This is a genomic window from Methanocorpusculum petauri (assembly GCF_026891975.1).
Classification (GTDB): domain Archaea; phylum Halobacteriota; class Methanomicrobia; order Methanomicrobiales; family Methanocorpusculaceae; genus Methanocorpusculum; species Methanocorpusculum petauri.
In genome coordinates this window covers 1-57671 of record NZ_JAPTGB010000015.1, presented here as the reverse complement: position 1 = coordinate 57671, position 57671 = coordinate 1, and the positions used below count along the sequence as shown (strand labels likewise).

Here is a 57671-nt window from a genome sequence, read left to right as displayed (position 1 = left end):
ATCTCTCCCGGATTGATAACGAAAAGAATGCGGTCGAATTTATCATCAACCACACAATCGCGTGCACCTGCACCGGTCAGGTTCTCAAACTGCGCGATCATGCGCATTGCATCTTCGGAAATTGTTATTTCACTCATATTATGCTCTCTTCAGGCTCAGAATATCAGACTCGCCTGCATCAACGATAGCAAGGACACTGATCATGTGATCGCGACCGCACTCTTTGCCGAGCTGACGGGAACTGCCGTTAAATTCATAAAGCGGAAGATTCTCCGCTGCAGCAATCATTTCCCGGACTTTCATCGGTGCATTATCTGCAACGATAACGAGTTCCGCTTTGCTCTCCGCAATAACTTTCTCAACACTATTCTGTCCTAAAACGACCTTACCGGTCTTAATTGCCCTTCTCAGGGATAAATTGAAATCCATCGTAGATTCACCAGTTTTTTGTGGTAGTTCTGCACTCCGATCCGGCACCAGGGGAGGTGGCCCCCATAAAATCCGAATCTTCCCGCAGGAGCCGCACCCTGGCTACGGGTTGCGGCAGTCTCCGATCAGCCCCGCAGAGCCTCCCGAAGAAACTCTCTATATCTTGTACTCCGCAGATAATGAATATATCCTGTCACCCAGGACCGCACCGGCATCCCGCCACTTCACTGATACCGCAACACCGCAATCAGATCGCCCTTCTTAGCTCCCACATGCCGGGCAACCGGCTCGCACTTCACCGTCATCAGATACGCAACCGGCGGCAGCCCCTCATACTCCGTCAGACTCTCATAATTTGCAAGACCCTTCGCAATGATCAGCGTCGCATCCTGCATCGCAGAAACAACCTCCGGTGGATACAACTCCGGATGCAGACCAAGCTGCGCCCCTCCCCCCGCATGATACACCGCATCCGCAGCCTCCTCCAGCCCCAGACTCCTTGCCTCCACAATCGTCACATCATTAAGCATCGGCTGATCCTTCACCACAATCGTCACATGACTACCGCGCCTGCGCAGCTCCCCGCACAACATCTTATCAAACACAACCTCGCCGCAGTTATCAGTACAGTACACAACCCGCCTCGCGAGCGCAAGAATTCTCTCCGTATCATCCAGTGCCAGACCGCGGGCAAACATCTCACGAAAATACCCGGTAAAATCCTTCGCAATCTCGTGACCCGCCACCCCGTAATCCATCGCATTCCCGATAACCGCCGCAACAACATAATCGTGCACCGTCGAAAGCATCGGCCGCACCGCATCTGCAACCCTTTCCGCAACCGCATTATCCTGCACCTTCAGACCCGCATAAGGATCCGCCGATCCGATCATTGCATAACAGCACCGGTGCACCGCTCCGGCAATCACCGACGCACCGATCGGCTCGCTCGCCCGGCAGTCGTACAAATCCGTACAACATCTGAGTGTAGCAGCAACCGTCTCCGCATCCGCTCCGGCATATTCCGCCTCTGCAACAACCCTTGAGAGCAGACACGCTCTGCATTCCGGTGCAAGTCTCATAACATCATCTCCAAAATCGAAAAAATCGGATGGGGCCGCCGCGATTTGAACGCGAGTCAGAAGACCCCCAGTCTCCTAGGATTCCAGGCTACCCTACGGCCCCTCATACTCCCCTCCCTTCGGGATGAAGCATCATACATATAGGACGCACGTCCCTTATTAGTTTTTACTTTAACACCGGCACACAGAATCACTGATCCTCCGACCGCCTCATATCCTTCAGATGCTCCACCATCTCCAGCTCATCACGACCCACATACACCATCGCAACCGTTAACCCGAGAATCACGATTGTCGTCCCGATAATATCAATAAACGTCAGATCGCTCACCAGCAGACGCCGGACCATCGTCGTAATCCCGGCAATCAGAATCGGCCTGACCAGAACCCGTCCCGCACGGACATAAGACGCAACCATATCCACCAGGGTTGCAATCACAATAATCAAAAGAATCGCCTGCAAAACATTCGACAAAGCATGCTGTGTCGGATCCTGCAGCGCCGTCATCACCAGCGTTACCGTCTCAGCAACGCCCATCAGCGCCGCCACTACCAGAAGAATTGCAATCAGCACATAAATCGCAATCGTAACCGCACCACAGCCCTGGGCAAGAGCAGAACGGGTACGGGCAAACGGTTCGGGATCATCAATCATATCAATTGTCCGTCACGAGGGAACACCCGCATCGTGTACTCTAACTATGGCAGTCTTACCAATATAACTCTTAGGAGTTCACCCTGACCTCGGGGACCTCCGCCCCCTCGCAACAAACCCGACACTTTATTATTTGCGAACTGACAACCTACTTAACGCGAAGGCATAATTGGGGTCTGTGCGGGAAACAAACATCTCCTACAGAAACATGCGGAGTCTGCACCTTGCGGAACCAACCGGCATGTATATATATTTTTCAATCCCAATAATGATGCTACCTTCCAGAGGACAACAAGGGCCAGTAGATCAGTCAGGCAGATCGTCGGACTTTTAATCCGCAGGTCGGGGGTTCAACTCCCTCCTGGCCCGCTTGCACGTCGCCATGGGTTTTTAGGATATCATTGGAAACAACTGATCAGTCCTATTTACTTTTCGGCAGCGTGTATTGGCGCGTCCGTTGGACATCAAAACTAAGCGTCAACAAAAAACTCTGAGACTTTTATGTGGTGAGAACTCTGAACACAAGCACAGACATCCGTATCTATCAAGATCTTAAATTAGGAGCTCTATGACACGACTAAACGTATTACTCCATGAGATGGTTCCCGATCACCAGATCATGACCCCGGAAGAAGTTGCAAAACTCCTTGCCGACTATGACATTACCGAAGAGCACCTTCCCAAAATGTATCATGACGATCCTGCCGTCAAAACCTGCGGAGCAAAACCGGGAATGGTCATCCGCATCACGCGCAAAAGCCAGACAGCAGGTGAAGCTACCTCCTACCGCCTTGTGGTCAGACGGCCGAAAAAATAACCAGAGTGGATATACTTGATTGATAGAAGTGTACTTTCCGGAGCGTACTTTTCCCAGGAACACGTCGCCCGTCACCAGCTTGACTCGTTCAACAACTTTGTGGAATACAACCTCCAGAAAGTCGTCAACGAGCAGCGTATCGTTGAGACAGAGATCGTAAACCGGGGAAAGAACCAGGAACCCGTATGGGTTGAACTCGGAGAACTCCGAGTAGAAAAACCGATCGTCCGTGAAGCGGACGGATCACAGAGCAAATTATACCCGACCGAAGCACGTCTGCGTAACCTTACCTATGCAGCCCCGATGATTCTTACCATGACGCTCCATCAGGGCGACAAGAAATTCGAGCCGCAGGAAACAACAATTGGCCAGCTTCCGGTCATGATCGGATCCAAGGTCTGTAACCTCTGCGGACTCAGCGAAGCGGAGAGAACCGAACAGGGTGAAGACCCGAGCGATCCCGGAGGATATTTCATCGTAAACGGAACCGAACGGGTATTAATGACCCTTGAGGATCTTGCCTCCAACAAAATTATGACCGAGTACACCGAGCGGTACAATGAACAGATTCATGTATCCAAAGTATTCTCGCAGTTCCGCGGATACCGCGCCCTTGTTGTTGTCGAGAAAAACAAAAAGAATCTCCTTGACGTCAGCTTCCCGTCCGTTGCCGGTCACCTCCGCTTTGCGGACCTGATGCGTGCCTTAGGTCTTGAGACCGACGAAGAAATTGTCTCCGCCGTCTCCCTCTCCGAAGACGTCTTAACCTACATGATGCAGAACCTCGAAGAATCCGAGTGTGCAACCTCCGAAGAAGGTATCATGTATGTCGGTAAGAAACTCGCACCGAACCAGACCAAGGACTATCAGAGAAAACGCGCCGAGTTCGTCCTCGACAGCTACCTCCTGCCGCACTTAAATTACCTCATCCCGTCCCACTTAAAACCCGGAGATGAGAACTATGAACTGTATGCAAAAGATGTCCGCGTCGCAAAAGCCGAATTCCTCGGAAGAATGGCCGAAGCCTGTTTCGACCTCGCCTTAAACAAAAGGAGAATCGACGACAAGGATCACTACTCCAACAAACGCCTGAAACTTGCCGGCGACTTAATGGAAGATCTCTTCCGTATCTCCTTAAACAGACTCACCCGCGACGTCAAATACCAGCTGGAACGCGCAAGCATGCGCCACCGTGAACTTGCCATTGGAACCGTCGTCCGTGCAGATGTATTGACCGAACGGTTAATCCACCCGCTTGCAACCGGAAACTGGGTCGGCGGCAGAACCGGTGTATCCCAGCTGATGGACCGTGTGGACCACATGTCCGTTATCTCCCACCTGCGCCGTGTAATCTCACCACTGTCACGATCCCAGCCTCACTTCGAGGCCCGTGATCTGCACCCGACCCAGTGGGGCCGAATCTGTCCGTCCGAAACACCGGAAGGACCAAACTGCGGTCTGGTGAAAAATTTCGCCCAGCTCGTTGAGATCAGCAAAGGAATCGAAGACGAAGAAGCGATGCTGCACATTATCCGCAGCATGGACATTGAACCAATCCGGAGTGAATAAATGGAAAAGAAAATGGCAAGAGTGTTCGTTGACGGTGCACTATTCGGCAAAGTTGACGATGCAGACGGATTTACCAAAAACTTCCGCCAGATGCGCCGGAACGGTCAGATTCCAACCGAGGTCAACATCTCCTACAAAGACTACAGTAATGAGATCGTTATCAATACCGATCGCGGACGCGCCCGCCGCCCGTTAATCGTGGTGGAAAACGGTATTCCCGCTGTCACCCCTGAAGACATTGAAAAAGTCAGATCCGGTGAATATGAGTTCTTCTCGCTCGTTCATCAGGGCAAGATCGAGTTCATTGATGCAGAAGAAGAGGATGATCTCTACATCGCTGTCTATGAAGACGACTTAACCCCCGAACACACACATCTTGAAATCGACCCGTCGCTGATCCTTGGTATCGGAGCAGCACACGTTCCGTTCCCGGAACACAACGCATCCCCTCGTGTTACCATGGGTGCCGGTATGATTAAACAGGCACTCGGATTTGCCCAGGCCAACATGAAACTGCGGCCCGACACCCGCGGCCACATGCTGCACTATGCCCAGGTCCCGATGGTACACACCCAGGCAGCTGAGCTGATAGGTTCCGACAACCGTCCGCAGGGACAAAACTTCTGCGTCGCAATCATCTCCTACGAAGGATACAACATTGAAGATGCACTCATCTTCAACAAGGCCTCGGTCGAACGCGGTCTTGGACGATCCCACTTCTTCAGAACCTATGAAGGAGAAGAGCGCCGCTATCCGGGAGGACAGGTTGACAGAATCGAAGTTCCGGACGACGAAGTTCAGGGCTCCCACGGCTCCGGCTCCTACGCAAACCTCGACACCGATGGTATCATCAACCCCGAAACCACTGTGCTTGAAAAAGATGTTCTGATCGGCAAAACATCTCCGCCCAGATTCCTTGAAGAACCTACCGGAGAACTGATTGCTGTTGAAAAGCGTCGTGACACCTCAATTACCATGCGCAGCAACGAGACCGGTATCGTGGACACCGTGATTGTAACCGAATCCGAGAACTCCTCACGCCTTGTCAAGGTCCGCACCCGTGACCTCAGAGTACCGGAGATCGGCGACAAATTCGCATCCCGTCACGGTCAGAAAGGTGTCTGCGGTCTGATTACTCCGCAGGAAAACATGCCCTTTACCGAAGCCGGCATTGCCCCTGATCTCGTCATCAACCCGCACGCAGTCCCGTCCCGTATGACCATCGGACATATGCTGGAAATGATCGGCGGAAAAGCCGGTTCCCTGATGGGAACCCGTGTCAATGCGACCTCATTCCGCAAAAAACCGGTTCAGCAGATCTTTGACAGCCCGTTTGCACAGCAGCGGCTGCTTGATGACAAAGAAATCGGTAAAGACATTGAAAACAGTACGCTTACCCGTGAACAGGTGCTCCGCCACGAACTGGCCGAAGCAGGATTTGCCCACACCGGTCGTGAAGTCATGTATGACGGTATCACCGGTCGCAGATTCCAGGCTGACATTTACATCGGTGTCATCTACTACCAGAAACTGTACCACATGGTATCCACCAAAATGCACGCACGGTCCCGCGGACCGGTGCAGGTCCTGACCCGTCAGCCGACCGAAGGACGTGCCCGTGAAGGAGGTCTTCGTTTCGGAGAAATGGAACGTGATGTCATGATCGGACACGGTGCGGCAATGGCCTTAAAAGAACGTCTGCTCGACGAATCCGACGCAGTCAAGCAGTATGTCTGCGCCCGCTGCGGTATGGTTGCGATGTATGACGCAAAGCAGAAGACCACCCGCTGTCTTGCCTGCGGTGCCGAGACCGACATCTACGAAGTAGAGATGAGTTATGCGTTCAAGCTGCTGCTTGACGAAATGAAGAGTATGGGAATTGCACCCAGACTGAAACTGGAGGATATGGTGTAACATGACCAGCCCAAAGAGAATCGGAAAAATTGAGTTCGGTCTGCTCTCCCCAAAAGCGATCCGCGATATGAGTGTCTGCAAGGTCATCTGGCCGGACACCTACGATGATGACGGTTTCCCGTACCCGAAAGGTCTGATGGACCCGAGTCTTGGTGTTATCGACCCGGGTCTCCGCTGCAAAACCTGCGGTCAGAAACAGGGTGACTGTCCCGGTCACTTCGGCCACATCGATCTCGCAAAACCGGTGATTCACGTAGGATATACGAGACTCATCAGAAAACTTCTGCGTGTAACCTGCCGCGAATGCGGCAGACTCCTGCTCGACAAAGAAGAGATCGAACGGTTCAGCGCACTCGAAGATGATCCCTACTCGGCCGAAACCATCGGTGAAAAAGACATCAAAAAGGAACGCATCTGCCCCTACTGCGGCGATCAGCAGTTCAAGATCAACTTCGAAAAGCCGACAAGCTTCGTTGAAGTTGTCACCGAAACCGGCGAGGACGGCAAGGTACACAAGACCGAACACAAACTCACCTCCGCAGACATCCGCGAACGGCTGGAAAAGATCACTGACGACGACCTCCGTCTGCTCGGCATCGACCCGACCGTTGCACGGCCCGAATGGACGATTCTTACCGTCCTTCCGGTGCCGCCGGTAACCGTCCGCCCGTCGATTATTCTGGAGAATGGTCAGAGATCCGAGGATGATCTGACCCACAAGCTGGTGGATATCATCCGTATCAACCAGCGGTTCAAGGAAAATCAGGACGCAGGCGCACCGCAGCTCATTATTGAGGATCTGTGGGAACTCCTGCAGTACCATGTGACTACATATCTGGACAACGAAGTTGCCGGATGTCCGCCTGCCCGTCACCGGTCCGGACGTCCCTTAAAGACGCTGTCCCAGCGGCTGAAAGGCAAGGACGGCCGGTTCCGTGGTTCCCTTTCCGGAAAACGTGTGAACTTCTCGTCGCGTACGGTCATCTCACCGGACCCGAACCTCTCCATCGGTGAAGTCGGTGTCCCGCTCGCCATCGCAAACGAAATGTCGGTTCCGGTTCGCGTAACCAAACAGAACATCGAAGATATCCGTTCCATGATCCGGATCGGCCCGAACCGTCCCACACTCCGCGACCCGTGCGGTGCAAATTACGTCAACCGCCCGGACGGCCGCCGTATCCGCCTGATTGCAGGTCCCGAGGGCAACTGTGACACCGTCGCCGAAATGATTGAGCCGGGATGGAAGATCGACCGCCAGCTTCGCGACGGCGATATTGTACTGTTCAACCGTCAGCCGTCTCTGCACCGTATGTCCATCATGTCCCACCACATCAAAGTGATGAACGGCAGAACATTCCGCTTAAACCCGGCTGTCTGTCCTCCGTACAACGCAGACTTTGATGGGGATGAAATGAACCTGCACGTCCCGCAGACCGAAGAAGCGCGGGCCGAAGCAGAACTTCTCGTGGCTGTTCAGGAAAACATTCTCTCGCCGCGTTTCGGCGGCCCGATTATCGGCGGTCTGCACGACCACATCTCCGGTATCTTCCTCCTGACCAACCAGATCAAATGGTACACCAAATCCCAGTTCCTCTATCTGCTGAAGTACACAGATATGGAGCATCTGCCCGAACCCGGCAAAATCGAGGACGGCATTCCCTACTGGAGCAACAAACAGGCATTCTCGATGATTCTGCCAAACGACGTCAACATGTTCTACAAGGCAACCTGCTGCAGAAACTGCGATCCCTGTACAAAAGATACTCTCTGTCCGCATGACGCATACGTGAGAATTGTTGACGGCCAGCTTCTTTCCGGCACAATTGACAAAAAGTCTGTCGGAGCAATGGACGGTGCGATTCTGAACCGTATCATTCGTCTGCACGGCATGAAACGCGCCCGCGAGTACATCGATGATTTAACCAAGCTGTCGATTCGTGCAATCATGATCAACGGATTCTCCTACGGTATCAACGACACCGATCTCGGAAAAGAGGAGTACAAGCAGATCCGTGATGTTCTTGACAAAGCAGAAGCTGATGTGGCCCAGCGTATCAACATCTACGAACAGGGACACCTTGAACCCATGCCGGGAAGAACCCAGGAAGAGACACTTGAAATGCAGGTGATGAAAGAACTCGGTAAAGCTCGTGACCGTACCGGAGAAATTGCATCCCGTCACCTGGGATTCGAAAACTCCGCAGTGGTAATGGCTGTGTCCGGTGCCCGTGGTTCCATGCTGAACATGGCACAGATGGCCGGTTGTATCGGTCAGCAGGCAGTGCGTGGTGAGCGTATCGTTCGTGGATACGAGGACCGCACGCTGCCGCACTTCAAGCGTGGTGACAAGGGTTCGGATGCACACGGTTTCGTGCGCAACTCCTACAAATCCGGTTTAACCCCGACCGAGTTCTTCTTCCATGCTATCGGTGGTCGTGAAGGTCTTGTGGATACTGCAGTCCGTACGTCCCAGTCCGGTTACCTGCAGCGGCGTATGATCAACGCTCTGCAGGATCTGAAAGTCGCATATGACGGTACCGTCCGCAGTACCGGAGGCAAGATCATTCAGTTCAAGTATGGTGAGGATGGAACCGATCCGGCAAAATCCGCATCCGGTCTGCCGGTTGATGTGAAGGGTATTGCTGAGTCCGTATTAAAGGAGGCCGTGTAAGTATGGCGCCAAGAAAGAAAAAAGCTGAAGAGGAACCTGCACCGTTTGCAGAACCTTCCTTTATCGAAGAGGACATTCCCCTGGAACCGGTTGAGGAAGAAGACCGCTTCGGCGACTCTCTGGAAGATGCCGTGGTCGGCGAGTACGAGGCAGGTATCCCCGAATCAGTGGAAGAGATTGAGGAAGTCGAAGAAGTTATCGAGGAGATCACAGAATCGGATGACGATTCTGAGGTTGAGGAGATACCCAAATCCCGCAAAGGAAAAAAGGGTGCAAACGCTGATGAGGCAGAGCCGGAAAGCGAGATCGCAAAGCTGCTGCATACATGGGATCTTCCGAAAACACTGTTTGATCAGATTCGTATCTGGCTTGAGGCAAAGACTCCCGAGGAGATGGAAGCTGTTGATCTTGACCGGTTAAAGACCCGTATCCGCCGTCTGGTGGATGAGGATATGCCGGTCTCAACAACAACTGAACTGACGAAGATTCTCACTTCCAAGTATGACGAAGGGCATGATGTACCGGATGAACTGTTCGAGGAGATTGTGACCCGTATTAATGCGGAGTATGATCGCACGCGTGTTCAGCCCTGTGAAGCAGTGGGCATTAATGCCGCACACTCAATTGGTGAACCGGGTACACAGATGACGATGCGTACGTTCCACTACGCGGGTGTGGCCGAAATTAACGTTACCCTTGGTCTGCCGCGTCTCATTGAGATTATGGACGCCAGGAAAGAACCGTCCACACCGACGATGACGATCTTCCTGGAGAAGGGATACCGCGAGGACCGTGATAAGGCCCGTGAAGTTTCCTGGAAGATTGAGGCTGCCCCGCTGCACGAGTTCGGCGATATTGAGACGGATATTGCGGATATGTGCGTGATTGTGCAGATCAACCGCGAGGTGTGCAAGAAGAGAAAGATTGCAGTCTCCGAGATTCTGGAGCGTGCCCCGCAGAAGATTAAGGACAAGCGCCACTACCGTGATTTCGAGGTGGAAGTTGACGAGAAGGATGGTATCCTCCGTTTCCTCCCGAAGAATGAGGAGTCGTATCAGAACCTGTTCCAGCTGGCAGAACATGTCCGTCAGGTGATTGTGCAGGGTATTGATGATATCCGCCGTGTGGTGGTTCGTAAGGAGAATGATGAGTACATTCTCCATACAGAAGGTTCCAACCTGAAGGATGTCTTTGAGATTGAGGGTGTGGACTGTACGAGAACGCGGACGAATAATATTGCAGAGATTGCAAATACGCTCGGTATTGAAGCTGCACGTTCCGCAATTATCTATGAAGCATTCTCAACGCTGAAAGAGCAGGGTATTTCAGTGGATCTCCGCCACATTATGCTCGTTGCAGATATTATGTGCATGGACGGAGAGGTCAAACAGATCGGTCGTCACGGTATTGCAGGCGAAAAGGAATCGGTTCTCTCCCGTGCATCCTTCGAGGTTACGGTTAACCACCTGCTGGATGCAGCAGTTGCCCATGAGTTTGATGAACTGTCCGGTGTGACGGAGAACGTTATTGTCGGTCAGCCGATTCTGCTTGGCACGGGCGATGTGAAACTGATGGTTCGCCGGGTTAATCCGACGAAATCCGCATAATTTTTTTCTTTTTTTTGTTCTCTGTACTTGCGGTATTTCTTTTCACGAACCAATGCACTGTACCGCAGTGGTAATGGCATCCTCGAGACTTTGTTTCAGTATAATTCGGTTTGGACTTTTCGAGTAAAACCCGGTCTTTTCCGAAATTACTTAACTTCGCACGACCCACATGAGCGGTATGTCTGTTACAAACGGCAATACCATACGTGTTCACTATACCGGAACACTTACCGACGGCACCCAGTTCGACTCATCCGAAGGCCGCGACCCCCTTGAGTTCGTTGTCGGCAGCGGCATGGTGATCCCCGGGTTTGACAACGGTGTTATCGGCATGGAGATCGGCGAGACCCGCACCATTGAAATTCCGGCAAAGGATGCCTACGGCGAAAAGTCCGACGAGATGATCGTCGTCATTCCTCGCGGCGAGTTCGGCGAGGGCTTCACCGCAGAAATCGGCGAACAGCTGTTAATCCAGCTCGGCGACGGCAACCAGATTCCGGTGACCATCACGCAGATAGATGAGGAAACGGTTACCCTTGATGCAAACCACAAACTCGCCGGAAAAGATCTGATCTTCACCGTCACGCTTGTGGAGATAGCCGCTGAATAAATCCAGAAATATTTCTTTTTTTGGAGGGTGTCGTGTGATGCAGATATTTCATCGCATCACCGTCAGATTATCTCTTTTCTTTCACCCATCCGTGATTATCCAAACAAAACCAACACACGTCTCCCACCTCTGATACAAGACCCCCTGCAATGAGAAACTTATTGGTATGACACTCAAAACCTGATCCTCTGGAATTATGATGGACAATCCGTTTGCAAAAAAACTCGGCTTCGGCTTAATGCGCCTGCCGCTGAATAACCCCGATGATATGACTGACATTGACCTCAAAACCCTGCAGAACATGGTTGATGTCTTCATGGAACGCGGCTTCTCCTACTTTGACACCGCATATGTCTATGAAGGAAGTGAAGAAGCAATCCGCGAAACCCTCGTCAGACGCTACCCCCGCGACAGCTTCACACTCACGAGCAAACTCCCGATCTTTGCGATCTCCACTGAAGAAGAACAGGAAAAAATTTTCCGGGAACAGCTTGAACGTGCCGGTGTTGACTACTTCGACATCTACCTTCTGCACAACGTCAATGTGGAAAACTACCGGACCGCACAGAAGTTTCACACCTTCGATTTTCTGAAACAGCTGAAAACCGAAGGAAAAATCAAAACACTCGGTATCTCCTACCACGACAACGCAGAACTGCTGGAGGAAGTACTCAGTGCCCACCCGGAGATTGAGATCATTCTTCTCCAGATAAACTACCTGGACTGGGACAATCCCGATATTCAGTCCGGAAAATGCTATGAAGTTGCCCGGAACCACCAGATTCCGGTCATTGTCATGGAACCGCTGAAAGGCGGAACCCTTGCAGACGTCCCCAACGAAGCCGGAAAACTGTTCCGGCAGTACAACCCGGACGCATCTCCCGCATCCTGGGCGATCCGTTATGCAGCAGGACTTGACGGCGTCGTAATGGTTCTCTCCGGCATGTCCACGATTGCGCAGATGCTGGACAACACCGCATACATGAAAGACTTCGTTCCCCTGAATGAAGAGGAACACCGGATTGTCAAAGAGGCCGCCGCGATCATCACCGCAAACATCGCCGTCCCCTGTACCACCTGCGGATACTGCCTGGACACCTGCCCGGAAAATATTCCGATCCCGAAGTACTTCTCGCTCTACAACAACAAAATGCAGACCATCGATCTCTTCTACTATCCGCAGCAGCAGTACTACGAAAACTACACCAAAACCTCCGGCAAAGCATCCGACTGCATCGAATGCGGTGCGTGCGAGGAGCACTGCCCCCAGCACCTGAAAATTACCGACCTTCTCAAAGATGTGGCAAAGGCATTTGAGGTTGCCCCGCCGCACGAACGGACGGAATAATCCGTTACCCGCCTACTCTTTTTTCAGCTTTTTTCCCGCAGAAAATGCCTTTCCCAGAACCTGCCCCTGTCCCAGATACAGATACTTCGCATGATCATAGGAGAGCGGCCGCATCGCGGTCACATCGATCGTTCCTTTCTCATCAAGAATCTGTTCATCCGCATGTACCGCAACAATCTCCGCGATAAACACCGAATGCGACCCGATCTCCTGCCGCGACACAACCCGGCACTCAAGAGACAGCGGAAACTCTGCTATCATCGGTGCATGCACATGCTCTGCGGGTACGGGAGTGAGACCGAGATCTCTGAACTTGTCCGTTCTGCGGCCGCTCGTGATCCCGAAATAATCGGCCTCCTGCATCTGATCCTCAGACGGGATATTCATCGTAAACTCTCCCCGTCCGCACAGTGCCGCATGACTGTAGCGGCCGGGACGAACTGCAATCATCACATGCGGCGGCTCGGAAACCGCAATTCCCGTCCATGACACGGCAAGACCATTCGGCTTTTCATCGGCATCATACGTACAGACAACCGTCACCGGGCAGGGCGGCAGAACCGCATAGGCAGGCATCTCACGCTTCATACAACTATATTTTTGCCGCGGGACAATATGTTAGTATGGAAAAACCTCTCTACCGTTCTGCAAACAACCGCTGGGTTGCAGGAGTCTGCGGAGGCATTGCCGAATACACAAAAATTCCGTCAATACTTATCAGACTGCTCTTCATCGCCCTGTGCCTTATTGGGCTCCCCTTCTGGACTATCATCCTCGTCCTGCTCTACCTCGCTGCATCCTTCTACCTCCCCGCAGCTCCGGGACGAAAACCCATCAAAGACCCGGGTGTCATCGACGCCGAATTCGAAGTAAAGGAGTAACACCGGATGCAGGACCATGCACACGATCTCACCGAACCGCCTTTCTACCTCCCGCAGTTTGAACAGGCATACCGCTACATCATCGACGAATATCCGGTAGCACCCCGCAAGACAGCAATTTTTATTCCCTGTGCCGTCCGCAAACCCTACAGCCAGAGCCCGAGTCACAAACTGTTTCACAAAATGTTCGGCGAAGTTTTCCCGGACCCCGGTCAGTACCATGTTGTCATCTTCGGCACCTGCGGCACCGTTCCCGCAGAACTCGAACTGATGTATCCCTATGCCCACTACCACTACATGCTCGGCAACGTCAAAGACCAGCGCATCAAAGATGACTTTCTCCGCATCGAGACCCGGAGAATCATCGGCTACCTCGAAAAAACGAAGTTCACCTACGAACAACGCATCGCCTACTGCATCGGTATTTTCCGCGCTGCAATGGAAGCAGCGGTTGCGGAAACACAGATTCCGGTTGAAATTTATCCGACCCGTCCGGTGATCGACAAACTCTACGATGCCGACTGCCCGTTCCCGGAAGGAAGCCTTTCCATGCAGGAGTATCTTGACGAATTCCGCGCAGCACTCATCCGCGTGAGGGATATCTGAATGACTGCCCGCGAGGTCTCCGTTGTCCGGCTGGACGAAAAAAAATCCAAGTTCTACGCACATCTCTATGAGATCGACACCGTCGACGATGTTTTAGAGGTGCGTGCCATCCACGATAAACTCTACAAAAAAGCCGCCCATCACTGTTACGCGATGGTCTGCGGAAACGTCACCGACAGCCGTGCCGACGGCGAAGTTGGCTCGCCCGGTCGTGCGCTTGCCGAGGTGATGGAGAGAAACAATCTCGGCTCGCATGTTCTCATGGTTTCCCGCATCTTCGGCGGTATCAAGCTCGGGCCTGCCGGCGTTGCCCGTGCGTTCCGCGAGGCGGGTGCAGGCGCGGTGGCGGAGTACCAGAAGACGCGGAAGAAGTTATAGCTCCAGAAAGGAAACAATAGTAACATGGATAAACTACGCGGATGCCCGATGAGAAACGGCAGTACCTGTACTGCGGAGAACTGCCAGTGGTGGAACGATGAGTGGAAGGACTGCGCGGTGAACGTGATGGTCCGCTACCTGCGGGCACAGGATGTTCGTGCGACTTTTGACCACGCAGTTCCCGCCGAGTTCCTCGAAGGCAGCCGGAAATAAATGCGGCCGAACATTCTTCTCACCAATGACGATGGTGTGAACTCCGGCGGGTTGTGGGCAGCCTACGAAGCGATGTCTGCGTTTGCGGATGTGACGGTGGTAGCGCCGGCTGTCCAGCAGAGCGCGGTCGGCAGATCGATCTCAATCTTTGAACCGCTCCGGATGAATGAAGTGCGGATCGGCGATCGGACTGCTTACAGTGTGGAAGGACGGCCAACGGACGCGCTGCTGCTCGGCCTGTACGGTCTGAACCTCAAACCCGATCTGGTGGTGAGCGGGATCAATCTTGGCGAGAACATTTCGTATGAATCGATCACCACATCCGGTACGGTCGGTGCTGCGATGGAAGCTGCAAACCAGGGAGTTCCGGCACTTGCCTACTCGCTGCAGATGAGTGATCAGGGCAACAAATTCACTGATCCGCGATGCCACACTCAGGACTTTTCCCAGGCAAAAGAGGTAGTGGAGAACCTGACACGGATGTTTCTTGCGTCCGGCCTGCCGGAAAACTGTCATCTGGTAAATATCAATATTCCTGCCTGCCGCATGGAGGGTTACGAGGTAACAACACTTGGAACGCGGCTGTTTGATACATATGTGGAAAAACGGATTGACCCCCGCGGAAAGCCGTACTACTGGATCAATGGAGATGTGATCTATACGCCCGAGCCGCACTCGGATGTGACAGCTCTCCGGAATAACCGTGTGTCCGTAACGCCGCTGACGCTGGACAATACGGCCTTTGCCGCGTGCGGGGATCTCAAAAAACTGCTTGCGGATCAGGGATTCTGATCCTCAAACATCTCACCGCAGCAGGAACAGAACCGTGCATCGCCGGGATTTTCCGCGCTGCATCCCGGACAGGTTTTTGTTTTCTTTGTTTCGGCTGCATCGGCGGGAAGTTTTTCCTCTTCGGTTCTGATCTCTGCTAAAATAATCTGTAGTTTGTCACCAAGCTCACCGTATTTCTCCGGCCCGCTTTCCTCAACTGCCCGTTTGCCAATCTCGGCATAGACTGCATCGGCGTCTTTTTTGAGACTGCTGATCTTTGACTGAATCTCCAGTGTTTTTACGGATTTATTGAGGTCTTCAACGGATTTGTTGAGGCCTTTCTTTAAATCACCTAAAAAATCGCCCATGATTATTCTCTCTCAACATGGGAAATATGCGGATATATACTTTTATCTCTGCATGACACCGGCATTTTTACTCGGTGCTCTCCCTGCGAAAGACGCGCAACACGGAGAATACCCATTGCACTTTGTGATGTTTCCGGCATTCTCGTTGTTTCCCGCAAAATCATTAAAAATATCCTATTTTTTTGTAAATGCTCTGTGTTACAATTTGTAATGGGGACGATGTTTCCTCAATTCCCTGGAAAATACACTCAATTAGTTTATGTAGTATGTTAATCACATAATCTGTTGTATGAAGAAGCTGCTGCTCTTTGGCATCCTGCTGATACTGGCCGTATCAGCAGCTGCGGGTATCATATTCGTTGCCACCGATACTCCTGATGCGTCCGGCAAACCCGGGATGCCGGACCCGGTGGCGACAGCTGTTCCCTCCCCCGGAGAATGGAATCCCCCGGATGTCCCCCTGTATGACCCCGCTGACTTTACTATTGCCGCAAGCGGCCCTGATCTTTCACCCGACGATCTGTTCGCCGCAGCAATTACTCTGCTGAACAACTACACTGCACTCTTTGGAAATACGGTGGCGCCCGTTTCTCTCTCCGACTCCTGTCTTTCGGAAGAGTCCCGGAACCTGCGAGGTACTCTGTCGGACAGTGCATTATTTGCATCTTTGGTATCGGAAGGGAGTACTGGTATCTCGTCGTCTGTCCTTACGGAGAATGAAATACTCGCAGCTTACGGTTTCCGGGTCCTGCCCACCGGGCAGACCGTGACGTATGCCTACACGGTTACCGCGGGCGCAGGTGATGCAGCCTATGCAGCAGCCGGACAAAGTCTGCAAGAATGGCTGCACGCCGTGGATGAACTGACGAAGAATGCGGCTGACTCCATTGTATCCCGCGCAGCAGAGACAGAACCGGTTGCAGACTCCGGTTGGATCTCTTCCCGGGGAGATATCCGGGACTATGGGGAGTTTGGGAGAGTCGGACTCCACTCCGCGTGGTATTGGGATTCCGGAGAACAGGATCATGATTGGTTCTACACCACGTCTGAAATAACAATGACACCCGGGACAGTAACCCGGAACAATTTTTACAAAAATCACCGGTTTACCCTTACGATAGATCCGGGGTACTCCAATCCCGGCGGGAATGCACCGCATCTTCCCGGCGTATCGATATCCGGGTCTGCCCCAACCGGTGGCAGGGACAGACAACCGGCGGTCTGCGTACTACGTTCTCTCTCATGGATAACCGATATTCCTGACGCGTCATTTGCGTTTGACTGTCCCGCTGGTGGAATCTGCAAATGGGAGGGAACTATTCATCCTTTTGGAAACCAGGCAAAACAAACGTTTATCTTTAAAGCTGGTGTGCAAATCACGGGTTCGCAGTCGGAATCGCGCAATGGAAGTACCTATACCCTCTCCAAAAACACTGTTGACGTGTATCATGGATTTTCCGATGGTTTGTTCTCTTCCGGACCGGACACAAACTGTACCATCTCGCAGGAACTGCACATCCGGTGGCACGGTGGAAAATACTCTTCCGTGTAAACCGAAAACTTCGTGCCCCCGGCACAACATCTCCCCTATTTTTCCCTGCTGACGTCTCCGGGACAGGAGGGATCATTCGATGAGAGCGCCCGCAGTTCTGCAAAAATTAAAAATAAAAAAATTTAGTTCTGCGGACGGCAGTCGTCGCAGAAATATTCAACGGACGGTTCCGGCTCAAAGAGATCGCCCGATACGATCTTTCTGCCGCCTGCGGTAAATGTTTTGCCGCAGACTCTGCACCGTTTCTCCGCAGTTTTTTCCTCGGGGGTCATCCGTGCGGTAAAGGAGAATGCCGTTGTTTTACCGCTTTTTGCCGGAATATTTTCCTGATCGCAGATTCTTGACGCAATCCGGTACGCCGCAAGGGGGGCAGCACCCAGATCCATCAGCCAGGTGAGGAGCGTTCGCTGCAGATTCTGCGTGAGCATCCAGACGAGTTCTTCGTCACCGGTTTCGAGGATCTCCTCATCCATGTCCTCAGGTGCGAGACGATAACCGCAGAGAGGACATTTGTTTCCGATAAGCTCCTCTTTTGCCATCTCTTCGAAGCAGCCGGGACAGATGATCTGTTTGATTCTGCTGCTGGTTTCGGACGGAGATACTGTACTCCCCTCTTTTCCATTCGGGGAGTCCCCGCTACTGTCAAGCGTCATGTATATTGGACCTCCATTATTTTGTCCACGTACTCCGCACGTGGAATATTTCGCGAGATTTTCAACCCCGCGGACTTTTCGGTACCGTTTGATTTGGTACTGTTAGATTAGTAGTGTGGCATTTGACATAATACGTCTTCTCATTGAGGTTCTGTTTTTCGTCCGGTCTGCCTTCTTGGAAATGCCGGAGGATATGCTCTGCATATATCGTTATACAGTTTATGCTCCTGATGTTTTTTCAGGCAGGGTATTTCGAATGGAAGATTTTTTTCGGATTTTCTTTCTCACCCCTCCTTCCGTCACCAACAGATTAACTCCCTATCAGCGCCAAAACATTCTCATAATATCATGTCGCAACTCCGTTGTCCGAAGTGCGGTGCTCCGGCCATTGCTGAACACGGAAAGCAGTACACAACCTGTGAAAACTGCGGGACCGTTATCTACATTGATCGAAGCAGCGTCATCTTCAACTACATTATGCCTTTCATCCTCGATGAAGACAAGGCCCGTGCCGTCTTCCGCCGGTGGTGTGCAGGTCCGTCCCTTGCAAAAGATCTTGAACGGGAAGCACAGATAACCTCCGTTGAAAAAATTTATTTCCCTGTCTTCCTCTTCCGTCGTGTTGTCGGCGGTCAGGAAAAATCCATCATCAAACCTGCCAAAGGGACCACCCTGCCCGGCCTGCAAAGTCAGGTGATCCCGCCCGGGGATATTACGGTCTTTGACTCCACCGTTTCCACCCGGGGGGCTGAGGTTATTCAGCCGGAGATCAGTGTTGAAACCTACCTTGCAGACCTTCCCGGCACCGCGAAGGAGCAGGCGCTTCTTTACCTGCCCTTTTTCGTTTTCCGGTACCGGTATCAGGGGACTGACTACATCTCCGTTATGGGGGGAACATCGGGGCGTGTTCACACCTCCGGATTTCCCGGACGCTCCGCAGCCCCGTACGCACTTGTCGTCGGCGGAGGATTCCTCCTGGCATTCATCGGCGGCATTCTCGGATTCATCACGACCCCGATCTTCTATGTTCTTGTCTTTGCAGGCGCAGCCCTTGCCATGCTGACAGGACGTGCCGTCGTCCGCACCCCTGAAGGAGGTGACAACAAATGAGCAGCGTTCCCGATCTCCTTATTGGTCTCTCCTGTCCCGGTTGCGGCGGTACAATTGAGGTAACCGAGGGAAGCAGACTCGCATTCTGTCCCTACTGCGGCTCGGCTCTTGCCATCACTGCCGATGATGCAGGCGTTACCCGCCTCATGTACAAAATGGAGGTCACCGAAACCGGGGCGGAAAGTGCTGCCCGCAAATGGTTCGGGGCATTCCCTAAAGCCCGCGATCTCGCCGCAACTGCCGTGATCACCGAGATCTTTCCCATGTATCTCCCCTTCTGGCGCATGGTCGGTACCGGCAAAGGAGTCGCCTGCGGCTACTCCACCCACACCGACAAAGACGGACACACCCAGACAACCTATCACGAGGACAGCTCTGATGCAGAATATCTCTGGAGCGTCATCGCCTGCCAGACCGGTGATCTTGGTATCGTCACTCCGCCAAAACTGCAAGGCAGACTCCTGCCCTACACCGACGGCGATATCCCCGTCTTTGAAACTACCTCCTCGCGGGACGAAGCATACGATCAGGCCGATACTGACATCAGAATGGAAGCCCACCGTCGTGCTGCATCAGGCATTGAGACACTCACGTTCTCCAAAACATTCTGCATCCCCCGCGAGTTCTCGCTCCTCTATTACCCCTACTGGATTATCCGCTACCAGTACCGCGAACGTGACTACTTCGTCGTCTTAGACGGCGTCTCCGGCAGTCCCGTCTCAGGGAGAGCGCCGGGCGACCAGACCTATCAGGCGCTTGCCGCAGGTCTTGGTGCAGGGTTTGGCGGTCTTTTTGCCGGTCTCGGCATTGCGTATACGATGTTTTCCAACTCCGAGTACGCGCTTGCCGGCCTCTCCGGTCTTGTCATAGGTCTCATCCTCGTCCTTGCCGGATACTGGATGTTCCGGTTCGGATCCGAAGTCACCGAAGGAAAACTCACCGGCGGCATCTCATTTTCGATGAAAGGATTTGGACAGAAAACTGTCCGGGAGATCGAACGATAACATGGCAATGATGGTTAAAAGTCTGAAATGCAGCAGTTGCGGAGCACCGCTGAAAGCAAAGGAGGCAGACCTCGTACTCTTCTGTACTTCCTGCGGAAAAACAATGGAGTTTCTGGACAGCGATGTTGGTGAGGTATCCCCCCATATTCTTGCACCGAATCGCGAGGACAAAGACCTCATCTATCTTCCTTTCTGGGGAATCGATGCGGACGTTGATGTCACGCATGAAGATACCGTCGGCGGATTCCTGCGCATCACCAAAAAACCGATGCGGGGAACCTGCCGCTTCTATGTCTGTGCCGCAGACCTGCTCCCGAGAAAAACCGCCGGATGGAATCTTGAGTTTACCCGCAGCTTTCCGAAAGCTGCGGAAGTTCCAGACTTCCGCAGAATCCCTCACATGCCTGCGCTGAAAAGCTCCCGGACCGCGGAGAAGGATGCCGAGTTCCTGTTCCTCAAACACGAAATCGATCTCTCCGGCACCCTGCAGGAACTGGAGTACACCTTCTCCGTTCTCGGTCATGAACTGTATTATATTCCGTTCCTGCGCCGCGGCGATGATCTCAGCCCTGCGGTCTGAGACATCTCCCTTTTTTACATCATGTAGCCAAATAATAGTTTCAAGATGAGCCTTTCGCCCTACGTTACGATCATTCGTCCGGCAAACGCGGTTGTTTCCGGCATCACCGCAGTTATTGCCTATCTGATCGCATCGGGAACGAACCCGCTGTCCGCGTTTCTGCTGTTCTTCATCGTAACCGTGATCTGCGGCGCGGGAAATGTGCTCAACGACTACTTTGACCGGGAGATTGACAAAATCAACCGCCCGGGCCGGCCGATTCCGTCCGGTGCCGTCACCCCCGGGAGTGCCGCGGTGTGGGCAGGCATTCTGTTCATTCTCGGTATTCTTGCAAGCCTTGCCACCAACCTCTGGTGTCTTGCAATTGCCGTGTTCAACTCACTCCTGCTGATTGCCTATGCTGCAAAACTGAAGAAAATGCCGCTGTTCGGCAACCTTTCGGTTGCCTATCTCTCCGGCAGTGTATTCCTCTTCGGCGGTGTCCTTGTCGGTCCGGAGTCGTTTACGGTAACCCTTCCGCTGTTTGCCATCACATTCTTTGGAACACTCGCCCGCGAAATTCTCAAGGCCGCAGAGGACATCGAAGGTGATGCGGCAGGCGGGGCAACGACACTTCCGATGATTCTTGGCGTACAGAAAAGCGGATACCTTGCGGTCATCCTCATCCTCTGTGCGGTTGCGGCAAGCGTTTTACCGTACTCCCGCTGGGGTGCGGTGTATCTTGTCCTGATTGCGGTAATTGATCTTTTCATTTTGTATGCAGCAGCAAAATCTGTCCGCTGCAAAACACCGGCGGAACTGATCGCAGCAAGGTCCACGAGCCTGATTAAGTACGGCATGTTTGCGGCACTCTTCCTGTTCCTTGCAATGGAACTGTGGCACGGCATCATTGCGGCGTTCTTGTGAGAAAACGTGATGGACAACATATTAATACCGTGAGAAAGAAGGTTATTATACGTAACAGGGGTAATCAATGAAAGTTTTCGTAAAGGACACGACCTATTTGGCAGAAACGGGATCCTACTTCAAGGAATCGGTTAAAATTGACGGAGATTTCATTGTACCCCCAAAAACCCAGTTCTGGAAAGATCTTGTCGTGACCGGTCATCTTTCCCTGGGTGTCGGTTCAAGAGTCGGTGGCAATATCACCTGCAACGGTGCGGTGATCTCCCGCGGGTGTCTGGTGGAAGGGGAGCTGCATGCCGGAACTGATCAACTGACCGTGTGCGACGGGGCACGGGTCCGGGTTATCCGATCGGAAGGCAACGTCCTGCTTCGTCCGGGGATCGTCTCCGATGAGGTCCACGGAGAAAATATTCTGGTGATGGGAAAAATTCACTGCGGGAAACTGATGGGCAGAAACACCCGCGTCATCACCAATTAATTTTTTTTTCAAAAAAAATTTTGCTGAAAATTTTTCGTTCGTCTCACAAACTTTTGTGGAAGATCAACAGATCTTCAAACGTCCCGTCGGCTTTCCGGTAGCCTCCCGGAATTGTTCCGATGATGTTGAAGCCGAGTTTGAGGTACAGCATGATCGCCCCGAAGTTGGACTTGACCACCGCATTGTACTGCAGGCCCTTATAGCCGCACGTTTTTGCTTTTGCAAGTGAATCGGAAACAAGAATTTTTCCCACTCCATATCCGCGGAATTTTTTGGCAACACCGTATGAGGCATTCGCCGTGTGGGAGCAGCGGCCGACATTATTATCATGCAGAATATAAAATCCCGCAACTTCCCCGTCTGCACATGCAACAACCGTTGCCGTCTGGGAGAGAAAAAATGCATCTCCCTCTTCACTGGTGAAGGGAACCTCCTGGGGAAATGCGTTTGCATCGCGGACAATATCGTTCCAGATAACCGTGACCGCTGCTTTGTCATCTGAGGTATAGGGTTTGCAGATGATCTCCATGGTTTTCTATATGCTGCACCGGTATTTATCAGGGTTGAAAATTCTTTGATCCGCTCGGTTCATTCATTTCCATTAACCCTTTATAGCCGCCAATCAATGTATATAAGTATTTGTTATGGCTGAAGAGGGGCGCAGCGCACAGGAATGGACGAAGATTATTCTCCGCCGCATCCTTTTTCTCTGCGGTCCCATTGCCGTTTATGGTGTTTTTCTCTTTGCCATGTGGTTTGTGTACCCGCCGGCAACCGGTATCATCGGCCAGCCGAGTCAGGAGTATCTGACACTGTTCGCTCTCTTTATTGCCTATCTTATCCCGCCGTTCGGCAAAGAGTCTATTATTCCTATTGCCATCGGTCTTGGGTATCCGATCTGGATCATCTGCTTTGGCATTATCCTGATGGATATGATGAGTTCCATTCTCATCGCCCTGAACTTCGATCTTCTGGAGAAAATTCCGTTTGTCGGCGGCCTCATCCGCAGGTTCATGGACGGGGCAAACAGTGTGCGCAAGAAAAAACCCTGGATTGAACAGCTGTCGCATCTGGGTCTCCTGATCTTCATGTATATCCCTTTGCAGGGTTCCGGCGCAACCAATACCACCATTCTCGGCAGACTGTTTGGCATGCGGGCACGGACAGTGTTCTGGATCATAACCGTCGGCAGTATTTTTTCTACGCTGTCGGTTGCATTCGGTGCTGCTGCGGTCATTGAACTCTGGCGGATCAATCCCTGGCTTGCCGTGCTTGCGGTTCTGGTGATTGCCGCGGTGATCATCGCCGCGGTTCTGGTGTGGCGGAGATACACACAACGGTTCTCTCCTGAAAATCCTGCGTGTTCGTGTGATTCGAATGAGGAAGATATTCTTCCATGAACACCAATAGGTAAAAACCCACATGACGGAAGAAACGGTATCGCCCTATTATCAGCCGACCCTCCGCATACGGCTCATTGCAACGGGAGGCGTTCTTGCAGTTTTTGGTGCGATGCTTTCCTTCTTCTTTTTGACGATGCCGCTCAATATTTTTTATGAGTTCATCGGATTTTTAGGACTGTACATGATGCCCGGATTCGGGAAGGAAAGTATTGTTCCCCTTGCAATGGCGTTCGGCATTTCCTGGTGGCAGATTACCGTCGGCATTATTGTCGGAGATATGGTACTTGCGATTATCATTGCGTACAACTTTGATCTGCTGCTGCGTATTCCGCTGCTCGGACACCTTCTCCGCTACTTCACCACCAAAACAAACGAGGTACTCCAGAAGCATCTGTGGATTAAGGGTCTGTCACTTATCGGTCTGTTCCTGTTTATGTACATCCCGTTCATGGGTTCGAGTGCGATCAACACTACGATTGTGGGGCGACTGCTCTCCGTACCCCCGAGGACTCTTCTTACGATTGTGCTTGTCGGCAGTATTCTTGCGACCCTGACTATGGCGGTCGGAATGCACGCTGTCCTTGAACTCTGGGCTGCCAATCCTTTGTATGCGATTATCGCCGTGATTTTGGTGATTGCGGCTGCTGTTGTCTGCTGGAAACTCTGGCAGCGGTACACGGAAAAACGGTTTGGATCGGGCGAGTAGCCGAATTTTTGGGGATACTGCCCCTAACGTCCCGTCTTCCTCAGAAGATACGGTTTGCGGGCTGAAATACGGGTAAAAACGGAACAATGGCTGTCAGTAAACAATCTTTACGGGTGCACCCGTTTTTCAAAAAAGTTATTTGCAGGATTCAGTGAACCGCTTCATTTCTATCTGTGCGGATTTCGAGATGTCCACATACTCCACGAACTGTTTTATTTTCTGAATTGTTTCTGCGTTGAGTTCGTGTTCCATGAAACAGGCATCCTTGGTTGCAATATCTTCCGGGACGGAAATTAGCCGGAGAAATCCGACCAGCACGTCATGGCGGTACTTGATCTGCTCGGCTATGGTTCTGCCTGTATCCGTAAGTGTAACGCCCTCATACTTTCGGTACACAACCAGTTTTTTTCGATCGAGTTTTGCAAACATCTCCACAACCGAGGGCGGTGAGAGCCCCAGCTCGTCTGCAACATCCCGGGTTTTTGCATAACCTTTCTCCCTTGAGACGTTGAGGATTGCCTCAAGGTAATCCTCCTCTTTCATGGTGAGGCGTTTGCAGTGTGCTGTCTGTGGCATTGCATCCATGTGTCATATCATTTCTCATACAAGATTATGAGCGTTTGCTTTAGAAATTTTCGGATATTTTGAAAAAATCCGAAACATCTTCGGCAATACTGAGCAATCCAAAAGTTGTTAGGGGGTTGGATATACGCTCCTAACAGGATACATGTGTATATGCAAACGACATCTCAATCAATTGCATTGGACTGTATCCCTTGTGGTTCGCAGGCAACGGTAGTATCACTCCATCACGGTGCTGAGATTACCAGACGTTTGCTTGAACTGGGGGTTACCCGGGGAACTCATCTGACGGTTCTCGGGAAAGCGCCGCTTGGGGATCCAATGTTTGTACGTATTCGCGGTTGTCAGATCGCGATGAGAAAAGCAGAAGCCGGACAGATCTCTGTGGTAAAGGACGGAGTCTGGACACTTGATACAGTTCCTGTTGGCCACACTGTCCGGGTTACGGAAGTCCGGCCTGACACTGGCATTACATCCCGTCTTCTTGAACTGGGTGTGACGAAGGGATGCAGCATCCGCATTACCGGGTCTGCTCCTCTTGGAGATCCGATGATGATCTCAGTTCGCGGATGTCAGTTTGCTATCCGCCGCCATGAAGCAGAAAATATTCAGGTGGAGTTGATATCATGAGTGAAAAACGGATTGTGGTGGCCCTTGCCGGAAACCCGAACTGCGGCAAAACGACACTTTTCAATAATCTAACCGGTATGCGCCAGCATGTGGGCAACTGGCCGGGAAAAACTGTTGCAATTGAGCGAAAGGACGGTAAGGCAACATATGATGGTACAACGCTTGAGATTGTGGATCTTCCGGGCACCTATAGTCTGAGCAGCAGATCCCTTGAAGAGGAGATAGCCGTTGAGTACCTGCTTACGGAAAAACCGGATGTTGTTGTCAATATTGTAGACGCAGCCCATCTTGAACGGAATCTGTATCTGACTCTGCAGTTAATCGAGCTGGGCGTTCCGATGATTGTGGCTCTGAATCTGAACAGATATGCAGATTCCGAAGGTGTCATTATTGATACCAAGAAATTGTCCGATATGCTGGGTGTTCCGGTTGTCCGTATTGAGGCGATTGACAACACCGGTAAGGATCAGCTGATTAAGGAAATTCTTGGCGGTGCTGTGCCTTCAACACATCCTCCGCATTATGGAGATGAGGTGGAGAAACATCTGGCAGAACTTGAGGAAGCACTGCCGGATTACACGCGCTGGGACATTATCCAGAGTCTGATTCACGGTGCAGCAGAGGATATGCCTGTTGCGGCAAAGTCCCGGATTGAATCGACCAGAAAACACCTGACGGATATGTTCGGGACATCAACACAGGAAATCTTTGCTGATCAGCGGTATGGTTATATTGCAGGTATTCTTCACGATGCAGTTCATTATCACAAGGATTCCGGAGGTAAGAATCAGTCGGAACGTATTGATCGGTTCGTTACCAATAAGTGGCTGGGTTTCCCGATATTCCTTCTTGTGATGTATGCGGTGTTCCAGATCGTGTTTACGATTGCAACCCCGTTCATGGATCTGATTGAAACCGTTTTCGGGGATGCTGCTGCGTTTGTGAGTGAGTCGCTGGGTTCCGGCATGCCTGACTGGGCTGTTTCGTTTATTTGTGATGGTGTGATCGGAGGTGTCGGGTCAGTAGTGGTCTTCCTGCCAAACATTCTGCTGTTGTTCCTGCTCCTGGCAATCCTTGAGGATTCCGGATATCTGGCGCGTGTTGCAGTAATTATGGACAGGATTATGCACAAGATTGGTCTGCACGGAAAATCATTCATTCCGATGATTCTTGGGTTTGGATGCAGTGTTCCGGCAGTTATGGCTGCCCGTACGCTGGAGACGGAACGGGAACGCAAACTGACGGTTCTGATGACACCGTACATGTCCTGTTCTGCACGGCTTCCGGTGTTTATTCTGCTGGTCGGTGCGTTCTTTGCTCCGCAGATTCAGGGTCTTGTGATGTTTTCAATTTACCTGCTGGGGATTATTGTTGCACTGATCGTGGGTCTTATTCTGCAGAAGACGGTGATGAAAGGCGAGTCGTCATCCTTTGTAATTGAGATGCCGCCTTATCGCATTCCGACGGTGAAAGGTGTGATTATCCATGCTCTCGAACACGGCGGTCTGTTCCTGAGAAAGGCGGGACTTATCATTTTCCCGGCAGTTCTTTTGATCTGGCTGCTTGCAACTCTTCCCTACGGTGTTGAGTACGGGTCTTCGGAGTCTGTCATTGGCATGATTGGTTCGGCTATTGCGCCGATCTTTGCTCCGCTCGGCTGGGGTATTCCGGAGGCTGCGGTTGCCGTCCTTATGGGTCTCCTGGCGAAAGAGACGGTTGTGGCCTCTTTTGGAACACTCTTTGGTGTTGGCGAGGAGATGCTCGGCAGTACCCTGGCGGGTGTGTTTACCCCGTTGTCGGCGTACTCACTGATGGTGTTCGTACTTCTCTATATGCCCTGTCTTGCGGCAATGCTGACGGTCAAACAGGAGACTTCCTGGAAGTTTGCTGCAGGGGCTGCCGTACTGATGTGCGTTGTTGCATGGATTGTTTCCTTTATTGTTTATCAGGGGGGGATTCTTCTTGGATTCGGGTGATCCTGTCTGGACAGCACTGTTTGTTCTGGTTGCAATCGGGATCGTTCTCTTCTTTGCGATCATGATCAGACGAAATCTTTCCCATGGTTCATGCTGCTGCGGTTGTTCGAAATCCGGGAAAAAGAAGGGAGGATGCTGCCACTGTAAGGAGGTGGCCCGTCACTCTCCTTTGAAAAAGTAAGTTTATTTTTTTGTTGTTTTGCGTCTGACAACTTCGTTTGATTCGAATCTTTACATCTGCTGGAGGATGTTTTCCTGATTATACATTGTCGTCAGGATTTTCGTTCTCTTTTTGTTTGGTGAGACTGTGGTAGAGCCGGATGTATTTGGGGAGCACGTTGTAGGAGATGGTGTTTTTGATTGCTTCGTACTTTGCATGTTGTGTGAGATGCGACTGATGCGTTGTTGCCGGGAGCGTTCCTGATTGTCTGAACAATCTTTTGCGTAATAAAGATATTTTCTGTAGTGAAAGAAATTATGGAAAAAAAGTTAGTTATGTATCGCTGTTGTTGTTTGGTTCCTGTCTTTCGATCGTTTTCCTGTTCTGTTTTCCGTCTTCAAGAATATGATTGTAGAGGAGAATGTAGTCCGGAATTGCGCTGTAGTGAACGGTGTTTCCGTCACGCGTCCTTTTGATCGCTTCATATCTTGCGAGTTGTGTAAGATGCCACTGGAGTGTTGTCTTGGGAATTCCTGTTGTTTCATGGAGTTCCTTCTGGGATATTCCGGGTGTGCTGATGATGGCTTCAAAGATCTTCTGCGACTTTTCCCGTGAGGCAACTTTACGCAGAAACCCTTTGATCTCGTCCTCCGGTATGCTGGCTATGTAGTAGCGGGTCCTGCCGTCGCGTACGCTTTTCTGGATCTTTGCGGTCATGTCCAGACGATGAAGATTGGCGGTGACAGATCCGCGTGAGTGACCGGTGAGCTTCTGCAGTTCGGAAAGAGTTGCCCCCGGATGTTCTTTGATGGTGTTGTAGAGAATCGCTGGGCGGGATTCGGGGTCCTCGGGGACTTTCCAGCGGTTGACAAGGAAGGTGAGGGCACCTCCACCAAGAAGAATAAAGAAAATGGTAACACTTTCTGTGACGAGTACGGAAGGAAAATCAATTATACGGCTGTATAGAGAGATCATGGAGAGACGTAGTTGATCCATTAGTGGTATGATGCCCATAATTTCCGTAATCGGCGGACAGGTATTATCGCTGATAATAGTGTCTGATCCCGGAGATATGATCAGATTATCTCCCGGATAATACAGAGCGTCATTTGGAGTATCCGCCCCGCTTATTCCACTCAGACAGATCATGAAAAAAAGAGAATACAAGAAAATTTTTCCCATAGTTTCCATTTTAGTTATAGGTATTTACCACCAGAGTAAATGATTCCGATCCACTCACACTCTTTCCGCTGACACTGATCGTCCAGGTGCCGCTTGGCAGTGTTCCACTTGCCGCTTCCAGATGGACGGGAATCCGTGCGTTTGGTGTTGAGGATTCGTAGTTGTCATTATATTCTCCATAGGTTCTCCCGCTTGGACTGGTTAAGAGGAGCGCAAGACTATTCGAGGATGATTTCCATGATAACTGGACATCCATTTGTGTGTCCCCGGACGGAACAACATAGGTGTATGTTTTTGTCTGTCCGGATACAATAGCTCCGGTCAGAGAGGATTTTGTCTCATAAATCGGGAGTACCAGTGGGGAGACCATAATGTTATCACTGATTTTCTTTTCAGAGTCTCCCGCTGACGCGGCAGCCGGAGCCATACAGAATGCGATCACACAGAAGATCGCAAAAACCACAACACACTGTTTCTTCATACAATAAGTTTGTTCTCGCTCACCTGTTATAATACATTTGAGCCAAAATTAGGTTTAGGTATTCCGAAATGACGCCTCGCAATACCACGCATCAACTCGTATTTATTATCTGTTTCCCATTTATTCAATGTACCCGCATGTTTGCCCGTTATTTTCCGAATCCTCTGTATATGTCTGACAAAACCTAATTCGCGCTCAATATATTTATATACTATAAATAAAACATCAGACTCTGCAAAAATTTCAGGGAAAAGAAAAAAATGTGCCGGAACCCCGGCGGTTATATCAGTATTATTCTTCCTTCTTCTCTTCAGCCGGTTCATCGACCTTGAGATTCGGACGGGGGAAGGTCTCAACGAACTTGACCGATTCGATCTCCGGGAACAGGCCGAACGCCTCCTGTGTGATCATGTACTCGGTCATCATCCAGTTCTGGTTGTACATTGCCATCATCGGCGGAACCTCAACGGAGATAAAGTTCTTGTGCGCATTGCTGACCTTCATCTCGCGTCCGGTAAAGAGGCGGATCGTTCCTGCAAGCTTTGCGATCGGGTCTTCGACCATTTCCTCGATCTTGTACACATAGGTGACCTCCTGGCCTGCAAGCGGGTGGTTGAAATCCACGAGATAACGGTTGCCGACCTTGTTCACCACAACACCCTCACGTCCCTCAACCGTCACGCGGTCAAGCATGGAAACCTTCTGCGGCAGTGCCTTCTTGTCAACAGCCTTCAGCTCATCCTTCTTGTGCTCGCCGAATGCTTTCTCTGCCGGAACAACAACCGTGTACTCCTGGCCAATCTCCTTTCCGGCAAGATCCTCGTCCACACCCGGAAGAACGTGGCCTGCACCGACCTTAACCACAACCGGGCCGTACATTGCATTCTCGCGGAAAATTCCTGCCTTCTTTGCCTCCTCAGCATCCGTCGTATCGAACGGTGCACCGTTCACGGAACCGGTGTAGCTGAGTTTAATATAGTTGCCATTTTCAATAGCCATACGAATTCCCTATACTATGCGCATTCATACATTAAGAGAGTTTGTGATTTTCCGGCGTTGCCCCGATAGTCTGAATAATCTCGAATTGCAGGGTCAACAATATCTGAATAAAAATACTTTGGTTTTGGTTGTCCGCGTGCTATGCACGTAAAACATCCCACGAAGGTGAAGACCCCGTGGACTTTTGCGTGAAGTAACCAAAGATAACGAATCCCGAATAATTCAATCAGACATTATGAACACGGATTTTGGCGCAAAATCGGTTTTTCCCTGCTGCGATACTCTCTGAACAGAACATGTTACATCTGCACCTCACCGCACGGGACACCTCTCAAACCAACGTTCACGGACAATCCTCTACCCTTATATTCCCTCACGTTCGAGTAATTATACATCATGGCACTGGAGATCGAGATTAAAGTAAAAGTTCCCGCACTTGAACCCATCCGGGAAAATCTCAAAAAAAACGGCGCTGCACTCATCGCCGAACAGGATGAGCACGACATCTACTACAACGCTCCCCACAAAGACTTCGCCGTAACCGACGAAGCCCTCCGTGTCCGCTACACCAGAAACCAGACCTGCGGCAAAATCATGCCGCCAAACGTCACCTACAAAGGCCCCAAGGTCGGCCGTGAGGGATTCAAAGCCCGCGAAGAGATCATTGTTGACATCTCCTCGGGCGAACAGCTTGCTGTCATCCTTGAACGGCTGAACTTCAAAAAAACCGCCGAAGTCATCAAACACCGCGAGATCTATCAGTGCGAAAAAGCCATCGTCACACTTGACAACGTCGCAGAAGTTGGAACCTTCTCCGAGATCGAAGCTGACTTCTCCCTCACCGAAGATGAAGCAGTCACCGCTATTGAAAACGTTGCAGCCATGGCCGGCATCACCGGTGAGCGGCTCACGAAATCCTATCTTGAAATTCTGCTTGACGTCCGTGCAAAAAGCACGGCGCAATAATTCTTTTTGATTTGTAAAAAAAATTCAGGGAAAGTTTTACTCCACTTCTTCTCTCTCGTTTACATTCCGCAGTTCAATCGTTGGTTCATCCTCATCGGTAAACGTGATCACCGCATAATTTCCTTCTGAAGCCGGTCCGGGATTCACACAGATACGCCGCTCGAACTCTGCAATGCCCTTCTGCTCATGAATATGTCCGCAGCAGATAATATCAAACTCACGGACCACCGCCGCAACGGACGCAGAACCGACATGCATTGAACCATCCTCACCGATCCCGTCCAGGGCACCCTGCGGCGGTGCATGCGTTACCAGGAGATTCCACCGGTTTTTCTTCGTCTTTGCAAGAACCTCCGACAGAGCTGCCGCAATCTCCTCCTCAGACATCTCAAACAGCGTATCAAAGGGTGTTGTGTTCGACCCGCCGAGACCCGTTATCGTAATGCTGCCGAGATCAATACTCTTCTTATGCAGCGAGATCGCGTCCGAGGCCTCGATCACCTGAATAATCTCCTTTGGATCACAGTTACCGGGAACAACGAATGTCGGAGCAGGAATCTCCTCAAGTGCCGGGATCACTCCGTCAAGCGGTCCGAAATCCGTCAGGTCTCCGCCGATCAGAACATAGTCCGGCTCCTCCTCCTCGAATATTTTGGGGATTACCTCATACTTTCCGTGTACATCGGTAATAAAGACAATATCGGTCATAAATACTATATTTCACGGCTGAGGTTATGAAGTTTCAGAGAACCCGTCCCTTTCAGGAATATTTGCAGGGAACATAAGTGGTGAGGAAAAAAGAACTGTTGTGGGATTTCTGGATCGTTTTCCGTTTCCAAAAAAATTACCGGGCAACCTGTGTTGCTGCCCGCCGTTCCCGCATCCAGGCAACCGCATACACACATGCTACCAGCAATCCGAACACGCCGGTTACCAGGAACAGATTACTGTATGTTCCTACCATTACCAGAACCGGAATAACTACAATAGAAGAGGCAAACTGCCCGAAGTTCAGGGCCATTGAGAAAATTCCCGTTGCCTTCCCCATCGCATGAACCGGCGCCTCATTGGAGATCCAGTTTACAATCGTCGGAATCAGTGCTCCCTGTCCGAATCCGGTAAAAATCACCGCAAGAGCTACTGCACCGACCGAAGCTGCAAAGCCCAGCAGACAACATCCCAATCCAACTGCAAAGAAACAAAGGAACATCACCTGCATCCGCAGCATCCGTGCGGCAATCCGGCCGTAGAAAATTCCGGCCAGCGCCGAACAGCATCCCATCAGACCAAGCATCAGCCCTATCCCTGTCAGGGACACACTGCCGACCTGCGCAATCAGGTACGGAAGTTTCGTCGGCATCAGAAATGTAATCGCCATTCCGATAAAGATGGAAACATAGATCGGCAGAAGCACCTTCATATTCAGCTTCACCGAGTTGTCACGGTGTGACCTCCTCGGCTCGCTGACCGGCTCTTTTACTGCGAAGAGAACACCGATGATAATCACAAACGCAACCAGATAGATCAGGAACGGCTCGCGCCACGAGATCTCTGCAAGACTTCCGCCGCCCGTCTCCAGAATCAGGACACCGATACCCATTGCTGCTGACTGATACCCAAGTACCTTCACCCGTGAAGCACCTGTATAGTATTCAGTAATGAGTGCCGTTGTTGCCGTTGTCAGACCGGCAATACCAACACCAAGAATAACCCGGCTCACCAGAATTGCCCAGAGAGAATCCAGATAAAATCCTGCGGAACCGGCAACGGCAAAGACCACAAGAGAGAATAACAGAACCTGGCGTCTGCCGAATTTATCACAGGCGATACCGATCAGATATCCCGTGCAGGCAACCGCGAGCGACGGCAGGGTAATGATCATGGAGATTAAAAATTCCGGTGCGTCGGAAAACACCTCGCTTATCAGAGGCAGTGCCGGAGCAACCGCCGCTCCTCCCATCAGCGTAAGCATGGCTGCAAGAAGCAGGAATACCAGTGTCCATTTCGTGGGGACAAATGTATTTTTCATCTCTATTCATTCATGTCAGACTCCATAAATACGTGGTGCACCTGTGTGTAGGAGCACCATCTTCCGATATCATTTCTGATACCATAGTATGTCTCCAGAAAAGTGCAGTATCTGAAAAATGAACTTCCCTCTGATGTGAATGAACACTACGCTTATTACCTTCAAAGCACTACGTGTACAATCTTATGGCCGATAGGGAGAATATTGTCACTGAGGGAAATATCACAAAAGCCCTCCTCATCATCGCCCTCCCAATCATTATCAGCAACATCCTTCAAAGTGTCCTTGAAGTTGTGGACATGTACTTCATCGGCCACCTTGGTCAGGATGCGATTGCGGGCGGAACGATGAGCATCTCGATCATCATGGTCTTAACCACCGTGCTGTTCGGTATAGTCACCGCCACTGCCGCATTCATATCGCGGGCATATGGTTCGCAACGATATGAACGGATTCAGGTAATTCTTGCACATGCGCTGTATCTGGCATTAATCATCTCCGCAATAATTGCTGTTATTGGATTCTTCTGGTCTGAAGAACTCCTTCTCCTCCTTGGAGCAGATCCGGGAGCACTTGCCGAAGGAACGAAGTTCCTGCGTCCGATGCTCATGGGTCTCTTTGTCATGGTCATTCTGATGACCCTTGTTACGGCATTTCAGAGCAGCGGTGATTCCCGAACACCAATGTATGCAATGATTGCCGTAAACATCGTCAATATCATTCTGAATCCGACCCTGATTCAGGGTCTCGGAGGTTTTCCGGCGTTTGGCATTGCAGGATCGGCGTACGCATCCATCCTCTCGCGTGCCGCAGGTATTCTGCTGCTGCTTGGCGTTATCTATCTTCTTCCGTCATTCAAAAACAGCCCCGTCAGGCTGCCGAACAGATGGACGTTTGAACCGCAGCTCATCAAGGATATCGTGCTGATTGCAATTCCGAGTGCTGTCCAGAGTGGTGTGCGGAGTTTCGGATTCCTGATGATGACATCGATCATCACCATCTTTTACGGAACGGCAGCTGTTGCTGCATACGGTATCTCGATTCGTCTGGATATGCTGGGACTTATTATTGTGATGGGATTCTGTACGGCAATCGCGGTCATGGTCGGCCAGAATCTTGGTGCGGGAAAAGTTGAGCGTGCGGAACTGTCGGTCAAGTATGCGGTTGTTATCAATGCAATCTTTATGGCGATTGTTGCAGTCTTCTACTATCTGAACGCTGAGATGCTGCTGGCATTCTTCGGTGCGGAGGGAGAAGCCCTTGTTGACGGCGTGCTCTTTATGCATATCATTCCGTTCTCCTACTTCATCATCGCTGTTGCAATGACACTCGGATTTGCAATGAACGGTGCAGGCATGACGCGGCCCGGCATGTACTCGGCGATCGCCGGACAGATCTGTACGCAGGTTGCGCTTTCCGCACTGTTCGCCTATCTGGGCTATCCAATTCAGTACATCTGGTATGCAATCGTCTGTGGTTCGGTTATTATGTGCATCTGTGACTACTACTTCTACCGCAAAGGAGACTGGAAGAGAAAGAAGCTGGATCTCGGTGGAGAGTCTGCATAGATGGATGAAGATCTGGTTCTCCGCCTGAAAAAGTTCGGCATGAGCGAGTACGAGGCAAAGGTGTACTCGGCACTGTTCGGACTACAGGTGGCGAGTGCCCGGGAAATTCATGAGTTTACCCAGATCCCCCGGGGACGGGTGTATGAGACACTGAATGCTTTAGTGGAGAAGCATTTTGTTGTATCGACGGGCGGTTCTCCCGCCCGCTATCGTGTCTGCGATGTGTCGCGGACGTTTGATCAGATCAAAAAGGATACGATGGATTCCCTGAATGATCTGACCGAGTATCTGACAGGTTTGGAACGCGATCGCCCGGAGCGGCTTCTGCAGGCATATGAACTGAGGAGTCAGTGGGCGATTGATTCGCAGGTACATCTGATGTTCCGGCGTGTCCGGTCGGAGATGCTGGTCATCTGTGATGATGCGGATTTTCTGAAGAGGTATGCGTCCGATCTGGAAAAGCTTGACAAGCGGATTGCCCTCTATGTTATTGTCAGAACACCGGAGCTTGCAGAACATCTCGGGATACGATGCTACCTCGGAGGCCGGGATATTGAACACGGGATGTTCTGCCCGCCTGTCCACGACGGCAGGAGTCTTTTGCGAAAGATTGCTATTTATGCCGACCGGCAGGATTCTTTATCGGTGGTGGAGGAGAACGGGATGCTGGAGGGTGTGTTTCTCTCGAATGATCTGTTCTCCGGTTACCTCTATCACTGTATTTTAAATGAGATTCGGCCGATCCGATCCGGGAAATCATAAATTTTTTTTGAAAAAATGCGGGGAGGATTTTTTCACAGCGGGTAAGTCCTCAGGCTTACGATTCGCGGGAGGCAGACGTTAGTGTCCCTTCCTCACGTACGCCAAAACCTATTTCCCGTATCACCGGAAACCTAACCATAACACACCAGCCATGACACCTCCTGCCCATCTCCTCCACAGCCTTGTACTGTTCCGCAGCCTCCTTCATCTGCCGGTCTATCAGAAACTCCTTGCCCTCCTTGACGATGATCACACCGACACCACGCGGTTCCTTGACCGGTACGCCGCGTTCGTTGCTGAACTTTACCGCCATACCGACAACCTCAGCGAGTACATCCAAACAACCGTTTATGAAGATGACAACATCTACGTCCGGCTCGTTGCCGAAGAAAAAACCATTCCTGCCGTAATTGCAGACACTCTTCATGCTGAACTCCGCGCCTTGGAAACACTCAGCCGCCTCACCCCTGCCGACCTCAAAGGAACCTGCCGCGGCTGTCTCCCCTCCTGGCAGACGAAAGAGATCGACCTTACCCGCGGATACGCAGAGAGAATGGCCACCATTCATACAACCGGTTACGGAATATTTGCAGCCCATCATGTCTTTATCATCAGAAACGAGATCATCACTCCCCTCCAGCACCCCGACCCGCAGAAACTCTCCGACCTCTACGGATACACTGCAGAGCGCCGGAAAATCATCGCAAATACCGAGGCACTCCTTGCAGGAAAACCAAGCGTAAACGTTCTCCTCTACGGCGACGCAGGTACCGGCAAAAGTTCCACCATCAAAGCAATTGCGAACGAATATGCTGCCTGCGGTCTGCGGCTCATTGAAATCAAAAAATCCCAGCTCCACCTCATCCCCTCGATCATCGAACAGCTTGCGAAAAACCCCCTTAAATTCATCCTCTTCATCGACGACCTCACCTTCACCGAAACCGACAACGAGTTTGCTTCCCTGAAAGCAATCCTCGAAGGAAGCGCCGCCGCCCGTACCAAAAATATCGTTGTCTACGCAACCAGCAACCGCCGCCACCTCATGAAGGAAACATTCAGCAGCCGTGAAGGCGATGACATCCACCGAAACGATACCCTCGAAGAAACCATCAGTCTCTCCGCACGATTCGGCATCATCATTACCTTCCAGAAACCGGGAACCGATGCATACCTTGAGATTGTTGACTCACTCGCCCGCGAATATGAAATATCCATCCAGGAAGACCAGCTCCACGCCGGAGCAGAAATGTACGCTCTTCGCGCCGGAGGCAGAACCCCGCGTGCCGCAAAACAGTACATCGAACTTCTCGCCGCAAACACTCTCTGACCTCTGCCCCGTGACGGCAACGAAAACATCAGCAAAACACCCGCTTTTTCCCGAAAAATCAGAAAGGATATGAACCTATTGGTACTCCCTTCCAAAGCTATTTCTACAAAAAGACAAGTACCTATAAGAATTAACGCCGTGACAATCTCGCGTTAAAGAAGAAACACCGAAAGGACACTGCGTCCTCCTCGGAACAGTGGAAAAAACATGTTACTAACTGGTGCAGAGATCATCGCAGAAGTTCTTATCGAACAGGGAGCCACCACTATCTTCGGTTATCCCGGAGGAGCAGTTCTCAACATCTACGATGCACTCTACGAATATCGTGACAAAATCCGTCACATCATGACAGCCCACGAGGAAGGAGCCTCTCACGCGGCTGACGGATATGCACGCGCAACCGGCAAAACCGGCGTCGTACTTGCAACATCCGGGCCCGGAGCAACCAACCTCGTTACAGGAATTGCTACCGCATACATGGACAGTATCCCCCTCGTTGCACTAACCGGCAATGTTGGAACCAGTTTGATCGGGCGTGACAGTTTCCAGGAAGTGTATATTGCCGGAATCACCATGCCCATCACCAAACACAACTTCGTAGTGCGGGACGTCTCACAACTTGCAGACACCCTCCGGGACGCATTCAGAATCGCCCGTACCGGCCGGTGCGGGCCGGTACTCGTTGATATCCCCAAAGATGTCACCGCAGCAAAAACCGAGTTTGAACGACTCGGTCCGGTTGAAATTCCAGAACCTCCCCTGCCTGCAGAAGAGGACATCTGGCATGCTGCCGAGATCATCAACAACGCAAAACGTCCGATCATCTACTTCGGCGGCGGTGTCATCAGCAGCGGAGCATCCGACAAACTCACGGACCTCATCCGCACCGCAAACATCCCGGCCTGCCACACTATCATGGGAACCGGTGTCCTTGCAGATAATGACCCTCTCAACCTCGGTATGATCGGCATGCACGGCTGCTTCACCACCAACAAAGCCATTGACGAATCAGACGTCGTCATTGCAGTCGGCACCCGGTTCAGTGACCGGGTAGCCCTCAACACCAAAAAATTCGCCGGACACGCAACCATCATCCACATCGACATCGATCCAAGCGAAATCAGCAAAAACGTTCCCGCAGGCCACAGCCTCATAGGCGACGTGGCCCAAATCCTTACCAGACTGCTGCCCATGATTCCCGCAGCAGAACATACCGAATGGCGGAATCAGATTGCTGAATGGCAAAAAACCGACTACGTACCACAAGACAGCGAGACCACCCTCAAACCGCATCAGGTAATCCATACCATCTCCCGGCTTGCAGGTGATGACGCCATCTTCGTCACCGACGTCGGTCAGCATCAGATGTGGGCTGCCCAGTACTGCAGACGTTCCAAGCCCCGGTCATTTCTGACAAGCGGCGGACTTGGCACCATGGGCTTTGGCTACGGAGCAGCCATCGGCGCGAAAATTGCCCACCCGGACCGGCACGTAATCCACATCACCGGCGACGGCAGCTTCCACATGAACCTCAACGAAGCCTGCACCGTTGCCAGCTACAACCTGCCAATCATTACCGTCATCATGAACAACACCGTTCTTGGTATGGTGCGCCAGTGGCAGACCGTTTTCTACGGCGGCAGATACTCCAGCACTTCGCCGGACCGTAAAACCGACTTCGCCAAAGTCGCCGAAGGTTTCGGCCTCTCCGGCGTCCGTGTAACCACTCCGCAGGAATTTGAAAAAGCATTTGCCAACGCAATCGCCGAAAACAAACCGGTCTGGATCGAATGCATGATAGACAAAGACGAAAAAGTCCTGCCCATGATTCCCGCCGGCGGAACCATCGAGGACATGATCACAGAGTAAACCATGGAAAAAAAAGAAGTACTCTCCGTCCTCGTCGACAACCACTCCGGAGTTCTCGCCCGTGTCTCCAGCCTCTTTGGCAGACGCGGCTACAACATTGACTCGCTCACCGTCTCTGCAACAAACGACCCGCACATATCGCGCATCACCATTGTTGTTTCCGGAGACGAAACGGTCATCAGTCAGATCATCAGCCAGACCCGAAAACTCGTTGAAACCCGTGATATATTCGCCCTCAACGAGAACCGATCCCTCCTGCGTGAACTCCTGCTGGTCAAACTTGCCGCAAACGAGAGCAAACGCAGTGCAATCCGGGAAGTTGCCGAAATCTACGGCGCAGCCATTGTCGACCTTTCGGTCGACAGCATGATTGTAGAACTAACCGGGGCGCCGACAAAAATCGACGCATTTCTTGAAGTGATTAAAGAATACGACATCGTTGAGATGTGCCGCACGGGCATCACTGCTCTGGAACGCGGAATACAAAAATAAGGTGAATACAATGGTAACAATGTACTACGACACAGACTGCAACTTAAGCCTGCTTGACAACAAAACCGTAGCCGTGATCGGCTACGGCAGTCAGGGACACGCACATGCACAGAACCTCCACGACAGCGGAGTAAACGTTGTCGTAGGTCTCAGAAACACCTCCGCATCCTGGAAAAAAGCCGAGGACGCAGGGCTCAGCGTCATGGAAGTTGCAGACGCAGCAAAAGCAGCTGACCTTATCATGATGCTCGTCCCCGACGAACAGCAGGCGGACATCTATGCATCCCAAATCGCCCCGAACCTTTCTGAAGGCAACGTACTGATGTTTGCCCACGGATTCAACATCCATTTCAAACAGATAACCCCTCCTGCAGGCGTTGATGTGATCATGGTCGCCCCCAAAGGACCCGGACACACCGTCCGCAGCCAGTATCAGGAAGGCCGCGGTGTGCCAAGTTTAATCGCCGTTCATCAGGATGCATCCGGCAAAGCCCGCGAATATGCGCTTGCCTACGCCTGCGGTATCGGTGCAGGCAGGGCAGGAATCATCGAGACCACCTTCCGTGAAGAAACCGAAACCGATCTCTTCGGTGAACAGGCGGTACTCTGCGGCGGTGTGACCGAACTCATGAAGGCCGGATTTGATACGCTGGTAAAAGCAGGCTATGCACCCGAGATGGCATACTTCGAGTGCGTGCACGAGATGAAACTCATCGTTGATCTGATCAACTCCGGCGGATTTTCGTTTATGCGCTACTCGATCTCTGACACCGCCGAGTACGGCGACTACCGTACCGGCAGGAGAATCATCACCGAAGACACCAGAAAAGAAATGGAAAAAGTCCTCCGCGAAATTCAGGACGGAACATTCGCGAGTGAATGGATCACCGAAAACCGTGCAGGCCGCCGTGCGAAATTCCTGGCCACCCGTCAGCTTGAATCAGAGCATCAGGTGGAGAAGGTCGGAGCAAAACTCCGGAAGATGATGTGCTGGTTAAAGAAGTGAGGATACCATGGAACTCCGAAGCCACGCGGTGACACGCGGTGTTGAGCGGGCACCGAACCGCTCACTGTTCTATGCAATGGGCTACACCGAAGAAGAACTGTCGCGTCCCTTAATCGGCGTTGTCTCAGCACATAGCGAGATTGTGCCGGGCCACATCCATCTGGATAAGATTGCCGATGCCGTCAAAGCAGGTGTCCGCATGGCGGGAGGTACCCCGATCCTGATCCCGGCCATCGGTGTCTGTGACGGTATTGCCATGGGGCATATCGGCATGAAGTACTCGCTTGCGAGCCGTGAACTGATCGCCGACAGTGTGGAGACCATGGCAATGGCACACTGCCTTGACGGTCTTGTGCTCGTACCAAACTGCGATAAAATTGTGCCCGGCATGATCATGGCAGCAGCACGTCTTGACATCCCTGCCATCGTATGCAGCGGCGGCCCGATGCTTGCAGGCGTTGACAACGGCGAAGAGATCAGTCTCTCAAAACTTTTTGAAGCGGTCGGCGCACGAAAAGTAAATGCAATCACCGATGCAGACCTGAAACGAATCGAGATGGATGCATGTCCCGGCTGCGGTTCCTGTGCCGGCATGTACACCGCAAACAGTATGAACTGCCTGGCAGAAGCCCTCGGTATTGCTCTTCCGGGCAACGGCACAATTCCGGCGGTCATGGCTGCCCGCATTCAGCTGGCAAAACACGCCGGTATGCACATCATGGACCTTATCCAAAAAGGTATCACTGCCCGGCAGATCATAACGCCCGCCGCAATCAAAAACGCCCTTGCCTGCGACATGGCTCTCGGATGCAGCACCAACAGTGTCCTGCACCTCCTTGCTATCTCCCGCGAAGCAGGTGTTCCGCTGGACCTTGCAACGATTGCAGACGTCAGTGCAAAAACGCCCAACCTCTGCCACCTTGCACCGGCAGGCCCGGCACACATTCAGGACCTGCATGCGGCGGGCGGTATTCCGGCGGTTCTCGCCGAGCTTGCAAAGGGAGGATTTATTGACCCGTCCCTTATCACCGCAACCGGAAAGACCGTGCAGGAAAATCTTGCGGGGGCGTCCAACAAAAATCCTGCTGTCATCAGACCGATAGAAAACCCGTACAGCACCACCGGCGGCATTGCCGTTCTCTGGGGCAACATTGCAAAGGAAGGCTGTGTCGTCAAACGCAGCGCTGTTGCCGACGAGATGCTGGTTCACAGCGGCCCTGCCCGCGTGTTTGACTCTGAAGACGAGGCGATCACGGCAATTTATGCGGGACGAATTGTTTCCGGCGATGTGGTTGTGATCCGTTATGAAGGGCCGAAAGGCGGACCCGGTATGCGGGAGATGCTCAACCCGACATCGGCCCTTGCCGGTATGGGTCTTGACCGGTCTGTTGCGCTGATTACGGACGGACGGTTCAGTGGCGCAAGCCGCGGGGCGTCTATCGGTCACGTGTGCCCGGAGGCTGCGGCAGGAGGGGAGATCGGTCTTGTTGTCGAAGGTGACACTATTCTCATCGACATCCCGAACGGCAAAATCAATGCTCTCGTTAGTGATGAAGAATTCACCGCACGGAGAGGTCGGCAGATAATGCCTGCGCCTGCAATCACTTCGGGCTGGCTTGCCCGGTATGCACGGGGATGTGCCGGAGCAAATGCCGGTGCTGTAATGAAATAACCTTCTTTTTTGAAATATATGTGCAGGGACATCTGGTTTTGTACGGCAGGAATGGTAATCACCGTCCGGGAAAACTATGACTTAAGTAGTCAGACGTCTCCATTATTATAGTAAGGCATGATGGATCGTGATTATCAACCCATCAACCTCAAGGACGTCCTCATTGAAATGAAGGACATCTCGGAACTGATGGTTGATCTGGCTTATTCTGCGGTGTTGTTTGAAAGCAACGCCATCGCAGACGAAGTCATCGAACTTGAAGAACGAATGAACGACCTCGTATATCAGGCACGCATCACCAGTATGATGAGCGTACGCCGTCTGGAGGACACCGAACCGATGAGTGGTCTTCTGCAGCTTGCAGAAGCCTCGGAACGCATCTCCAATCAGGCCGCAGACATCGCAAAAAATATCATGCGGCACGTCTCTTTCCCGGCAAACCTCCGAAAAGCACTGCCGGAAGCTGAAGAGGCAACACACCGTACGGTTGTTTCGAGTAGCAGCGCCCTTGATGGTGCGCGTCTCGGCGACATCAAGCTCCAGTCCGCAACTGGTATCAGGATCATCATGATACGCCGCATGCGGCAGAGAATCTACGATCCTGACAAACACACCGTGCTTCGTGCAGGCGACGTACTGGTGGGACGGGGGCCCGAATACGGATTCCCTGCGCTGTGTGAACTTGCCGGTCAGCCTGTCCCGCGTGATGACGACGGCCCTGTTACTGCTATTAGTGACCTCGATCGGGCGGCGGCCCTCATGATCGAGATGAAAAACATCAGCGAACTCTCCGTCGGCCTCGCCTATACCGCTCTCCTTCATGAGAACATGGACCTCGCCAACGAAGTCGTTGCTCTTGAAGAGGAGCTTGACGAAATGCGGCTCAGACTTGATCTCTGGACGCTGGAAGCAGCAAAACGTACCGAGGATGTGGCAAGCCTTCGCGGCATGCTCTACATGTCCTCGTTTGCCGAATCCATCTCCGATGCCGCCAGTTCCATCGCAGACGTCATTCTCCGTGAGATTGATGTTCCGCCGATTCTCAAAAGAATTGTCCGGGAATCGGATGAAATCATCTCCTGGGTAACCGTCCGTCCCGGCTCCCCGCTGGACAAAAAATCCCTTACCGATTCGCAGGTGGGGACCGTCACCGGCATGGTAATCTTTGCCATCAAACATGATAACCGCTGGACCTACCGTCCCGCACGCAGCGTTGTTCTGCATGCGGGAGATCTTCTGGTAGCACGCGGCCGGCGCGACGGAGAGGAAAAACTGTATGGTCTCTGCGGTGCAGACACCGATGAAATAGAAGATTTTGAAGACTCGGAGTAAATTTACATGGGTACAATTGATATGGTATACCGGCTTGGCCCCGGTTGTGAAGTGGATGACATCGTAGAAGGCCAGGTATATCTGGGAAAAGTTCAGGGATTTGCAACATTCGGCACGTTTGTTCTCTTAAACGACCGCGTAAAAGGACTGCTGCATAAAAGCAACGTCAAAACAGATAAAAAAGAGCGTGACCAGATTCTCGTGCAGGTCAATCAGATTCGTCCGAACGGAAACATTGATCTCCGCGAAGTACAGCTTCCCGAAGGAAGTTACGAGACCCAACTTGTCACCAAAAAGATCACACTCTCCCGTCTTTCGGATCTGAAGAACAAGATCGGCAGAAATGTCACCATCGAAGCAGATGTTGTGCAGATCAAACAGACCTCAGGACCCACCATCTTCACTGTTTGTGACGACTCCGGTGTCGAAGACGCCGCAGCCTTCACCGAAGCAGGTGTCAGGTCCTATCCCGAGGTCAACCTTGGCGACATCGTCCGCATCTTTGGTGAAGCAACCCGCAGAAACAATCAGATGCAGATTGAAGTTTCCGACATGCATGTCCTCAAAGGAACCGAGGCCGATGCAGTCCGGACACGGATCAACAAAGCTCTTGAGTCCCGCGCCGAACCGCCCGAAGTCACCCCGCTCATTGAAAGCCCGGTACTTGACGCACTCTGGCCTGAGATGCGTAAACTTGCAAAGATTGTCCGCCGCGCAGTATTAACCCAGCAGCCGATCATTCTCCGCCACCATGCGGATGCGGACGGTATCTGTGCTGCTGTCTCCGTCGAAACAGCAGTTTTGCAGTTAATCCGTGACAACGGCGGCGACCCGGATCAGGACAACTTCCTCTTCCGCAGATCTCCTTCCAAAGCCCCGTTCTATGAGATCGAGGATGTGACCCGCGACCTTGATATGATGTTGAAGGACAATGTCCGGTTTGGTCAGAAACTTCCGCTGATTCTTCTGATGGACAACGGTTCAACCGAGGAGGATATGCCCTCCTACAAGATGACTGAGGTCTATCAGCTTGATGTTGTCGTTGCCGATCACCACCACCCGGACGAGACGATTGACAAGTATCTGCTTGCCCACGTTAACCCGTACCATGTCGGCGGCGACTTCGGTGTGACCGCGGGAATGCTTGGAACCGAGATCGCCCGTCTGATCAACCCGGTTGTTGAAGCACGGATTCTTCATTTCCCCTCGGTTGCAGGGGTTGCAGACCGCAGTGAGGCACCCGAACTTGACGCGTATCTTGCCCTCATCGAAGGTAAATACACCCGCGATGAGTGTAAGGACATGGCGCTTGCACTGGACTACGAGCAGTACTGGCTCCGGTTCAACGACGGCCGTGAGATCGTAAAGGACATCCTGAACCTCAACAACGCACCCGAACGTCACAACCGGCTGGTTACTCTCCTTGTGACTGAGGCAAACGCAGCAATTGAGGATCAGATGAACACCATGATGCCCCATGTCAAGGATCAGGTGCTTACGTCAGGAGCGAACCTTTTCCTCGCAGATGTTGAGATGTTTGCCCACCGCTTCACCTTCCCGCCGCCGGGCAAGTCGTCGGGTGAGGTTCATGATATTCTCTGCAAGCGCTACGAGAATCAGCCGGTTGTAACCCTTGGTCTCGGACCCGACTTTGCAGTGATCCGTTCCCGCGGTGTGAAGATGAACATCCCGCAGATGGTGCGTGCCATGCGCGACGAGATGCCGGGCGCAGGAATTTCAGGCGGCGGCCATCTTGTGGTTGGCAGCATCAAATTCGTTGAGGGTATGCGGGCTGAGGTCATCGCCAAAATGATCGAAAAGATCTCCGCGTTCCCGGTTGATGCACTCTAATCCGCGTCCGGTCTGTCTGCAACTGTCCACGAGGTCGCAAGACCTGTGGACATCCCGCATACCTTTGGTTACGTGGATTTTTTTCGCAACTGCTGATGTTCCCGCGGGATTCCCGAAAAATCCTGTGTATCAAGCACTACCTTTATAATGTAAAACATCCTATACTTACATGAGGTAAGTCATTATGACCGAACCTAAAACAATTCGTGAAAGATATAACGACACCCAGTCTCGGATCCTTGGGTATCTGAAGGCAGGAGTGGCAAAAGGAAGCCGGTTCTTCAAGGCAAAGTATATTGCCAAAGATCTTGGGCTCTCCTCCAAAGAGGTTGGAACGAACCTTGCCATCCTTTCCGAGATCTGTGATGAACTGGACATCCAGCGCTGGAGCTACTCTAACAGCACCACCTGGATGGTAACGAGCAAAACAATAGCATAAATACTTCACCCCTCTTTCTTTTTTGTTCCCTTACGTATTGTAATTCTTATCAGCAAAGAATATTCTGCGCGATTGTCCATCTTTGCAGTATTGCTCCCGTTACCTCAATCATCCGGTTTCAAATTGAATGATACATATTTATATATTGGAAAATCAAACACTTACTAATGGTAAGTGATATGGAGCTTCAGGTCCCGCAGTACAACTCCACCCAGCAGCGGATTCTCAATTATCTTAAAGCAGGTGTTGCATCCGGCACCCGTTTTTTCAAGGCAAAATACATTGCAAAAGAACTCGGCATCTCCTCCCGGGCCGTTGGAACAAATCTCGCTCTCCTTGCGGAAAAATGCATGGAGTTTGAAATTATCCAGTGGGGCTACTCCACCAGCACCACCTGGATGGTCAAACTGAGATCACTGGTCAGCAGCTGAACCGGCAGGAAACGAGCGTTACCTTAATAAATAATCCCTCCTCATTTTTATCTATGGGAAAAAAGATTGCCGAAATCGTTGAAACCATAGAATTTGTAGCAGATATCGAAGGGGCAAAGGACTGCCTCATGTCCCAGCAGGGTGATCTCTGGTTCAACATTGACGTCCCCAAAGGTCACGGCCTGAAAAACGGCGATAAAATCCGTGTAATCGTAGAGCGCGCTGATGAGTAATGATGAATAAGAAAGCAGGGCAGGCGGATACCATAAAACGGATGGTACTGATCCTGTTAGGAATCATTGCGGCTCTTGTCCTTGCAATTGTGCTGACGGTTGGAGCCGCCGCAATCGATGCAGAAGATCCCGTCTATATCAACGGAAAACTTGTTGCCGCATTCCAGTACAACGGCGACCCGCGTGAAGTCTGGGTGCAGTGCACCATATCCCGCGTGGATGACCTCTTCGCCGAAGAACAGGTAGGCGATCTTCTGACAAATGCGCCAACTTTCACCACAGGCAGAAACATCTGCGAATTCCCGATAGATCTTGAGCCAGGAACCTATAAAGTGCGCCTCTATGTCCGGGAGAGGAACGAAGGTGCCGTACGGCTTGCCGCGTTCATCAAAAATTTTGAGATAGTATGACCCATATCTTTGACAATGCCCTTCTCTTCAACCCATGTACCGGAGAATGGCTGCCTACTTCTTTTGCTGTGGAAAATGGTGTTGTTGCCGCAATTGGTGCGAACCACAGCCTCACCGGTGATCGGCTAACCGATCTTGGCGGTGCCCGGGTAATTCCGGGACTGATCGATACGCATCTGCATATTGAAAGCACATTTCTTGTACCGCATGAATTCGGCAGGGTTGCTCTTTCGCACGGTGTCACCACTGCAATCGCCGATCCCCATGAGATCGCCAATGTTGCCGGACTCGCCGGAATCGATTTCATGATTCAGGATGCGCAGCACGCACCAAATGATATTTTCTTTATGGTCCCGTCCTGTGTCCCTGCAACTCCGGATGACGTCGGCGGTGCAGTTCTCACTGCAGCTGATCTCACAAAATATGTTGACAATCCCCATGTCCTCGGACTCGGTGAAATGATGAACTTTCCGGGGGTTCTTGCCGATGACCCCGAAATTCTTGCAAAACTTTCCTTGTTTTCGCATGTGGATGGACATGCTCCGGGTCTGACCGGACTTAGTCTTTGCAGATATATTGCCCACGGTATCAAAACGGATCATGAATGTACTTCTGCGGAGGAGGCACGCGAAAAACTCCGGTGCGGCATGTATATTCTGCTGCGGGAAGGGGAGGCTGCAAGGGATGTTACTGTTCTTTCTCCCATTGTCGATGTAAACACGGTTTCGCGCTGTTGCTTCTGCACAGACGATAGGCATGTTGACACGCTGGTTCGCGAAGGTTCCATTGATCACTGCATCCGCGTTGCAATCAAAGCGGGCATGCCGGAAAATCTCGCACTCCGCATGGCAACCCTTTCTGCTGCGGAATGTTTTGGTCTCACCGATCGCGGCGTGATTGCACCGGGCCGCGTTGCCGACTTCTGCATCCTTGCAGATACCGACACCTTCACCATAGAACAGGTCTATAAAAACGGTGTCCCTGCAGAAGAGATCCCTGCATCTGGCGGTCAGACCCCGTATCAGGTACCGGCGTTCTCCTGCAGATTCCCGACCAAAACAGATCTTGTTCTGCCTGAAACGGGCATCGCCCGGGTCATCGGCGTCATCGCCGGCGAAATTGTGACCCAGAATATTCCTGCCAAACCTGATGCCGACGGGGTGCAGAAGATCATCTCCGTTGACCGTTACCGTGCCGGTGGTTTTACCGTCGGCCTTGTGAAGGGATTTGAGATGCAGACGGGGGCTGTCGCCTCTTCTATTGCCCACGATGCCCACAACATTATTGCAACCGGCAGAACCGACGAAGAAATTCTCACCGCTGTCCGTGCAGTTGCCGATGCAGGCGGCGGTCTTGCGGTCGTCACCGGAAACGATGTCACCCTGCTTTCACTTCCCATCGGCGGCCTCATGGCGCATGAACCTGCTGACGTACTCCTGAAGCAGCTGGACACACTATCCGTACATCTGAAGCGTACCGGCGCATATAAACAGACCTTCGGTCATCTTTCCTTCCTGTCGCTTACGGTAATTCCGCATCTGAAGATTACCCCGCGGGGCCTGTTTGATGTGGATACGTTTGAAACGGTCCCTCTGTTTCACTAATATTTCCGCCAACAGGAAAGGATATTGAGAAGAACAGCAATACTGATAATTACGATGAAACTACAGCGGGAGATTGCCATCATTCTTGCGGCGGCATTTGTTCTTCTGCCGGCACTGGCAGGCGCTGCGGCGGCAGCGGAGCCGACAGCAACGGAACCTGTGCAGCGGCTGGTTTTGTTTCAAAGTCCTGATATGTCAAACCACTACGGCTACATTACGGTAGATTCGGTGGACGTGAAACTGGAGGGAGTCAATGCGGTATATACGATCAACTACTCAATTGATCCATGGATTGCATTTCTGGTATTCCTTCTCGGCAAACAGGATCTGAAGAACCGGCTTCTGAAGATCATCAATCCTCCGGTCCCGAGCAGTGGTCAGACGCAGGAGATCGTGTTCCAGTATGTGGATAATGAAAAGGCGATCATTTCGGTTTCCAATGCTGCAATGAGTTACGGAGACAATACCTACTGGTATCCGGAGCAGGAGTTTGCAATCACGATTCCGCAGATTACGTTCACGGCGTCGTTTACCAAAACCTACAACAACACCCGTGTGATTGAGCGGGGATTCGGTTACTACTAATCCTTTTTTTTGAACGGGCAGTTACTGCCACGATGATCACCTCTAAACACTCTTCGATCCAATACAACATTTATGCAGATGTTTCTTGACGGTGCCGGTTGCGACAGTCTTTCAGGAAGTACCCTTCCTGTCTATAATCCGGCAACCGGGACAGTGATCGATACAGTTCCTGCCGGTACCACGGACGATGTCGCAGCTGCGGTTGCAGCAGCGGAAAACGCTCAGGCAACGTGGGCACGGGTGAGTCCGGCGGATAAATCCCGCATTCTGATTGCAGCAGGCGCGCTTATCAGAGGTGAAGCGGATGCTCTGGCAACACTTCTGACCACCGAACAGGGAAAACCGTTTCGCGAGGCAAAAGATGAAATTCTGGGAACCGCCCATATTTTTGAGTACTATGCATCGATGACCGGAAGCATCCGGGGCGATGCAGCGGTTTTGCCGAAGTATGGATACATGAATGTGGTCAGAAAGCCGCTCGGCGTCTGCGGGGCAATTGTGCCGTGGAACATGCCTGCAATTATTTTTGGATGGAAGGCTGGTGCAGCTCTTGCCTGCGGGAATGCAGTTGTTGCAAAACCGTCGGAGACAGCACCTCTGACGGTTCTTCGTCTGGCGGAACTTCTTGCGGCCGCCGGAGTTCCGGGCGGTGTGCTGAATGTTGTTACCGGCAGTGGTGCGAGTGCCGGCGATGCGATCGTGCGACATGCGGATATCCGTCATGTATCCTTCACCGGCTCGGTTGCAACGGGGCGGGCTGTGTCTCTTGCAGCAGCGCCGACGCTGAAAAAACTTACACTGGAACTCGGCGGAAATGATGCATTCATCGTGGCAGCAGATGCAGACATTGATGCGGCGGTTGCAGGCGCAGTGAGGAACCGGTTCTACAACTGCGGGCAGGTCTGCACCTCGGCAAAAAGAATTTTAGTGGATGCAAACTGTGTCGATGCGTTCGTGAGAAAGGCGAGGAATGCAATCGAAAAGCTTGTTGTCGGCAGCGGTCTGGATAAGGTCAACATGGGGCCGCTGAACAATCCCGGACAACGTGACGCGGTTGCAGCAGCTGTTGACCGGATTGTAAACGAAGAGTGCGGCAGACTTATCTTTGGAGGAAAAAAACAGGAGGGACCCGGCAACTTCTACGCGCCAACCCTGCTTTCCGATGTGTCGCCGGATGCGGTGTCTGAGGAGATCTTCGGGCCGGTCATGCCGGTGATACCGTTTGCTACGCTGGACGAGGCGGTCGAGATTGCAAACGGTACGCCGTACGGACTTGGTGCGTCTATCTGGACGAAAAATATGAAGACGGCCTACACGGCGGCCGAGCAGATCAGATCCGGTGTTGTGTGGGTGAACAGGCATCTGATTCTGCCGCCGGAAATTCCGTTTGGCGGTACCGCAAATTCGGGATACGGGCGGGAGAACGGACGTGAGTTCATCTATGAGTACACCGAGCCGAAGAGTATTCTCATCGGCCTCTGATTTTTTTGCAGAAAATTGAAACGGTGGATTTATATTGATATTGCTCTAATGTATTAGAGCACATAGGTGCGTTAGTCCCGGTAGGGTAGAGGATATCCTAGAAGCCTGCGGAGCTTTTGACCTGGGTTCAAGTCCCAGCCGGGACGTAGCTGTTTTTTTATGATTTCTATTCCTCAGACATGCATGTTTCTAAAAAAAATATTTTTCAGCTCTGGACAACCGTCCAGTTGCCAAGACCGGTTACGGTCACGTGATAATACTGGGTTGAACCGATGTCGATCGTTACGGTCTCATCAAATGCCCCCCGCCGGGAGAACACCTGTGCAACCTCGGCTCCGTGCAGGGTGATGTCGAGGGTAAAGGTGCGTGGACCGTCAAAGGTTGCATGGAAGGTAACCGGTCCTTTTTTCATCAGCACGCGGGGAAACTCCTGCGTCCCGTACCCTGCGGCGTTCAGTGTTCCCTCCTCTGTAATTCCGTCAGGAGAAAATGTCGGTGTCGGAACTACAGTTGCGGTCTCTGTCGGCGTTGGTTCAGCCGGACTGTCCGGCGAAACACAGCCGGCTGCTGCGGCAAAGAGTACCGCGATGAACAGCAGGAGAACAGTCTTCTTGTTGCATCTCATGAGAAAACAATTCTCTTTGGATGCGGATAATTATTTGGATGCTGTCACAGACGGGGCCCTGGACGAAAAGGACAGGGCAGCGGCAATCAGGCAGAACACCACACCGCAGGCGAACGACAGATGCATGGCTGAAAGAAATGCGTCCAGATTTCCTGCCATCTCGGTGGTGGTGCCAAGGAATATCGAGATGAAGCAGGTTGCAAGCCCCATCGAAAGCACCATGCCCATCTGCCGCATCGTACCGATGATGCTGTTTGCACTGCCGTACTCGCGGCGCTGGACCGAGCCGAGGATCAGATTGTTGTTCGGCGAGGCGAACAGCGCTACGGCAAAACCCATCAGAACAAGGGTCACAAGCAGCATCGGAAGATCCAGCGCCGCGCTGAGCTGCAGGAGGACGGCAAGTCCTCCTGCCATCAGCAGCATTCCTGCTGTGGTCAGGTAGCGCGGATCGATTTTATCCGAGACCCTCCCCGCAAGAGGTGAGAAGATCATCTGGGTAAACGGCATTGCAACCAGCACCATTCCGGCCTCCATCGGTGTAAGCATTCCGGCAATCTGCAGATACAGACTCAGAAAGAAACTGATCGCATACGTTGCTCCGAAGTTAATCACCGTTGCAAGGTTGCCCCGGGTAAACACGCGGTTACCGGAAAAGAGCCGGAGTGCAAACACCGGATAGTGCGTACGTTTCTCAACAAAAACAAACAACGGAAGAAACACCACAACTCCCGCTGCAAGCAGCCCTACAGCCCAGAACTCCGGCAGATTGATGAGGCCGAGCACCAGCGAAATAATGAGGAGCATATACACAAACGTTCCCGCATAATCGTACGGCTCTCCTGCATTCTCGCGGATGTCGTGCGCGATGGAAAACCATACCGCCGCAAACGTAAATGCAGACAGTACCACAACAAAGTAGAAGATACTTTCCCATCCAAGCATCTGTGTCAGAATACCGCCGAGGATCGGGCCTGCCGAAAGTCCGAGAAACACCGCCGACACGGCGTATCCGATGACCGCTCCCCGCTTTTCAGGCGGGTACACCGCTGAAAGAAGTGCAATCGAGTTGCTGGTAATTGCTGCAACACCAACTCCTTCCAGAATTCTGCAGAGAATCAATATCTCAATTGAGGGTGAATGGGGCGCAAGAATGGAAGAGACCGCAAGGAGGAAAATTCCTGCCAGAAATATTTTTTTCCGCCCCACAATATCTGCAATTCGTGCGGCAGGCACCATAAACATCACGGAGCTTATCAGATAGGCTGTCGAAAGCATCGCAAGTGACTCGGCGGTTGCAACGTAGGCGGTACCGATGGCAGGAATTGCCACATTTACCATTGAGCCGAGAAACGGACTGAGAAACGAAGCAAGGGCTGCGGCAACCAGCACCATCCGCATCTCGCGTGTGGTGTACTGATATGCCGCTGCCATATGTTCTTTGTCGGTTGGGAACGGCAATAATGTTATCCTTTTTTCGTGACAGCCGTCCAGCCGACAACCGCACCGGCAAAGGACAGTACAGCACCAAGAGCAAACGTCAGGTGCATTGCGGCAACAAGACCGTCGGGATTGCTGCCGAGTTCTGTTCCTGCGCCCGTGAAAAGGATAATGCAGCAGGTTGCAGCGGCCATGGAGATAACCATTCCCATCTGCCGCATTGTTGCAAGGATACTGTTCGCACTTCCGTTATCGCGACGATCCACCGAGCCGAGGACAAGATTGGTGTTCGGTGCACCAAACAGCGCAATGCCGAACCCGACCACGGCGAGATTGAGAATCACTGCAGTCTGGTTATATTCGGTTCCGATGAACCCGAAGAGCGCCATGCCGATACCGGTCACCGCAAGACCTGCGGTCATGAGAACCCTGCCGCCGATCGTGTCAGAGAGTTTTCCGGCAAGCGGAGAGAAGATCATCTGCACAACCGGCATGGCAATCATCACAATGCCTGCTTCCATCGGTGTCAGGGCGCCTATTATCTGCAGATACAGACTCATGAAAAAACTGACCGCAAACGTTGCCCCGTAGTTGATCATCGTTGTTATGTTGGCCCGGGCGAATACCCGGTTCTCGGTGAAGAGCCGGATGGGAAACACCGGATACTGAATCTTCGCCTCAAAGCTGATGAAGAACAGCAGAAGGATAACACCGAGAACAAGACCTGCGACGGCAGGAGGTTGTGGCAGGTTGATGAGGCCGAACATCAGGCAGAGTACCATCAGGCCGTAGAGTATCGAACCGCGAAGATCGAACGGCTGACCGGGGGTGGTGAACAGTTCGGTGCTGATCGAAAATCTGACCATCGCGGTGGTTGCAAGGCAGAGTATCAGTACGAAGATGTAGATGCTTGACCAGCCGAAGACCGATGTCAGTGCGCCGCCGATCAGCGGACCTGCGGTCAGACCCAGATACACGCCCGCAACTGCGATGCCGATGGCAGCCCCGCGCCGCGAAGGCGGATACACTATCGAAAGAAGAGCAATTGCATTGCTGATTACACAGGCAAATCCGATACCCGCAATCACCTGACAGGCGAGCAGCATCCCGATTGAGATCGAGAAGGGTGCGGCAAGCGAGGCAAGAGCCGCGATGCAGAGACCGGCCACGAACACTTTCCGCAGGCCGAAGATGTCGGCAAGCCGGGCGGCCGGTACAAGAAATACCACCGAACTTATCAGATACGCCGTTGACAGCATGGCAAGTGTTTCTGCGGGGACAGCGAAGTTTTCACCGATGGCAGGGATTGCAATGTTCACCATCGAGGTGTAAAAGGGTGTTAAAAATGATGCAAGCGTTACGGCAAGAAGAATCACCAAGAGCTTGCGTCCGGTATAAATGAGGTTGTTGTCCATCTGATCCCATTCCAACTGTTTCCAGCCGCAGCGAGCGGGGGCTTTCCGTTTCGGAAAGGTTCCCTGGACCCGGCATCCGGTCTTACGGCCAGTGATAGTGTATGTATCTCGCGGGATGCCCCGTCAGGGAATATGATCAGATGTTGATCCGCGATATCTGTATAATTGGTACCGTACGATAAAATACTGTCCGGTTTTGTCCAGAATTTTTTGCTGTTCCGGAATCGTTTACCCCACAGGAGTACTCAACCGCTGCGTTTGACAGCAACGGTACGTGCGGATGCTCGGTATCCGGAGATGGTTGGTTATCCCTTCTCCTGTGTTGACGGAAACGGTGTTGCAGCCGGCAAGTCTTCTCTACGATCGGGCACTTCAGAGGCGGATAGGTGACGTGCTTCTGTCCGGACCAGGGAGCAGTGATGATCAATTATGTGCTTCCTGCAGGGGATGGCTGGCTGATTTTTGCCAGTGTCCCTGCGGTGTAATTTTTTTCTTTTTATTCCTGTGTTTCCACCCCGCGGAGGTAATGGGCGGCGGTGATTCCGCCGGATGCAATTTCCTTGATCTGATTTTTGAGTTCTTTTGCGTTCTCCCCTTCCAGAGCTGCAGTGTAGAGTGAGATCATTCTGCGAACGTATTCCGGCGATCTGCCCCGTGCATCAATGGAGATAACGGAGACTCCTGCACGTGCGATGGCTCCGACATATTCAATCAGGCAGATTTCTGCGGCGTTCAGGATGTGGCTGCAGCAGTTTGTGTCGGTTCTGATCCGGAATATTCTGCCGGTTCCGTCTTTGAGTGCCCACGGCTGGTTGCAGCTCCGGCAGCCGAGTGCGGTTGCAGGGATACAGTTCCGGGTAATCATGACCTCAAGGCTGCCCTGCACGATGACCTCGGTCTTTGGCGGGCGGGTGTAGGCAGCAAGGTGCTCCATGAGGGATTTTATCTGTTTTCCGGAGAGTTCGGGCGAGAGACAGACCTGCCGGCAGGTTTTGCCGTACACTATCGCGGCACGGGCGTTCGTGATGTTGAGACCGGACCCTCCGTATTTGGGGATGCCTTTGATCTCTTCTGCGATGCCTGCACCGTCCACCATGATGCCTGCGGCGGATGCAGGAAGTTTTGCGAGGGTTTTGGCAAGCTCTTCTTCATGGAGGATTCGCGGGAGTTTGTAGATGATCGGGGTGTCATAAATTTCATCGGTGCCTTCATAGACAATCTGCCCGGCTCCGGCGGAGTGTGCGGCTTTTGCGGCGACGATGGAGTCGGTGTACACCTGAATCACCGGTTCGGTTTTTTCCGGAACGGTTGTTTCCTTGGGAATGAACGGGCGGTGGGTCCGAACGGGAGGGGCAGTTACGGCGTCGCTGCATGCGGCAAGGAATCTGCGGCGGAGGTCGTTGATTGCCCCCATGGGAAGGAATTTGGTACCGTCGTAGTTCATAGCAATGCTGCGGATGACAAATGGTGTGCCACCGGTTTTGCGGAGTTGTGCTTCGAGTGCTTCGGCGGTGACCGGACGGGTCTGGGCGTCCTGCATGGGGGTTTCGCTGACTGCGGCAGCCCCGTGGCCGATGATTACGAGATGACCGTTTTCGTTTACACCGACGGTGATGTCCAGCGGGATTTTTCCCTGTGCCGGACGGGAAAGGATGGCCGCGGCTTTTCGTTCGGTCTTCATCCTGCGGGTAATCCAGAGTTCGCTGCCGATGAGGACTTCCTGCGGTGCGGGAATTTTGTAGGCATCTCCTTCGGGGAAGAGGTAGGGTTCTTTGTTGAGGGCGAATCCTGTTTCACGGCCTGCAAGCCGGAAGACGAGGCCGTCACCGGTGTCAGGGATTGGACCGTCGATTTTTACGATGACTTTGCCGCGCCGGTCGTCAACACCGCTGACAATTCCTGCATAGACTCCGCGATTGTCGGGTTTTTTGGTGTTGATGAGGGTGGTTCCGCAATCGCCGAGGAGGTAGCCTTTGGTGAATCCGCGGTTGAAGGCAAAGGCGAGGTCTTCCATGGTTTCCTGTTCCGGTTCCCAGTCGCCGCCTGCGGCGATGTCGTCAAGCGCCCGGCGGTAGGCGTCGGTGACGATTGCGACGTATTCGGGTGTCTTCATGCGGCCTTCGATCTTGAGGGCGGCAATGGGAGTGTCACAGAGTTCTTTGAGGTACGGGTAGAGGCAGAGGTCGCGGGGGGAGAGCGGGTAGTTTCCCTGCGTGGGGACGATGTCGCCGTCGGCGAGAAGGGTGTAGGGTTTTCTGCACGGCTGGGCGCACATGCCCCGGTTGCCGCTTCTGCCGCCGATGACGGAGGAGAAGAGGCACTGACCGGAGTAGGCGTAGCAGATTGCACCGTGGCAGAAGACTTCGAGTTCGATGCCGTACTCTTTTGCGACTTCGCCGATTGCGGCAACATCTTCGAGCGGGAGTTCACGGGCAAGCACGACGCGGGAGATGCCGTGCTCGGCGGCGAACCGGATGCCTGCGGTGTTGTGGATGGTCATCTGGGTGGAAGCATGAAGCGGCAGGTCGGGGGCCACTTCACGGGCGATACTGAGAATTCCCTGATCCTGTATGAGGACGGCGTCAACACCAATTTCGGAGAGGAAGATGAGGTATTCGGCAATCTCCGGCAGTTCGTCGTCGGTGGCGAGGGTATTGACGGTGACATAGACTTTGACACCGTTTTTATGCGCATAAAGAACAGCCGTGCTGAGTTCCTCGCGATCGAAGTTTGCGGCGTACCGACGGGCGCCGAAGGTTTTTCCTCCGAGATATACGGCGTCAGCCCCGGCAGCGACGGCTGCTTTGAGGGCTTCGGGAGATCCGGCGGGTGCGAGAAGTTCAGGAACGGCAGGCATATGTGGGATACTGTTGGTCGTGTGAGGGGTTATAGGTTAAGGAGATAGTCGGGAGAAGGAAAGTTTTTCTCATCACAGTGAGACGTTACTCAGCAATGATCACATTAGGTGAAGATTTCAAACCGGCTCTGAAGTACAAGCCGTACCTCGCCATTTATACCATGGTGGTAGTTGCCATTATCTGGGCTGCCTGTTTCGGCTGGGCAGTCTTCATCGGCGAAATAGGCCTTCCCCAGTCGATCGTTCTTGCGATCGTCGCTGTCCTTGTCATCTGTCTGCTGTTCGTTCTCCTCTGGACCGTGCTCTACTACAAGTCCGTTGTGTATCATCTCAATGCAACCGAGATGACCTGGAAACGCGGCGTCTGGTTCCGCAAGACCGGTATTGTCCCCTACAACAGAATCACGAACGTTGATATTGTTCAGGGGCCCGTTATGCGGCTGTTCGGCATCTCCAACCTCAAAATCCAGACCGCCGGATACTCCGGCAGTAATGGTTCGGCGGAGATTGCCATTGAAGGCATCGAGGCACCGGAACCGCTCCGGGCCATGATCATGGATTTCGTTCGCGGCGGGGAGCCGAGTGCTGCGGCAACCGGCGTTGATGTGCCGGTGAAGGCGCCAGTTGTCTCCGGTGATGCAGATGTCAAAGCACTCCTTGCAGAGGTTGCGGCAATCCGCAGACTGCTTGAAGAGAGAAAATAATTTTTTTTTTGAATTTTTTTCTGGAAAAAATACCTACTCAATCATTTTGTGGTGTCACAGGGTATTAATTGAGTGGAGATACCCGCACCCTTACTCTTTCCGTGATATTTCGTGTGGAAAATGTTTTCGGGGGTTTTTGGATTTGGTTTCGCTTGGAGTAACCACGGAAAACACAGACTCCACGGAATTCCACGGAAAAAAAACACAGAATACCGCTTCGCTTACGGAACAACACGGAAAGAATAAGGAAG

59 protein-coding genes and 3 tRNA genes (1 of these 62 running past the window's edge) are annotated in these 57671 nt (G+C 52.2%); 42 read left to right on the top strand and 20 right to left on the bottom strand.

Annotated elements, in window-relative coordinates:
- The 5 genes from O0S10_RS07635 to O0S10_RS07615 form a co-directional block, all read right to left on the bottom strand.
- Positions 1-137: the 5' end (the start) of a NusA-like transcription termination signal-binding factor gene (locus tag O0S10_RS07635; protein ID WP_268925292.1), read on the bottom strand. It extends 337 nt beyond the left edge of the window; only the first 137 of its 474 coding nucleotides appear in the window; it begins with the start codon at positions 135-137; its stop codon lies off the left edge, out of view.
- Position 138: 1 nt separating this feature from the next.
- Positions 139-429, bottom strand: coding sequence for a 50S ribosomal protein L30e (locus O0S10_RS07630; protein ID WP_268925291.1), 291 nt, complete (start codon positions 427-429; stop codon positions 139-141).
- Between the two features lie 224 nt (positions 430-653).
- Positions 654-1511: a damage-control phosphatase ARMT1 family protein gene (locus O0S10_RS07625; protein ID WP_268925290.1), complete on the bottom strand. Its 858-nt coding sequence runs from the start codon at positions 1509-1511 to the stop codon at positions 654-656.
- 30 nt (positions 1512-1541) lie between these two features.
- A tRNA-Pro gene (locus tag O0S10_RS07620) sits at positions 1542-1614 on the bottom strand.
- Between the two features lie 87 nt (positions 1615-1701).
- Positions 1702-2166 (bottom strand): phosphate-starvation-inducible PsiE family protein, encoded by a 465-nt coding sequence (locus O0S10_RS07615; protein WP_268925289.1) that lies wholly within the window; start codon positions 2164-2166, stop codon positions 1702-1704.
- 295 nt (positions 2167-2461) lie between these two features.
- On the opposite strand from O0S10_RS07615, the gene O0S10_RS07610 reads away from it, so the two are divergent.
- From O0S10_RS07610 to O0S10_RS07575, 8 genes are all read left to right on the top strand, one after another.
- Positions 2462-2535 (top strand) — tRNA-Lys (locus O0S10_RS07610).
- Between the two features lie 199 nt (positions 2536-2734).
- Positions 2735-2983, top strand: a complete 249-nt coding sequence (locus O0S10_RS07605; protein ID WP_268925288.1) for a DNA-directed RNA polymerase subunit H — start codon at positions 2735-2737, stop codon at positions 2981-2983.
- A 15-nt stretch (positions 2984-2998) separates the two neighbouring features.
- Positions 2999-4552 (top strand): DNA-directed RNA polymerase subunit B'', encoded by a 1554-nt coding sequence (locus O0S10_RS07600; protein ID WP_268925287.1) that lies wholly within the window; start codon positions 2999-3001, stop codon positions 4550-4552.
- Positions 4553-6466 (top strand): DNA-directed RNA polymerase subunit B', encoded by a 1914-nt coding sequence (locus O0S10_RS07595; RefSeq protein WP_268925286.1) that lies wholly within the window; start codon positions 4553-4555, stop codon positions 6464-6466.
- 1 nt (position 6467) lies between these two features.
- A complete protein-coding gene (locus O0S10_RS07590) occupies positions 6468-9137 on the top strand; it encodes a DNA-directed RNA polymerase subunit A' (RefSeq protein ID WP_268925285.1) in 2670 nt (889 codons plus the stop codon).
- 2 nt (positions 9138-9139) lie between these two features.
- Positions 9140-10744, top strand: a complete 1605-nt coding sequence (gene rpoA2, locus O0S10_RS07585; RefSeq protein WP_425438310.1) for a DNA-directed RNA polymerase subunit A'' — start codon at positions 9140-9142, stop codon at positions 10742-10744.
- Between the two features lie 178 nt (positions 10745-10922).
- Positions 10923-11354 carry an FKBP-type peptidyl-prolyl cis-trans isomerase gene (locus O0S10_RS07580; protein WP_268925284.1) on the top strand — a complete coding sequence of 144 codons (432 nt, stop codon included), beginning with the start codon at positions 10923-10925 and terminating at the stop codon, positions 11352-11354.
- 196 nt (positions 11355-11550) lie between these two features.
- A complete protein-coding gene (locus tag O0S10_RS07575) occupies positions 11551-12702 on the top strand; it encodes an aldo/keto reductase (RefSeq protein ID WP_268925283.1) in 1152 nt (383 codons plus the stop codon).
- A gap of 12 nt (positions 12703-12714) precedes the next feature.
- On the opposite strand, the gene O0S10_RS07570 is transcribed toward O0S10_RS07575, so the two are convergent.
- Positions 12715-13290 (bottom strand): flavin reductase family protein, encoded by a 576-nt coding sequence (locus O0S10_RS07570; RefSeq protein WP_268925282.1) that lies wholly within the window; start codon positions 13288-13290, stop codon positions 12715-12717.
- Between the two features lie 35 nt (positions 13291-13325).
- On the opposite strand from O0S10_RS07570, the gene O0S10_RS07565 reads away from it, so the two are divergent.
- The 5 genes from O0S10_RS07565 to surE are packed head-to-tail and all read left to right on the top strand — an operon-like array spanning position 13326 to position 15572.
- A complete protein-coding gene (locus tag O0S10_RS07565; protein WP_268925281.1) occupies positions 13326-13583 on the top strand; it encodes a PspC domain-containing protein in 258 nt (85 codons plus the stop codon).
- A gap of 6 nt (positions 13584-13589) precedes the next feature.
- Positions 13590-14189: a DUF5591 domain-containing protein gene (locus O0S10_RS07560; RefSeq protein WP_268925280.1), complete on the top strand. Its 600-nt coding sequence runs from the start codon at positions 13590-13592 to the stop codon at positions 14187-14189.
- On the top strand, positions 14190-14567 hold the full coding sequence (locus tag O0S10_RS07555; protein WP_268925279.1) for a YigZ family protein: 378 nt from the start codon (positions 14190-14192) through the stop codon (positions 14565-14567).
- A 24-nt stretch (positions 14568-14591) separates the two neighbouring features.
- On the top strand, positions 14592-14780 hold the full coding sequence (locus O0S10_RS07550) for a hypothetical protein (RefSeq protein ID WP_268925278.1): 189 nt from the start codon (positions 14592-14594) through the stop codon (positions 14778-14780).
- Positions 14781-15572, top strand: a complete 792-nt coding sequence (gene surE, locus O0S10_RS07545) for a 5'/3'-nucleotidase SurE (RefSeq protein WP_268925277.1) — start codon at positions 14781-14783, stop codon at positions 15570-15572.
- Here surE and O0S10_RS07540 read toward each other — a convergent pair.
- Positions 15560-15919, bottom strand: a complete 360-nt coding sequence (locus O0S10_RS07540; protein WP_268925276.1) for a hypothetical protein — start codon at positions 15917-15919, stop codon at positions 15560-15562. The genes surE and O0S10_RS07540 overlap by 13 nt on opposite strands.
- A gap of 289 nt (positions 15920-16208) precedes the next feature.
- Between O0S10_RS07540 and O0S10_RS07535 the strand changes: the two genes are divergently transcribed.
- Positions 16209-17471: a hypothetical protein gene (locus O0S10_RS07535; protein ID WP_268925275.1), complete on the top strand. Its 1263-nt coding sequence runs from the start codon at positions 16209-16211 to the stop codon at positions 17469-17471.
- Between the two features lie 122 nt (positions 17472-17593).
- Here O0S10_RS07535 and O0S10_RS07530 read toward each other — a convergent pair whose 3' ends face one another.
- The gene (locus O0S10_RS07530) at positions 17594-18124 is read right to left on the bottom strand and encodes an snRNA-activating protein complex subunit (protein ID WP_268925274.1); all 531 of its coding nucleotides are present in this window, start codon (positions 18122-18124) and stop codon (positions 17594-17596) included.
- Positions 18125-18472: 348 nt separating this feature from the next.
- Here O0S10_RS07530 and O0S10_RS07525 point away from each other — a divergent pair, with 348 nt between their 5' ends.
- The 5 genes from O0S10_RS07525 to O0S10_RS07505 all read left to right on the top strand — a co-directional run bounded on the left by O0S10_RS07525 (position 18473) and on the right by O0S10_RS07505 (position 22202).
- Positions 18473-19234: a TFIIB-type zinc ribbon-containing protein gene (locus O0S10_RS07525; RefSeq protein ID WP_268925273.1), complete on the top strand. Its 762-nt coding sequence runs from the start codon at positions 18473-18475 to the stop codon at positions 19232-19234.
- A complete protein-coding gene (locus O0S10_RS07520; RefSeq protein WP_268925272.1) occupies positions 19231-20238 on the top strand; it encodes a TFIIB-type zinc ribbon-containing protein in 1008 nt (335 codons plus the stop codon). Before O0S10_RS07525 ends, O0S10_RS07520 begins: the two co-directional genes overlap by 4 nt.
- Position 20239: 1 nt before the next feature.
- Positions 20240-20818, top strand: coding sequence for a hypothetical protein (locus tag O0S10_RS07515; RefSeq protein WP_268925271.1), 579 nt, complete (start codon positions 20240-20242; stop codon positions 20816-20818).
- A 45-nt stretch (positions 20819-20863) separates the two neighbouring features.
- Entirely contained in the window at positions 20864-21724 is an 861-nt protein-coding gene (locus O0S10_RS07510) for a geranylgeranylglycerol-phosphate geranylgeranyltransferase (protein WP_268925270.1), read from the top strand.
- Positions 21725-21821: 97 nt separating this feature from the next.
- Positions 21822-22202 (top strand): bactofilin family protein, encoded by a 381-nt coding sequence (locus tag O0S10_RS07505; protein WP_268925269.1) that lies wholly within the window; start codon positions 21822-21824, stop codon positions 22200-22202.
- Positions 22203-22245: 43 nt separating this feature from the next.
- On the opposite strand, the gene O0S10_RS07500 is transcribed toward O0S10_RS07505, so the two are convergent.
- The gene (locus tag O0S10_RS07500) at positions 22246-22731 is read right to left on the bottom strand and encodes a GNAT family N-acetyltransferase (RefSeq protein WP_268925268.1); all 486 of its coding nucleotides are present in this window, start codon (positions 22729-22731) and stop codon (positions 22246-22248) included.
- Between the two features lie 115 nt (positions 22732-22846).
- Here O0S10_RS07500 and O0S10_RS07495 point away from each other — a divergent pair, with 115 nt between their 5' ends.
- Positions 22847-23602, top strand: coding sequence for a small multi-drug export protein (locus tag O0S10_RS07495; protein ID WP_268925267.1), 756 nt, complete (start codon positions 22847-22849; stop codon positions 23600-23602).
- 22 nt (positions 23603-23624) lie between these two features.
- On the top strand, positions 23625-24311 hold the full coding sequence (locus tag O0S10_RS07490; RefSeq protein ID WP_268925266.1) for a small multi-drug export protein: 687 nt from the start codon (positions 23625-23627) through the stop codon (positions 24309-24311).
- 135 nt (positions 24312-24446) lie between these two features.
- Here O0S10_RS07490 and O0S10_RS07485 read toward each other — a convergent pair whose 3' ends face one another.
- A complete protein-coding gene (locus tag O0S10_RS07485; RefSeq protein WP_268925265.1) occupies positions 24447-24896 on the bottom strand; it encodes a metal-dependent transcriptional regulator in 450 nt (149 codons plus the stop codon).
- Between the two features lie 177 nt (positions 24897-25073).
- Here O0S10_RS07485 and O0S10_RS07480 point away from each other — a divergent pair, with 177 nt between their 5' ends.
- Both O0S10_RS07480 and feoB read left to right on the top strand, forming a co-directional pair.
- Positions 25074-25523: a FeoA family protein gene (locus O0S10_RS07480; RefSeq protein ID WP_268925264.1), complete on the top strand. Its 450-nt coding sequence runs from the start codon at positions 25074-25076 to the stop codon at positions 25521-25523.
- Entirely contained in the window at positions 25520-27499 is a 1980-nt protein-coding gene (gene feoB, locus O0S10_RS07475; protein WP_268925263.1) for a ferrous iron transport protein B, read from the top strand. The genes O0S10_RS07480 and feoB overlap by 4 nt, the downstream gene beginning before the upstream one ends.
- A gap of 259 nt (positions 27500-27758) precedes the next feature.
- Here feoB and O0S10_RS07470 read toward each other — a convergent pair whose 3' ends face one another.
- The 4 genes from O0S10_RS07470 to O0S10_RS07455 all read right to left on the bottom strand — a co-directional run bounded on the left by O0S10_RS07470 (position 27759) and on the right by O0S10_RS07455 (position 30321).
- Complete coding sequence (locus O0S10_RS07470) at positions 27759-27935, bottom strand: hypothetical protein (protein WP_268925262.1); 177 nt, start codon at positions 27933-27935, stop codon at positions 27759-27761.
- Positions 27936-27992: 57 nt separating this feature from the next.
- Positions 27993-28808, bottom strand: coding sequence for a winged helix-turn-helix transcriptional regulator (locus tag O0S10_RS07465; protein ID WP_268925261.1), 816 nt, complete (start codon positions 28806-28808; stop codon positions 27993-27995).
- A gap of 43 nt (positions 28809-28851) precedes the next feature.
- On the bottom strand, positions 28852-29322 hold the full coding sequence (locus O0S10_RS07460) for a hypothetical protein (protein WP_268925260.1): 471 nt from the start codon (positions 29320-29322) through the stop codon (positions 28852-28854).
- Between the two features lie 291 nt (positions 29323-29613).
- Positions 29614-30321 (bottom strand): FKBP-type peptidyl-prolyl cis-trans isomerase, encoded by a 708-nt coding sequence (locus O0S10_RS07455; protein WP_268925259.1) that lies wholly within the window; start codon positions 30319-30321, stop codon positions 29614-29616.
- Positions 30322-30717: 396 nt separating this feature from the next.
- Here O0S10_RS07455 and cyaB point away from each other — a divergent pair, with 396 nt between their 5' ends.
- Positions 30718-31287, top strand: a complete 570-nt coding sequence (cyaB, locus tag O0S10_RS07450) for a class IV adenylate cyclase (RefSeq protein WP_268925258.1) — start codon at positions 30718-30720, stop codon at positions 31285-31287.
- 36 nt (positions 31288-31323) lie between these two features.
- On the opposite strand, the gene O0S10_RS07445 is transcribed toward cyaB, so the two are convergent.
- Entirely contained in the window at positions 31324-31995 is a 672-nt protein-coding gene (locus O0S10_RS07445) for a metallophosphoesterase family protein (RefSeq protein WP_268925257.1), read from the bottom strand.
- Between the two features lie 136 nt (positions 31996-32131).
- Complete coding sequence (locus O0S10_RS07440) at positions 32132-33316, bottom strand: MFS transporter (RefSeq protein ID WP_268925256.1); 1185 nt, start codon at positions 33314-33316, stop codon at positions 32132-32134.
- 185 nt (positions 33317-33501) lie between these two features.
- Between O0S10_RS07440 and O0S10_RS07435 the strand changes: the two genes are divergently transcribed.
- The 17 genes from O0S10_RS07435 (at position 33502) to O0S10_RS07355 (ending at position 50525) form a co-directional block, all read left to right on the top strand.
- The gene (locus O0S10_RS07435) at positions 33502-34884 is read left to right on the top strand and encodes an MATE family efflux transporter (protein ID WP_268925255.1); all 1383 of its coding nucleotides are present in this window, start codon (positions 33502-33504) and stop codon (positions 34882-34884) included.
- A complete protein-coding gene (locus tag O0S10_RS07430; RefSeq protein WP_268925254.1) occupies positions 34885-35646 on the top strand; it encodes a TrmB family transcriptional regulator in 762 nt (253 codons plus the stop codon).
- Positions 35647-35797: 151 nt separating this feature from the next.
- Entirely contained in the window at positions 35798-36973 is a 1176-nt protein-coding gene (locus O0S10_RS07425) for an ATP-binding protein (protein ID WP_268925253.1), read from the top strand.
- A 207-nt stretch (positions 36974-37180) separates the two neighbouring features.
- Positions 37181-38842 carry a biosynthetic-type acetolactate synthase large subunit gene (ilvB, locus tag O0S10_RS07420; RefSeq protein WP_268925252.1) on the top strand — a complete coding sequence of 554 codons (1662 nt, stop codon included), beginning with the start codon at positions 37181-37183 and terminating at the stop codon, positions 38840-38842.
- A gap of 3 nt (positions 38843-38845) precedes the next feature.
- A complete protein-coding gene (ilvN, locus tag O0S10_RS07415; protein ID WP_268925251.1) occupies positions 38846-39334 on the top strand; it encodes an acetolactate synthase small subunit in 489 nt (162 codons plus the stop codon).
- 10 nt (positions 39335-39344) lie between these two features.
- Positions 39345-40340, top strand: coding sequence for a ketol-acid reductoisomerase (ilvC, locus tag O0S10_RS07410; RefSeq protein WP_268925250.1), 996 nt, complete (start codon positions 39345-39347; stop codon positions 40338-40340).
- 7 nt (positions 40341-40347) lie between these two features.
- Positions 40348-42012, top strand: a complete 1665-nt coding sequence (gene ilvD / locus O0S10_RS07405) for a dihydroxy-acid dehydratase (RefSeq protein WP_268925249.1) — start codon at positions 40348-40350, stop codon at positions 42010-42012.
- 117 nt (positions 42013-42129) lie between these two features.
- Positions 42130-43344: a potassium channel family protein gene (locus tag O0S10_RS07400; protein ID WP_268925248.1), complete on the top strand. Its 1215-nt coding sequence runs from the start codon at positions 42130-42132 to the stop codon at positions 43342-43344.
- 6 nt (positions 43345-43350) lie between these two features.
- The gene (locus tag O0S10_RS07395) at positions 43351-45195 is read left to right on the top strand and encodes a DHH family phosphoesterase (RefSeq protein WP_268925247.1); all 1845 of its coding nucleotides are present in this window, start codon (positions 43351-43353) and stop codon (positions 45193-45195) included.
- 184 nt (positions 45196-45379) lie between these two features.
- Positions 45380-45634, top strand: coding sequence for a DUF7123 family protein (locus tag O0S10_RS07390; RefSeq protein WP_268922375.1), 255 nt, complete (start codon positions 45380-45382; stop codon positions 45632-45634).
- 167 nt (positions 45635-45801) lie between these two features.
- A complete protein-coding gene (locus O0S10_RS07385; protein ID WP_268925246.1) occupies positions 45802-46065 on the top strand; it encodes a DUF7123 family protein in 264 nt (87 codons plus the stop codon).
- Between the two features lie 53 nt (positions 46066-46118).
- Positions 46119-46298, top strand: a complete 180-nt coding sequence (locus O0S10_RS07380; protein ID WP_268925245.1) for a hypothetical protein — start codon at positions 46119-46121, stop codon at positions 46296-46298.
- Entirely contained in the window at positions 46298-46708 is a 411-nt protein-coding gene (locus tag O0S10_RS07375; protein WP_268925244.1) for a hypothetical protein, read from the top strand. Before O0S10_RS07380 ends, O0S10_RS07375 begins: the two co-directional genes overlap by 1 nt.
- The gene (gene ade / locus O0S10_RS07370) at positions 46705-48312 is read left to right on the top strand and encodes an adenine deaminase (RefSeq protein WP_268925243.1); all 1608 of its coding nucleotides are present in this window, start codon (positions 46705-46707) and stop codon (positions 48310-48312) included. Before O0S10_RS07375 ends, ade begins: the two co-directional genes overlap by 4 nt.
- 54 nt (positions 48313-48366) lie before the next feature.
- Positions 48367-48897 (top strand): hypothetical protein, encoded by a 531-nt coding sequence (locus O0S10_RS07365; protein ID WP_268925242.1) that lies wholly within the window; start codon positions 48367-48369, stop codon positions 48895-48897.
- A gap of 72 nt (positions 48898-48969) precedes the next feature.
- Positions 48970-50379, top strand: a complete 1410-nt coding sequence (locus O0S10_RS07360) for an aldehyde dehydrogenase family protein (protein ID WP_268925241.1) — start codon at positions 48970-48972, stop codon at positions 50377-50379.
- Positions 50380-50453: 74 nt separating this feature from the next.
- Positions 50454-50525: transfer RNA gene (locus tag O0S10_RS07355), tRNA-Arg, on the top strand.
- A 59-nt stretch (positions 50526-50584) separates the two neighbouring features.
- On the opposite strand, the gene O0S10_RS07350 is transcribed toward O0S10_RS07355, so the two are convergent.
- From O0S10_RS07350 to O0S10_RS07335, 4 genes are all read right to left on the bottom strand, one after another.
- Complete coding sequence (locus O0S10_RS07350; RefSeq protein ID WP_268925240.1) at positions 50585-51004, bottom strand: hypothetical protein; 420 nt, start codon at positions 51002-51004, stop codon at positions 50585-50587.
- A gap of 30 nt (positions 51005-51034) precedes the next feature.
- Positions 51035-52438 carry an MFS transporter gene (locus tag O0S10_RS07345; RefSeq protein WP_268925239.1) on the bottom strand — a complete coding sequence of 468 codons (1404 nt, stop codon included), beginning with the start codon at positions 52436-52438 and terminating at the stop codon, positions 51035-51037.
- Positions 52439-52470: 32 nt separating this feature from the next.
- Positions 52471-53859 carry an MFS transporter gene (locus tag O0S10_RS07340; protein ID WP_268925238.1) on the bottom strand — a complete coding sequence of 463 codons (1389 nt, stop codon included), beginning with the start codon at positions 53857-53859 and terminating at the stop codon, positions 52471-52473.
- Positions 53860-54355: 496 nt separating this feature from the next.
- Positions 54356-56716 carry a U32 family peptidase gene (locus O0S10_RS07335; protein ID WP_268925237.1) on the bottom strand — a complete coding sequence of 787 codons (2361 nt, stop codon included), beginning with the start codon at positions 56714-56716 and terminating at the stop codon, positions 54356-54358.
- 95 nt (positions 56717-56811) lie between these two features.
- Here O0S10_RS07335 and O0S10_RS07330 point away from each other — a divergent pair, with 95 nt between their 5' ends.
- Positions 56812-57420: a PH domain-containing protein gene (locus O0S10_RS07330; protein ID WP_268925236.1), complete on the top strand. Its 609-nt coding sequence runs from the start codon at positions 56812-56814 to the stop codon at positions 57418-57420.
- Positions 57421-57671 lie beyond the last annotated feature (251 nt).

Coding starts and splice junctions, on each gene's coding strand:
- O0S10_RS07540 (WP_268925276.1), bottom strand. CDS start 15,919: ATGGGCGATTTTTTAGGTGATTTAAAGAAAGGCCTCAACAAATCCGTT.
- ilvD (WP_268925249.1), top strand. CDS start 40,348: ATGGAACTCCGAAGCCACGCGGTGACACGCGGTGTTGAGCGGGCACCG.
- O0S10_RS07615 (WP_268925289.1), bottom strand. CDS start 2,166: ATGATTGATGATCCCGAACCGTTTGCCCGTACCCGTTCTGCTCTTGCC.
- O0S10_RS07455 (WP_268925259.1), bottom strand. CDS start 30,321: ATGGCTATTGAAAATGGCAACTATATTAAACTCAGCTACACCGGTTCC.
- ilvC (WP_268925250.1), top strand. CDS start 39,345: ATGGTAACAATGTACTACGACACAGACTGCAACTTAAGCCTGCTTGAC.
- O0S10_RS07460 (WP_268925260.1), bottom strand. CDS start 29,322: ATGAAGAAACAGTGTGTTGTGGTTTTTGCGATCTTCTGTGTGATCGCA.
- cyaB (WP_268925258.1), top strand. CDS start 30,718: ATGGCACTGGAGATCGAGATTAAAGTAAAAGTTCCCGCACTTGAACCC.
- O0S10_RS07565 (WP_268925281.1), top strand. CDS start 13,326: ATGGAAAAACCTCTCTACCGTTCTGCAAACAACCGCTGGGTTGCAGGA.
- O0S10_RS07425 (WP_268925253.1), top strand. CDS start 35,798: ATGACACCTCCTGCCCATCTCCTCCACAGCCTTGTACTGTTCCGCAGC.
- O0S10_RS07550 (WP_268925278.1), top strand. CDS start 14,592: ATGGATAAACTACGCGGATGCCCGATGAGAAACGGCAGTACCTGTACT.
- O0S10_RS07590 (WP_268925285.1), top strand. CDS start 6,468: ATGACCAGCCCAAAGAGAATCGGAAAAATTGAGTTCGGTCTGCTCTCC.
- O0S10_RS07345 (WP_268925239.1), bottom strand. CDS start 52,438: ATGGCAGCGGCATATCAGTACACCACACGCGAGATGCGGATGGTGCTG.
- O0S10_RS07390 (WP_268922375.1), top strand. CDS start 45,380: ATGACCGAACCTAAAACAATTCGTGAAAGATATAACGACACCCAGTCT.
- O0S10_RS07510 (WP_268925270.1), top strand. CDS start 20,864: ATGAGCCTTTCGCCCTACGTTACGATCATTCGTCCGGCAAACGCGGTT.
- O0S10_RS07535 (WP_268925275.1), top strand. CDS start 16,209: ATGAAGAAGCTGCTGCTCTTTGGCATCCTGCTGATACTGGCCGTATCA.
- O0S10_RS07445 (WP_268925257.1), bottom strand. CDS start 31,995: ATGACCGATATTGTCTTTATTACCGATGTACACGGAAAGTATGAGGTA.
- O0S10_RS07365 (WP_268925242.1), top strand. CDS start 48,367: ATGAAACTACAGCGGGAGATTGCCATCATTCTTGCGGCGGCATTTGTT.
- O0S10_RS07395 (WP_268925247.1), top strand. CDS start 43,351: ATGGGTACAATTGATATGGTATACCGGCTTGGCCCCGGTTGTGAAGTG.
- ilvN (WP_268925251.1), top strand. CDS start 38,846: ATGGAAAAAAAAGAAGTACTCTCCGTCCTCGTCGACAACCACTCCGGA.
- surE (WP_268925277.1), top strand. CDS start 14,781: ATGCGGCCGAACATTCTTCTCACCAATGACGATGGTGTGAACTCCGGC.
- O0S10_RS07385 (WP_268925246.1), top strand. CDS start 45,802: ATGGTAAGTGATATGGAGCTTCAGGTCCCGCAGTACAACTCCACCCAG.
- O0S10_RS07570 (WP_268925282.1), bottom strand. CDS start 13,290: ATGAAGCGTGAGATGCCTGCCTATGCGGTTCTGCCGCCCTGCCCGGTG.
- O0S10_RS07430 (WP_268925254.1), top strand. CDS start 34,885: ATGGATGAAGATCTGGTTCTCCGCCTGAAAAAGTTCGGCATGAGCGAG.
- O0S10_RS07605 (WP_268925288.1), top strand. CDS start 2,735: ATGACACGACTAAACGTATTACTCCATGAGATGGTTCCCGATCACCAG.
- O0S10_RS07490 (WP_268925266.1), top strand. CDS start 23,625: ATGACGGAAGAAACGGTATCGCCCTATTATCAGCCGACCCTCCGCATA.
- O0S10_RS07360 (WP_268925241.1), top strand. CDS start 48,970: ATGCAGATGTTTCTTGACGGTGCCGGTTGCGACAGTCTTTCAGGAAGT.
- O0S10_RS07340 (WP_268925238.1), bottom strand. CDS start 53,859: ATGGACAACAACCTCATTTATACCGGACGCAAGCTCTTGGTGATTCTT.
- O0S10_RS07495 (WP_268925267.1), top strand. CDS start 22,847: ATGGCTGAAGAGGGGCGCAGCGCACAGGAATGGACGAAGATTATTCTC.
- O0S10_RS07625 (WP_268925290.1), bottom strand. CDS start 1,511: ATGAGACTTGCACCGGAATGCAGAGCGTGTCTGCTCTCAAGGGTTGTT.
- O0S10_RS07375 (WP_268925244.1), top strand. CDS start 46,298: ATGATGAATAAGAAAGCAGGGCAGGCGGATACCATAAAACGGATGGTA.
- O0S10_RS07630 (WP_268925291.1), bottom strand. CDS start 429: ATGGATTTCAATTTATCCCTGAGAAGGGCAATTAAGACCGGTAAGGTC.
- feoB (WP_268925263.1), top strand. CDS start 25,520: ATGAGTGAAAAACGGATTGTGGTGGCCCTTGCCGGAAACCCGAACTGC.
- O0S10_RS07555 (WP_268925279.1), top strand. CDS start 14,190: ATGACTGCCCGCGAGGTCTCCGTTGTCCGGCTGGACGAAAAAAAATCC.
- ilvB (WP_268925252.1), top strand. CDS start 37,181: ATGTTACTAACTGGTGCAGAGATCATCGCAGAAGTTCTTATCGAACAG.
- O0S10_RS07560 (WP_268925280.1), top strand. CDS start 13,590: ATGCAGGACCATGCACACGATCTCACCGAACCGCCTTTCTACCTCCCG.
- O0S10_RS07595 (WP_268925286.1), top strand. CDS start 4,553: ATGGAAAAGAAAATGGCAAGAGTGTTCGTTGACGGTGCACTATTCGGC.
- O0S10_RS07440 (WP_268925256.1), bottom strand. CDS start 33,316: ATGAAAAATACATTTGTCCCCACGAAATGGACACTGGTATTCCTGCTT.
- O0S10_RS07500 (WP_268925268.1), bottom strand. CDS start 22,731: ATGGAGATCATCTGCAAACCCTATACCTCAGATGACAAAGCAGCGGTC.
- O0S10_RS07485 (WP_268925265.1), bottom strand. CDS start 24,896: ATGGATGCAATGCCACAGACAGCACACTGCAAACGCCTCACCATGAAA.
- O0S10_RS07400 (WP_268925248.1), top strand. CDS start 42,130: ATGATGGATCGTGATTATCAACCCATCAACCTCAAGGACGTCCTCATT.
- O0S10_RS07330 (WP_268925236.1), top strand. CDS start 56,812: ATGATCACATTAGGTGAAGATTTCAAACCGGCTCTGAAGTACAAGCCG.
- O0S10_RS07335 (WP_268925237.1), bottom strand. CDS start 56,716: ATGCCTGCCGTTCCTGAACTTCTCGCACCCGCCGGATCTCCCGAAGCC.
- ade (WP_268925243.1), top strand. CDS start 46,705: ATGACCCATATCTTTGACAATGCCCTTCTCTTCAACCCATGTACCGGA.
- O0S10_RS07520 (WP_268925272.1), top strand. CDS start 19,231: ATGAGCAGCGTTCCCGATCTCCTTATTGGTCTCTCCTGTCCCGGTTGC.
- O0S10_RS07435 (WP_268925255.1), top strand. CDS start 33,502: ATGGCCGATAGGGAGAATATTGTCACTGAGGGAAATATCACAAAAGCC.
- O0S10_RS07465 (WP_268925261.1), bottom strand. CDS start 28,808: ATGATCTGTCTGAGTGGAATAAGCGGGGCGGATACTCCAAATGACGCT.
- O0S10_RS07530 (WP_268925274.1), bottom strand. CDS start 18,124: ATGACGCTTGACAGTAGCGGGGACTCCCCGAATGGAAAAGAGGGGAGT.
- rpoA2 (WP_425438310.1), top strand. CDS start 9,140: ATGGCGCCAAGAAAGAAAAAAGCTGAAGAGGAACCTGCACCGTTTGCA.
- O0S10_RS07350 (WP_268925240.1), bottom strand. CDS start 51,004: ATGAGATGCAACAAGAAGACTGTTCTCCTGCTGTTCATCGCGGTACTC.
- O0S10_RS07525 (WP_268925273.1), top strand. CDS start 18,473: ATGTCGCAACTCCGTTGTCCGAAGTGCGGTGCTCCGGCCATTGCTGAA.
- O0S10_RS07515 (WP_268925271.1), top strand. CDS start 20,240: ATGGCAATGATGGTTAAAAGTCTGAAATGCAGCAGTTGCGGAGCACCG.
- O0S10_RS07380 (WP_268925245.1), top strand. CDS start 46,119: ATGGGAAAAAAGATTGCCGAAATCGTTGAAACCATAGAATTTGTAGCA.
- O0S10_RS07580 (WP_268925284.1), top strand. CDS start 10,923: ATGTCTGTTACAAACGGCAATACCATACGTGTTCACTATACCGGAACA.
- O0S10_RS07575 (WP_268925283.1), top strand. CDS start 11,551: ATGATGGACAATCCGTTTGCAAAAAAACTCGGCTTCGGCTTAATGCGC.